Annotated in this window: 46 protein-coding genes (1 of these 46 running past the window's edge); 38 read left to right on the forward strand and 8 right to left on the reverse strand. The window is 58.3% G+C overall.

Translation table 11 applies throughout. The features are described 5' to 3' along the window. Positions 1-472: 472 nt before the first annotated feature. From GOX75_RS18950 to GOX75_RS19060, 24 genes are all read left to right on the forward strand, one after another. A complete protein-coding gene (locus tag GOX75_RS18950) occupies positions 473-973 on the forward strand; it encodes a hypothetical protein (protein WP_254428847.1) in 501 nt (166 codons plus the stop codon). 111 nt (positions 974-1,084) lie between these two features. Continuing rightward, entirely contained in the window at positions 1,085-1,387 is a 303-nt protein-coding gene (locus tag GOX75_RS20540; protein WP_371808197.1) for a metallophosphoesterase, read from the forward strand. 60 nt (positions 1,388-1,447) lie between these two features. Next, positions 1,448-1,816: a hypothetical protein gene (locus GOX75_RS20435; RefSeq protein WP_254428849.1), complete on the forward strand. Its 369-nt coding sequence runs from the start codon at positions 1,448-1,450 to the stop codon at positions 1,814-1,816. A 232-nt stretch (positions 1,817-2,048) separates the two neighbouring features. After that, a complete protein-coding gene (locus GOX75_RS18960) occupies positions 2,049-3,497 on the forward strand; it encodes a mannose-1-phosphate guanylyltransferase/mannose-6-phosphate isomerase (RefSeq protein WP_171125766.1) in 1,449 nt (482 codons plus the stop codon). Between the two features lie 5 nt (positions 3,498-3,502). Continuing rightward, on the forward strand, positions 3,503-4,111 hold the full coding sequence (locus GOX75_RS18965; RefSeq protein WP_174825738.1) for a hypothetical protein: 609 nt from the start codon (positions 3,503-3,505) through the stop codon (positions 4,109-4,111). Positions 4,112-4,607: 496 nt separating this feature from the next. Beyond that, positions 4,608-6,179: an acyl CoA:acetate/3-ketoacid CoA transferase gene (locus GOX75_RS18970; RefSeq protein WP_171125768.1), complete on the forward strand. Its 1,572-nt coding sequence runs from the start codon at positions 4,608-4,610 to the stop codon at positions 6,177-6,179. Beyond that, the gene (locus GOX75_RS18975) at positions 6,176-6,943 is read left to right on the forward strand and encodes an enoyl-CoA hydratase/isomerase family protein (RefSeq protein ID WP_171125770.1); all 768 of its coding nucleotides are present in this window, start codon (positions 6,176-6,178) and stop codon (positions 6,941-6,943) included. Before GOX75_RS18970 ends, GOX75_RS18975 begins: the two co-directional genes overlap by 4 nt. Further along, positions 6,900-8,471, forward strand: coding sequence for an aldehyde dehydrogenase family protein (locus tag GOX75_RS18980; protein WP_254428850.1), 1,572 nt, complete (start codon positions 6,900-6,902; stop codon positions 8,469-8,471). The genes GOX75_RS18975 and GOX75_RS18980 overlap by 44 nt, the downstream gene beginning before the upstream one ends. 59 nt (positions 8,472-8,530) lie before the next feature. After that, positions 8,531-9,781, forward strand: coding sequence for an ABC transporter substrate-binding protein (locus GOX75_RS18985; protein WP_171125772.1), 1,251 nt, complete (start codon positions 8,531-8,533; stop codon positions 9,779-9,781). A gap of 91 nt (positions 9,782-9,872) precedes the next feature. Then, on the forward strand, positions 9,873-10,766 hold the full coding sequence (locus GOX75_RS18990) for a carbohydrate ABC transporter permease (protein ID WP_171125774.1): 894 nt from the start codon (positions 9,873-9,875) through the stop codon (positions 10,764-10,766). Further along, the gene (locus tag GOX75_RS18995; protein ID WP_171125776.1) at positions 10,766-11,647 is read left to right on the forward strand and encodes a carbohydrate ABC transporter permease; all 882 of its coding nucleotides are present in this window, start codon (positions 10,766-10,768) and stop codon (positions 11,645-11,647) included. The genes GOX75_RS18990 and GOX75_RS18995 overlap by 1 nt, the downstream gene beginning before the upstream one ends. A gap of 6 nt (positions 11,648-11,653) precedes the next feature. Then, a complete protein-coding gene (locus GOX75_RS19000; RefSeq protein WP_171125778.1) occupies positions 11,654-12,766 on the forward strand; it encodes an ABC transporter ATP-binding protein in 1,113 nt (370 codons plus the stop codon). Then, a complete protein-coding gene (locus tag GOX75_RS19005) occupies positions 12,766-14,262 on the forward strand; it encodes an FAD-dependent oxidoreductase (RefSeq protein ID WP_171125780.1) in 1,497 nt (498 codons plus the stop codon). The genes GOX75_RS19000 and GOX75_RS19005 overlap by 1 nt, the downstream gene beginning before the upstream one ends. Continuing rightward, positions 14,250-15,851 (forward strand): GMC family oxidoreductase, encoded by a 1,602-nt coding sequence (locus GOX75_RS19010; protein WP_254428851.1) that lies wholly within the window; start codon positions 14,250-14,252, stop codon positions 15,849-15,851. The genes GOX75_RS19005 and GOX75_RS19010 overlap by 13 nt, the downstream gene beginning before the upstream one ends. Further along, positions 15,848-16,156, forward strand: a complete 309-nt coding sequence (locus tag GOX75_RS19015) for a Dabb family protein (protein WP_171125782.1) — start codon at positions 15,848-15,850, stop codon at positions 16,154-16,156. The genes GOX75_RS19010 and GOX75_RS19015 overlap by 4 nt, the downstream gene beginning before the upstream one ends. A 66-nt stretch (positions 16,157-16,222) precedes the next feature. Next, on the forward strand, positions 16,223-17,200 hold the full coding sequence (locus tag GOX75_RS19020; protein ID WP_371808198.1) for a LacI family DNA-binding transcriptional regulator: 978 nt from the start codon (positions 16,223-16,225) through the stop codon (positions 17,198-17,200). 35 nt (positions 17,201-17,235) lie between these two features. Then, on the forward strand, positions 17,236-18,399 hold the full coding sequence (locus GOX75_RS19025; protein ID WP_171125785.1) for a Gfo/Idh/MocA family protein: 1,164 nt from the start codon (positions 17,236-17,238) through the stop codon (positions 18,397-18,399). A gap of 22 nt (positions 18,400-18,421) precedes the next feature. Continuing rightward, the gene (locus GOX75_RS19030) at positions 18,422-20,506 is read left to right on the forward strand and encodes an FAD-binding protein (RefSeq protein WP_171125787.1); all 2,085 of its coding nucleotides are present in this window, start codon (positions 18,422-18,424) and stop codon (positions 20,504-20,506) included. Next, positions 20,500-21,432, forward strand: coding sequence for a sugar kinase (locus GOX75_RS19035; protein ID WP_171125789.1), 933 nt, complete (start codon positions 20,500-20,502; stop codon positions 21,430-21,432). Before GOX75_RS19030 ends, GOX75_RS19035 begins: the two co-directional genes overlap by 7 nt. A 191-nt stretch (positions 21,433-21,623) precedes the next feature. Then, positions 21,624-22,613 carry a BMP family protein gene (locus GOX75_RS19040; RefSeq protein ID WP_171125791.1) on the forward strand — a complete coding sequence of 330 codons (990 nt, stop codon included), beginning with the start codon at positions 21,624-21,626 and terminating at the stop codon, positions 22,611-22,613. Positions 22,614-22,652: 39 nt separating this feature from the next. Then, positions 22,653-24,170, forward strand: coding sequence for an ABC transporter ATP-binding protein (locus GOX75_RS19045; protein ID WP_171125792.1), 1,518 nt, complete (start codon positions 22,653-22,655; stop codon positions 24,168-24,170). Continuing rightward, complete coding sequence (locus tag GOX75_RS19050) at positions 24,170-25,240, forward strand: ABC transporter permease (protein ID WP_371808199.1); 1,071 nt, start codon at positions 24,170-24,172, stop codon at positions 25,238-25,240. Before GOX75_RS19045 ends, GOX75_RS19050 begins: the two co-directional genes overlap by 1 nt. Continuing rightward, the gene (locus GOX75_RS19055) at positions 25,240-26,181 is read left to right on the forward strand and encodes an ABC transporter permease (RefSeq protein ID WP_171125998.1); all 942 of its coding nucleotides are present in this window, start codon (positions 25,240-25,242) and stop codon (positions 26,179-26,181) included. The genes GOX75_RS19050 and GOX75_RS19055 overlap by 1 nt, the downstream gene beginning before the upstream one ends. 1 nt (position 26,182) lies before the next feature. After that, entirely contained in the window at positions 26,183-27,469 is a 1,287-nt protein-coding gene (locus GOX75_RS19060) for an amidohydrolase family protein (RefSeq protein ID WP_171125796.1), read from the forward strand. A gap of 3 nt (positions 27,470-27,472) precedes the next feature. Here the strand turns inward: GOX75_RS19060 and GOX75_RS19065 are convergent, their stop codons facing one another. From GOX75_RS19065 to GOX75_RS19085, 5 genes are read right to left on the reverse strand one after another with little or no spacing between them, the layout of a single operon-like run. Next, a complete protein-coding gene (locus GOX75_RS19065) occupies positions 27,473-27,763 on the reverse strand; it encodes a hypothetical protein (protein WP_171125799.1) in 291 nt (96 codons plus the stop codon). Continuing rightward, positions 27,753-28,799, reverse strand: coding sequence for a hypothetical protein (locus GOX75_RS19070; RefSeq protein WP_171125801.1), 1,047 nt, complete (start codon positions 28,797-28,799; stop codon positions 27,753-27,755). Before GOX75_RS19070 ends, GOX75_RS19065 begins: the two co-directional genes overlap by 11 nt. Next, a complete protein-coding gene (locus GOX75_RS19075; RefSeq protein WP_171125803.1) occupies positions 28,796-29,206 on the reverse strand; it encodes a hypothetical protein in 411 nt (136 codons plus the stop codon). Before GOX75_RS19075 ends, GOX75_RS19070 begins: the two co-directional genes overlap by 4 nt. Continuing rightward, the gene (locus GOX75_RS19080) at positions 29,203-30,690 is read right to left on the reverse strand and encodes an FAD-binding oxidoreductase (RefSeq protein ID WP_171125805.1); all 1,488 of its coding nucleotides are present in this window, start codon (positions 30,688-30,690) and stop codon (positions 29,203-29,205) included. The genes GOX75_RS19075 and GOX75_RS19080 overlap by 4 nt, the downstream gene beginning before the upstream one ends. Beyond that, entirely contained in the window at positions 30,687-31,679 is a 993-nt protein-coding gene (locus GOX75_RS19085; protein ID WP_171125808.1) for an alpha/beta fold hydrolase, read from the reverse strand. Before GOX75_RS19085 ends, GOX75_RS19080 begins: the two co-directional genes overlap by 4 nt. A gap of 353 nt (positions 31,680-32,032) precedes the next feature. Here GOX75_RS19085 and GOX75_RS19090 point away from each other — a divergent pair, with 353 nt between their 5' ends. From GOX75_RS19090 to GOX75_RS19125, 8 genes are all read left to right on the forward strand, one after another. Beyond that, complete coding sequence (locus GOX75_RS19090) at positions 32,033-33,613, forward strand: ABC transporter substrate-binding protein (RefSeq protein ID WP_171125810.1); 1,581 nt, start codon at positions 32,033-32,035, stop codon at positions 33,611-33,613. 128 nt (positions 33,614-33,741) lie between these two features. Next, on the forward strand, positions 33,742-35,307 hold the full coding sequence (locus GOX75_RS19095; RefSeq protein ID WP_171125812.1) for an ABC transporter substrate-binding protein: 1,566 nt from the start codon (positions 33,742-33,744) through the stop codon (positions 35,305-35,307). A gap of 4 nt (positions 35,308-35,311) precedes the next feature. Beyond that, positions 35,312-36,259 carry a glutathione S-transferase family protein gene (locus tag GOX75_RS19100; protein WP_171125814.1) on the forward strand — a complete coding sequence of 316 codons (948 nt, stop codon included), beginning with the start codon at positions 35,312-35,314 and terminating at the stop codon, positions 36,257-36,259. A gap of 48 nt (positions 36,260-36,307) precedes the next feature. Next, complete coding sequence (locus GOX75_RS19105; RefSeq protein ID WP_171125816.1) at positions 36,308-37,288, forward strand: ABC transporter permease; 981 nt, start codon at positions 36,308-36,310, stop codon at positions 37,286-37,288. Then, a complete protein-coding gene (locus GOX75_RS19110; RefSeq protein WP_171125819.1) occupies positions 37,285-38,235 on the forward strand; it encodes an ABC transporter permease in 951 nt (316 codons plus the stop codon). Before GOX75_RS19105 ends, GOX75_RS19110 begins: the two co-directional genes overlap by 4 nt. A gap of 4 nt (positions 38,236-38,239) precedes the next feature. Continuing rightward, complete coding sequence (locus tag GOX75_RS19115) at positions 38,240-39,949, forward strand: ABC transporter ATP-binding protein (RefSeq protein ID WP_171125820.1); 1,710 nt, start codon at positions 38,240-38,242, stop codon at positions 39,947-39,949. A gap of 124 nt (positions 39,950-40,073) precedes the next feature. After that, on the forward strand, positions 40,074-43,343 hold the full coding sequence (locus tag GOX75_RS19120) for an adenylate/guanylate cyclase domain-containing protein (protein ID WP_171125822.1): 3,270 nt from the start codon (positions 40,074-40,076) through the stop codon (positions 43,341-43,343). Positions 43,344-43,353: 10 nt separating this feature from the next. Next, positions 43,354-44,517 (forward strand): hypothetical protein, encoded by a 1,164-nt coding sequence (locus GOX75_RS19125; RefSeq protein ID WP_171125825.1) that lies wholly within the window; start codon positions 43,354-43,356, stop codon positions 44,515-44,517. Here GOX75_RS19125 and GOX75_RS19130 read toward each other — a convergent pair. After that, a complete protein-coding gene (locus GOX75_RS19130) occupies positions 44,514-48,143 on the reverse strand; it encodes a flavoprotein (RefSeq protein WP_171125832.1) in 3,630 nt (1,209 codons plus the stop codon). The genes GOX75_RS19125 and GOX75_RS19130 overlap by 4 nt on opposite strands. Before the next feature lie 430 nt (positions 48,144-48,573). Here GOX75_RS19130 and GOX75_RS19135 point away from each other — a divergent pair, with 430 nt between their 5' ends. Together GOX75_RS19135 and GOX75_RS19140 are read left to right on the forward strand one after the other, a co-directional pair. Next, the gene (locus GOX75_RS19135) at positions 48,574-49,680 is read left to right on the forward strand and encodes a saccharopine dehydrogenase family protein (RefSeq protein WP_171125839.1); all 1,107 of its coding nucleotides are present in this window, start codon (positions 48,574-48,576) and stop codon (positions 49,678-49,680) included. An 18-nt stretch (positions 49,681-49,698) separates the two neighbouring features. Then, entirely contained in the window at positions 49,699-51,195 is a 1,497-nt protein-coding gene (locus GOX75_RS19140) for an aldehyde dehydrogenase family protein (RefSeq protein WP_171125841.1), read from the forward strand. A gap of 38 nt (positions 51,196-51,233) precedes the next feature. Here GOX75_RS19140 and GOX75_RS19145 read toward each other — a convergent pair whose 3' ends face one another. Next, positions 51,234-52,811: a DUF5928 domain-containing protein gene (locus tag GOX75_RS19145; protein ID WP_171125844.1), complete on the reverse strand. Its 1,578-nt coding sequence runs from the start codon at positions 52,809-52,811 to the stop codon at positions 51,234-51,236. A gap of 142 nt (positions 52,812-52,953) precedes the next feature. Here GOX75_RS19145 and GOX75_RS19150 point away from each other — a divergent pair, with 142 nt between their 5' ends. Then, complete coding sequence (locus tag GOX75_RS19150) at positions 52,954-53,772, forward strand: sulfotransferase family protein (protein WP_171125846.1); 819 nt, start codon at positions 52,954-52,956, stop codon at positions 53,770-53,772. A 200-nt stretch (positions 53,773-53,972) separates the two neighbouring features. Here GOX75_RS19150 and ilvD read toward each other — a convergent pair whose 3' ends face one another. Beyond that, a complete protein-coding gene (gene ilvD, locus GOX75_RS19155; protein WP_171125848.1) occupies positions 53,973-55,805 on the reverse strand; it encodes a dihydroxy-acid dehydratase in 1,833 nt (610 codons plus the stop codon). Between the two features lie 106 nt (positions 55,806-55,911). Here ilvD and GOX75_RS19160 point away from each other — a divergent pair, with 106 nt between their 5' ends. From GOX75_RS19160 to GOX75_RS19170, 3 genes are all read left to right on the forward strand, one after another. Continuing rightward, entirely contained in the window at positions 55,912-56,457 is a 546-nt protein-coding gene (locus tag GOX75_RS19160) for a helix-turn-helix domain-containing protein (protein WP_171125850.1), read from the forward strand. A gap of 82 nt (positions 56,458-56,539) precedes the next feature. Next, positions 56,540-57,394 (forward strand): 3-mercaptopyruvate sulfurtransferase, encoded by an 855-nt coding sequence (sseA, locus tag GOX75_RS19165; protein WP_171125851.1) that lies wholly within the window; start codon positions 56,540-56,542, stop codon positions 57,392-57,394. After that, positions 57,394-57,671 carry the 5' end (the start) of an amino acid aminotransferase gene (locus GOX75_RS19170; RefSeq protein ID WP_171125853.1) on the forward strand. The gene runs 907 nt beyond the window's last position, so the window shows 278 of its 1,185 coding nt (coding positions 1-278); it begins with the start codon at positions 57,394-57,396; its stop codon lies off the right edge, out of view. The genes sseA and GOX75_RS19170 overlap by 1 nt, the downstream gene beginning before the upstream one ends.

Below are 57,671 nucleotides of genomic sequence, written 5' to 3' on the forward strand. Positions count from 1 at the left end.
GCTCGTCAGGCTCATAACCTGAAGGTCGCAGGTTCAAATCCTGCTCCCGCAACCACTTGGGTCCAACAGAGTCTCGAACAAGCCGCCGCAAGGTGGCTTTTGTCGTTCTGGACCTATCCCGCTGTAAGCACTTTGGAATCACCCCGCGTGGGAAATCCTGCACTGACCGCCACAATTGCAAAGTATTTCACCAGAACCAATACCCGATCAAATCGCCAAAACGAATATCTATCCAACGGATTGTCTCAAAGCCGATCGTAAAAGCGATTTCTGATGTTCTTGCTATACGCCGTCGCGCTCGTGGCAACGGTTTATGACGCATTTGTCGTTGCCGAAAAATTTACCCAATGTTTAGGTAAAAACGAATTAACTTCTTGATTTAAAGCACAAAAAAGACACGCCGAGCCCACGTACTCCGCAACCCTTCTTTCTAGTTTCAACCCAGACCGCAACTGGAATTGGAGATGTCGTTATGTCGGGATTGGGTATTTCGCCGCGCTTAAGTCTACGAGGGTTTCGTGCAAGGATATTGGTGGTTTTTCTGGTCTTTGGTGCCTTGTTTTCTGGCACGGCTTTTCAGGCCGCTGCCAAGACCCAAAATTTGTATATCGTCGGCAACGATCGGGGTGGATACTTGCACGACCGGTTGATCGAATTGAAGAACTTACAGCGGAACCGGGTCTTGGTTGAAATACGTGGCCGGGTCTGTTTTTCAACATGTACGATGTTTCTTGGGTTGCCGGGCGCCTGTGTCGATCCCGATACTATGTTTGGCTTTCACGGACCATCGCGAAGTGGTCGCAAACTTCCAAAGGAAGATTTCGAATATTTTAGCCGGGTCATGGCGGGCTATTATCCCGAACCGTTGAAGTCATGGTTCATGAACAAGGCCCGAAACCGCATCAGTGGTGTGTATAAAGTCAAAGGGGCTGAGCTTATTCGAATGGGGATATCCCCTTGTAGAGAGGCTTGAACGGTCCTTGCTTGCCCATTGGTGTGCGGGCGGCTATCACTCACAAGCCGGAGCGACTACCGGCCAAGCCCGCAAGTCTGTGCACTAAAGGTTAAAGGGAATGCTGCAATAGTGCTGTCTTCGTTGCTCAAACGATTTAATCAACCAGCGGCCTTTTCGACGCCTGATCCGGATGCCCCGATTTGCATAATCGGGGACGTCCACGGGTGCATTGCCCAGTTGGAGAAAATGCTCTCCCAAGTTCCGCAGGACCACCGCGTCATACTTGTAGGGGACTATGTAGACAGGGGAGAGCACAGCGCCGAGGTGCTGCGTCTAGTCAGTGAGCGTTCGGACTTTACCTGTCTCATGGGAAATCACGAGCAGATGTTGCTGAAATTTCTGAGCGATCCCACCTGTCATGGACCACGGTGATTGCGGTATGGTGGATTACAAACACTGTCCTCTTTCGGCGTTCGCGGCGTGAGATCAGAAATGAACGATGCCGAGTTACAGGACTGCCGCGATAGGTTGGAAGACGTCATGGGCCAAGACATGTGCCGCTGGCTTGAACAACTCCCGACATCGGACTTGTCGGGCAACGTTTTTGTGACCCATGCCGGTGCGGACCCGAATGTTCCGGTCGATCAGCAAAATGAGGAAATTCTGATCTGGGGGCACCCGTCTTTTCAGAAGTCGGATCGCAGCGATGGGGTCTGGGTCGTGCATGGCCATACAATAGTTGATGAGCCGAGCGCCGAACGTGGTCGCATTGCTGTTGATACCGGAGCATTTGCAACTGGCTCCCTGAGCGCCGTATGCCTTGACGGAAGCGAACCCAGGTTTGTTTCCGTAGGTCATTGATGACAGGAGCAATTGGCGCGATTAACCGATAGTTTCCTGACTAACTTCAGCGATAGATAGACCTACCGCATTGTAAAACTGCACTGAAGACGCAGCGCAGGCTCAAAGATTGGGCGGTGCTTATTGTTTCATCCTGATTGCGCGTGAATTTAACCTCCTTCAATTGATACACTTGTCAGCGCCAGCGTCATTTATTAGGACCACCCCAAGTAAATCAAATTTCGAGCTTTTTATGTTGATAACACCTGTCCTTCTCTGCGGTGGTTCCGGTACTCGGTTGTGGCCTCTGTCCCGGAAAAGCTATCCAAAACAATTTGTTCCGCTTGTTGGCGAGGAAACTTTGTTTCAAGCGTCGGCGCGACGTCTGTCCGGGAAAAACGCAGATTTGCAATTTGCGGCACCAGTCGTTCTTACCAATTCGGACTTTCGATTCATTGTTGCCGAGCAACTACAATCAATTGGTATTGATCCAGGCAAAATTTTGATCGAGCCGGAGGGCCGCAATACCGCCCCTGCAGTTCTGGCCGCTGCGATTCAGACGTTTAACGAAGATAAGAATGCAGTTCTTTTAGTCGCTCCGTCTGATCATGTGGTGCCAGATTCCGTTGCATTTCAAGCCGCAGTCGTCCGTGGATTGGATGCGGTGGCAAAGGGTCAACTGGTGACGTTTGGCATAACTCCGACGCACGCGGAAACGGCCTATGGGTATCTGGAACTTGCCTCGGCCCCGGACAGTGATGGATCACCGGTCCCGCTGAAACAGTTTGTCGAAAAACCGGATTTGGCCCGCGCGACCGAGATGCTGGCCGCTGGGAATTTCAAATGGAACGCTGGTATTTTCCTGTTCCGCTCTGCCGACATTATAGCGGCATTCCGGCAGTACGCCCCAGAGCTGATAGAGCCCGTTCAGGCATCTGTTGAGACCGCAACGCCCGATCTGGGCTTTTTGCGTTTGAACCCGGAGCATTGGCAAAAGGCCAAAGATATTTCCATCGACTATGCCGTGATGGAAAAAGCTGACAACCTATCCGTGGTCCCTTTTGACTCGGCTTGGTCAGATTTGGGTGGTTGGGACGCGGTCTGGCGCGAAAGTGGCCCCGACGAACAGGGTGTTGTCACAAGTGACGGCGCCACAGCGATTGACTGTCACAACACGCTGTTGCGGTCGGATAGTGAACAGCTTGAAGTCGTTGGAATTGGCCTGGAAAATATCATCGCGGTTGCGATGAATGATGCGGTTTTGGTGGCGGATTCTTCGCGGGCTCAGGACGTAAAACAGGCGGTGTCTGCGCTGAAGGAGAAAAACGTTCCTCAGGCCACCGCATTTCCAAAAGACCACCGTCCCTGGGGATGGTTCGAAAGCCTTGTAGTTGGCGATCGTTTTCAGGTGAAACGCATTTGTGTGCATCCGGGCGCGTCCCTTAGCCTGCAAAGCCATTTTCATCGGTCCGAACACTGGATCGTGGTTGAGGGCACGGCGCGAGTCATCATCGACGACACTGATCAATTGGTGACTGAAAATCAGTCAGTCTATATTCCGCTGGGTGCTGTCCACCGTATGGAAAACCCGGGCAAGGTACCGATGGTCCTGATCGAGGTGCAAACGGGCGTGTATGTCGGCGAGGACGACATCGTCCGGTACGAGGACAAATACGCGCGCGGCCAGGGCGCTAAGGGCTGACCCTCGTGAAAGTCGCGATTGTTCATTATTGGCTTGTCGGTATGCGCGGCGGCGAAAAGGTGCTTGAGGCGTTCTTGGACATGTATCCGGACGCCGTCATCATCACCCATGTCTACGACCCCGAAAAAGTCAGTGCAAAGGTACGGCAGCACGAAGTTCGCGAGACATTCATCGGCCGATTGCCGGGGGCGAAGAAGCACTATCAAAAGTACCTTCCGTTCATGCCTATGGCGCTGGAACTGGTGGACATGCAGGAGTTTGATCTGATCCTGTCCAGTGAGTCCGGGCCTGCGAAGGGGATTATCCCGCGCCCTGATGCGACGCATATTAGCTACTGCCATTCACCGATGCGATATATCTGGGATCATTACCATGTGTACCGCGCGCAGGCTGGCCGTGTCGCGCGGTTGGCAATGCCTATCATGGCCCATAAGCTGCGTGTCTGGGACGTGTCGACTGCCGCGCGGGTCGATCAGTTCATCGCCAACTCGTCCTTTATCCGTCAAAAACACGTTTGCCAATTCCCGCGTAAAACCCGGTTGGGGGTGTTTGCGTCGAGGGTTCTTGGGTTTTGCTGCCTTGGAAACGGGACGGGTGAGAAAAATCAAGCATAAAAACAAACCCTGAAACTTAGTCAGCGCTAGTGAATGCAGCGCTAAGAGGAGTGACTGGGTCTTCTGTTAAACTTAGAAGTTTAAAACTTTAAGATTAAAAATGATATTTTTGTGAATTTTTTAACCCCCTGTTTATTTGTTGAGCTGGGGATATGAAATAGCCGCAAAATGAGAAGGTTACCCGACGTTATTTTACACGTATAAGGAGAGCATTGCCGTTCCCCTTCATACCACGCCGTCAGGGGAGAGCCAACACGCTTCATTGCGTTCAGTGTGTCGACCTGACGTAAAGCGACTGGGTGACTTGAGGCGCCCACGTAGGCAACCTCGTGGTTTCGCGCTGCGCGAAATTGCAGTGCACTTCCACTTGTTGAAGATGGTGTTGGACTTGGTGCAAGCGCAGGGTTGGTTTTTCCTGTTGCAAGTTTTGGATCGTTCCAGTAACGATTGGATCGTTCCAGTAAATCCGTGAATCGCTGGAATCGGGGAGGTCGTCATGAAGAAACTGGTATCAGCCCGGCAAGCTGCCGAAGTGGTCCCTGATGGGGCTGTTGTCTCGGTTTCGTCGTCGTCGGCCTTGGGTTGTCCTGATGCTGTTCTAAAAGCCATCGGCGACCGGTTTCAGCAGGACGGCCATCCGCGCGACATTACTTCGCTTCACCCTATCGCGGCTGGCGATATGTATGGTGTTAAGGGGATGGAGTATCTGGCGCAAGACGGGTTGCTGACGAGGGTATTGGCGGGGTCTTATCCTTCGGGGCCATCCAGCCTTGAGATGCCGGAAATCTGGAAAATGATCGTCGAAGATCGCGTCGCGGCTTATAACGTGCCGTCCGGTATCATGTTCGACATGCAGCGTGAGGCGGCGGCGCATCGACCCGGCGTGCTGACGCAGGTGGGTCTGGATACTTTTGTCGACCCGATCCGAGAAGGTTGCGCGATGAACGCACGCGGGGCTACGGACCCGATTGTCGAGCGCGTCGAGTTTGGTGGCCAGACATGGCTGCACTTTCCAAACACCATACCCAATGTCTGTATTCTGCGAGCCACCACAGCAGATGAATTCGGCAACCTGACCTATGAGCATGAGGGCGCTTATCTGGGTGGGTTGGAGCAGGCGATTTGCGTGCGAAATCACGGAGGGATCGTGATTGCTCAGGTTCAGCGGGTAACAGCGGAAGGCAGCCTGCGTCCCCACGATGTCCGCGTACCGGGGCATCTGGTGGACCTGATCGTCGAAGATCCGGACCAGAAGCAGACCACCGAAACACCCTATGATCCCGCGATTTCGGGTCAGGTCATGCGGCCCTGGGACAGCTTCTCGCTTGCCGAGCACGGTGTGGAAAAGGTCATCGCACGCCGCGCGGCCATGGAGTTGCGCTCGGGCATGAGCGCAAATCTTGGGTTCGGTATCAGCGCCATGGTCCCCCGGATATTGTTGGAGGAAGGACACCCCAAAGCCGTGACCTGGGCGATTGAGCAGGGCGCGGTTGGCGGCGTTCCCTTGACCGGGTTCGCCTTTGGCTGTGCCTCGAACGCTCATGCCTTTGTGCCGTCGCCGCAGCAGTTCATCTATTTTCAAGGGGGTGGGTTCGATATGTCATTCCTCTCGTTCCTTGAGGTCGATGTGGACGGCAATGTGAACGTGTCGAAGCTTGGGAAAAAGCCCTATCTGACCGCAGGGTGCGGCGGTTTTGTGGATATTACAGCGCGGGCCAAACGGATCGTGTTCTCGGGCTGGTTTGAGGCTGGGGCGAAGATTGATCTGGGAAGCGACGGCATCCGGGTTACCACGCCGGGCAAGTTCACCAAGATGGTGGACAAGGTTGAACATGTCACCTTCTCGGGTCGTCGTGCACGGGAAACCGGGCAAGAGGTGATCTATGTGACGGAACGCTGCGTGATTCGCTTGACGGATGAGGGGTTGGTTGCGACTGAAATCATGCCGGGGATCGACGCGCAGCGCGATATTATTGCCGCCTCGGGCGGGCGCGTGACAGTGGCAGAAAACGCAACGCTGATGCCGGCCTCTCTGTTCCTTGAAGGACCGATGGGACTGCAGTTGTGAGCAATATCGCCTTTGATATCCGGGGCCACGCGGCGATTGTCACTTTGGACAATGTCGCCAAGTTGAACGCCCTGACGATCCCAATGCTTGACGCGTTGGAGGCCCGTGTGCGCGAGGTTGAACGGGATGCAGCAATCCGCTGTCTGATCTTGACCGGATCTGGCGAAAAGGCGTTCTGTTGCGGGGCCGATATCGGCGCGTGGGGTGGACTCAGCCCCGCCGAGTTCGCGCGTCATTGGGTGCGGGATGGACATCGTATCTTTGACCGGTTGGCGCGGTTGGGCAAACCCACCATCGCTGCCATGAACGGGCATGCCTTTGGCGGTGGGCTGGAACTGGCAAGCTGCTGTGATCTGCGCCTGCTGGCCCCACGTGCAACCCTCGCCCTTCCCGAAGCGCGGGTCGGTATTGTTCCCGGCTGGTCCGGCACGCAACGCCTGACCCGGCTCATCCCTGAAGGGGCCGTCAAGGAAATGGCCCTGTTTGGACGCAGGATCGGGGCAGACCGCGCGGTGTCGCTGGGTTTTGCGGCTGAAGTGGCCGAAGACGTATTGGGCCGCGCGCTGGAACTGGCTGCTGATCTGGCGGACCTGTCCCCCCGCGCCACTGAAATCGCCAAGAACATGATCCACGCGGCCGTAGGCGAAGACCGGGACGCGGCCGTCGAAGCGCTTGGAAGCGCGGCCATAGCCGCCTCCGCCGACCGTGACGAAGGTGTGAATGCCTTTTTGGAAAAACGTAACCCTCAATATTCGGGCCTGTGACGTAATGAAAGATATGACGATCAACCCAGCCATCCCGTTCGACCTGCCGCCGCTGTTCGAGGGTCGGCATATGATCAACGGGATCTGGCAGGACAGCGCATCGGGCGAGACGTTCGAGCGTCGCTCGCCCTCGCACGGGCATATCGTCAGCCGGTCCGCCTTGGGGGGCGAGGCCGAAGCTGAGGCGGCCATTCAAGCCGCCCGCACAGCGTTCGACAGTGGGGCTTGGAGCCGCGCGTCGGGCAAAGAGCGTGCCACGGTTCTTTTGAAGGTCGCTGACCTGATTGAACAGAACGTAGATCGGATCGCCGTCATCGAAACGCTGGAAAGCGGCAAGCCGATCAGTCAGTCCAGAGGTGAGGTCGGTGGAGCGGCCGACCTCTGGCGATATGCCGCGTCCTTGGCGCGCAGCACCCATGGCGACAGCCACAACACGCTGGGCGCCGACATGATGGGTGTGGTTCTGAAAGAGCCTATTGGTGTGGTGTCGATCATCACCCCTTGGAACTTCCCGTTCTGGATTCTCAGCCAGAAACTGCCCTTTGCATTGGCGGCGGGATGCACGGTTGTCGTGAAACCCTCGGAAATGACCCCCTCCACCACCCTGATGCTGGGCGAGTTGCTGATCGAGGCCGGGCTGCCGGCAGGCGTGTGCAACATTGTTCTGGGCCATGGCGTACCGGTCGGCAGCGTATTGTCCACGCATCAGGCGGTAGACATGGTGAGCTTCACCGGCTCGACCGCAGTCGGCAAGACAATCAGTGCGGTGGCCTCGGATACGCTCAAGAAAGTGGCGCTGGAACTGGGCGGCAAGAACCCGCAGGTGATCTTCCCGGACGCAGATCTGGAATCATCGGCGGATGCGGTCGTGTTTGGGGTCTATTTCAATGTCGGCCAATGCTGTAACTCGAGCAGTCGCATAATCGTGCATGAGGACATTGCCGAAGCCTTCACCAAGCGGGTGGTTGATTTGTCCCGTAAGGTGAAATTCGGTGATCCGATGGATCCGACTACACAGGTCGGTGCCATCGTCACGCCGGAACACAACGCCAAGATCGACGCCTACGTCAAAGACGCGCAGACCGCCGGTGCCGAGATTGCCATGGGCGGTGACCGTCTGCAGGTCGAGGGGCTTGGCGATCAGTTCTACCAGCCTACCATCGTCATCAATGTCCAACCGGACATGCCGATTGCGCGGGATGAGGTGTTTGGCCCGGTTCTGACGGTCCTGACATTCAAAACACTGGACGAAGCCGTCGCGCTGACCAATGATAGCGTTTACGGTCTGTCGGCTGGGGTCTGGAGTACCAATGTCCACACCTGCCTTGAATTCGCCCGCCGCGCAGAAGCGGGAACGGTCTGGACCAATACCTGGATGGACGGATTCCCCGAGGTTGCGTTCGGTGGGGTCAAGCAATCCGGGCAGGGGCGGGAAATCGGACAATATGGGTTCGAGGAATTCTTCGAAGTGAAATCTGTGGTTATGCGCATCGGCGACAGCCGTGCGCCATGGGTGTCGCAAGACTGAACGGCGCATCAAACATCAATAAGCGCCAGAAAAAGATCGCATTTAGGGAGGAAACAACAATGCGTAAACTTTTGAAAACAAAATCGGTAATTGTGGCAGGGCTGCTGTGTACCACCAGCCTGGCGCACGCCGAAGAGGTTGAGGTTCTGCACTGGTGGACCTCGGGCGGTGAAGCCGCGGCGCTGAATGTTTTGAAAGACGACCTTTCGGGTCAGGGCGTTGGCTGGACGGACATGCCAGTTGCCGGCGGCGGCGGTGAGCAGGCAATGACTGTTCTGCGCGCGCGTGTCACTGCAGGCAACGCACCCACAGCCGTTCAGGGTCTGGGGTTCGATATTCAGGACTGGGCCGCGCAGGGTGCGCTGGCTGATCTGAACGACGTGGCGGCCAAGGAAGGCTGGGACGATGTGGTTCCGGACGCGCTCAAGGCATTTGCAAAGTTTGACGGCAAGTGGGTTTCGGCTCCGGTCAACGTGCATTCGACCAACTGGGTTTGGGCGAACAAGTCGGTGCTGGACGCAAACGGTATCGCCCAGCCGACCAACTGGGACGAGTTCGTGGCCGCTGTTGAGGCGCTGAAAGCGGCGGGTGTGACACCCATCGCGCATGGTGGTCAGGCATGGCAGGACGCGACCGTTTTCGACGCCGTGGCAATGTCCACGCTTGGCCCGGACGGGTACAAAGCCGCCTTTATTGACCTGGACGAAGGCACTTTGGGTGGGGACGCCATGAAAGAGGCGTTCGATCGCATGGCCTTTATCCGCGACAATGTTGACGAGAACTTCTCGGGTCGCGACTGGAACCTGGCGACGGCGATGGTCATCAATGGCGAAGCTGGTTTCCAGATGATGGGTGATTGGGCCAAGGGCGAATTCCTGAACGCAGGTAAAGTGCCGGGTCAGGATTTCTTGTGCTTCCGCTTCCCCGGTACCGCAGATCAGGTGACCTTCAACGCCGACCAGTTCATGATGTTCGATCAGGGTGGGTCGGTTTCGGCAGAGCAGGCGGCGCTTGCGAGCGCGATCCTGTCACCCTCGTTCCAGTCGGCGTTCAACGTGGTCAAAGGTTCGGTTCCGGCGCGGACCGATGTCAGCGACGCGGATTTCGACGACTGCGGCAAGCAGGGCATGAAAGATCTGGCTGCGGCTGCGGCTTCGGGCAACCTGTTCGGCTCGATGGCGCATGGCCACGCGGCGCCCGCATCGGTCAAGAACGCCGTTTACGACGTCGTAACGGCGCATTTCAACGGCGAATATGACAGCGAAACCGCAGTGGCCGAACTGGTCGACGCGGTGTCGATTGCCAAGTGATCAGTGATCCTCGTGACGGGGCGGCGGTTTAGCCGCCCTGTCCAAAGAGGGCGCTCAACGCTTTAAAACACAACTCGCAGGAGGGCGCGCCATGGCTGCTTCAGCCGACGCGGATTTCAAGACTCGCCTTCAGAATTGGATACCCAAGCTGGTCCTGTCACCGTCGCTGGCGATGATGCTTGTCTTTGTGTACGGGTTCATCCTGTTCTCGGTCTACCTGTCGTTTACCGACAGCCGCATCCTGCCGACCTTTGGCTGGGTCGGATGGGAAAACTACGACAAGCTGTGGCGTCTGAGCCATTGGGAAACCTCGCTGATCAACATGGGGATTTTCGCAGGGCTCTATATCGTGATCTGCACCTGTATCGGGCTGGGACTGGCGATTTTCCTTGATCAGAAAATCCGCGGCGAAGGGCTGTTGCGCCCGATCTACCTGTACCCGATGGCGCTGAGTTTCATCGTTACCGGCACGGCATGGAAATGGTTTCTGGACCCGGGCATCGGGCTGGAAAACGTCATGCACACATGGGGGTGGACCAGTTTCGAATTCGACTGGATCAAGAACCGCGATTACGCGATCTACACGGTCGTCCTGGCTGCTGTCTGGCAAACCAGCGGGTTTGTCATGGCGATGTTTCTGGCCGGTCTGCGCGGCATCGACAATGAAATCCTGCGCGCGGCGCAAATGGATGGGGCGTCGAACTGGAACCTCTATCGCCGGATCATCATCCCGCAACTGCGTCCGGCATTTCTGTCAGCCTTCGTGATCCTCAGCCACCTTGCGATCAAAACCTTTGACCTTGTGATCGCGCTGACTGGCGGCGGACCTGGACGGGCCACCGAACTGCCCGCAACCTTCATGTATTCCTATACGTTTACGCGGAACCAGATGGGGATCGGCGCGGCCTCGGCCACGATCATGCTGATGACCATCGCGGCGATCATGATCCCCTACCTATACGCTGAATTGCGGGAGAAACGCTGATGTCTCAGGCCTCGCAAGATACCGCGATCCGCACGGGCCGCGTTGCCCGCACGCTGATCTATCTGGTGCTGCTGCTGTTTGCGTTGTTCTACCTGCTGCCGCTTTACGTGATGCTGGTGAACTCGGTCAAACCGCTAGAGGAAATCACCGGCGGCGGCATGATGAACCTGCCGCAGGTGTTCACGCTTGAGCCGTGGTTCAAGGCGTGGTCCTCGGCCCAGATCGGGGTCGATCCTACGGGATTGAAGCCTTACTTTTGGAACTCGATCAAGATGGTGGTTCCGGCTGTTATCGTGTCGACCGTCCTTGGCGCGCTGAACGGTTATGTGCTGACCAAGTGGCGGTTTAAATACGACACCATCCTGTTCGGGCTGATGCTGTTTGCCTGTTTCATCCCGTTCCAGATCGTGCTGATCCCGATGGCGCGGATGCTGGGCATCATCGGACTGGCGGGCACGACTTGGGGTCTGGCGCTGGTGCATGTGGTCTATGGGATCGGGTTCACCACGCTGTATTTCCGCAACTACTATGCCGTGTTCCCGACCGAGCTGATCCGCGCGGCGCAGATCGACGGGGCGGGGTTCTTTCAGATTTTCTGGCGCATCCTGCTGCCCAGCTCGGGCCCGATTGCGGTGGTGTCGATCATCTGGCAGTTCACCAACATCTGGAATGACTTCCTGTTCGGCGCGTCTTTTGCTGATGCCAATAGCCAGCCGATGACTGTCGCACTCAACAATCTGGTGCAGTCATCGACGGGTGTTAAGGAATACAACGTACATTTTGCTGGCGCCATTCTGGCCGCCATGCCAACTCTGCTCGTCTATATCGTGGCCGGTCGTTACTTCGTCCGCGGCCTGATGGCGGGTTCCGTGAAAGGATAAGGCGTCATGGGCTTTCTCGATATCGACAACGCGACCAAGTCTTACGGCTCGGTTGAAGTGCTGCACAAGGTCGACATCTCGGTGCAGGAAGGAGAGTTTCTCGTTCTGGTCGGGCCCTCGGGCTGTGGCAAGTCCACCTTGCTGAACATGATTGCAGGGTTGGAAGAGATCACCAGCGGCGAGATCCGCATCAAGGATCAGGTGATGAACGGGGTGCACCCGTCGAACCGCAACATCGCCATGGTGTTCCAAAGCTACGCGCTGTACCCCAACATGACCGTGGGCCAGAACATCACCTTTGGACTTGAGATGCACGGTGTCCCCAAGCCCGAGCGTGAAAAGGCCATGGCCGAGGTCGCCAAGCTGTTGCAGATCGAACAGTTGCTGGACCGCAAGCCGGGGCAGCTTTCGGGCGGTCAGCGGCAGCGCGTGGCCATGGGGCGGGCCCTGGTGCGCGAGCCGGATGTGTTTCTGTTCGACGAACCCTTGTCCAACCTTGACGCCAAGCTGCGTGTCGACATGCGGACCGAGATCAAGAAGCTGCACCAGAACCTCGGCACCACCATCGTCTACGTGACCCACGACCAGATTGAGGCTATGACGCTGTCCAGCCGCATCGCCGTGATGAATGGCGGCTACGTGCAGCAACTGGGCACCCCGCAAGAGATCTATGACACCCCCGCCAATATCTTTGTGGCGACCTTCATGGGCTCGCCCGCGATGAACGTGCTGCCTGCAAAGGTGGTGATGTTGAACGGGCGGCCCCACGCCGAAGTCGCCTTGTTTGACGGGTCGATGGCACAACTGCCCTTCAGTCAGGACAACCTGTCCCATTGGGACGGGCGTGACATCCTGTTGGGCATTCGGCCCGAGACCATCACGGATATGGATGGCGCGGATCGAAAATCCTCGAACATAGCGACGATGACCAACCGGATCGTGGTGACCGAGCCCGCCGGGTCAGACACGTTTGTCTCAATGCAATTGGGCGGGCGCGATGTGATTGCGCGGATGCGCTCGGATGCAGAGGTTGCGCCGGGGCAGGATTTCACCTTTGCCGTGAACATGGAAAAGGCTGTGGCCTTCGATCCTGAAACCGAGAACCGCATTCAGGGGTAATGCAACCCGACATCCTCATAATCGGGTCCGGCATGGGCGGCGCGACCCTTGCGGCAGCGTTGGCCCCGTCCGGTCGTCGCATCCTGATCCTTGAGCGCGGCGTCAGGTTGGAACCGTCTGCGCAGGACCGGGATGCTAAAGCGATCTTTGGCGATGGCGTGTTTCGTCCTGATGAAACGTGGTTGGACGGACATGATCAGCCGTTCAATCCCGGAAACTATTACTTTGTCGGCGGAAATTCGAAATTCTACGGCGCGGCTCTGATCCGGTATCGGGCCGAAGATTTTGCCCCAATGCTGCACCGTGACGGCACAACACCGGGCTGGCCGGTCACGTATGATGATCTAGAACCCGATTATCAGGCCGCCGAAGACCTGTATTGCGTACGCGGCGATCCCAGCCAAGACCCGACCGAGCCACCGCATTCCGGTGCTTACCCGTTTGGTCCGGTGACGCATGAGCCGGACATGCAGGATCTGTTTGCACGGCTACGGTCCGTTGGCATGTCGCCGTCAACCATCCCGCTTGGGCTGGATCTGGACAGGTGGCTGGCCGCTGGCGATACCACGTGGGACGCTTTTCCCAACACCTGCGGCGGCAAGATGGATGCCGAAACCTGTGGACTGGCCGAGGCGCTGAAACATGAAAACGTGACACTCAAGACCAACGCGCGTGCGCAGCGGCTTGTTGCAGACGCGAATGGTCGGGTGAGCGGTGTTGAAGTTGAAGTGGACGGCCGTCAGGAGACACTGACCGCGCCGATTGTGGTGCTGGCAGCGGGCGCGGTTCAATCTGCGGCTTTGCTTCTGACTTCTGCGGATGCGGCGCGCCCTTCGGGTCTGGCCAATCGGTCGGATCAGGTGGGACGGAACTTCATGAACCACAACTGCTCGGCTGTGCTGGCGCTGCACCCACTACGCCGCAACAGGTCGGTCTATCAGAAAACCCTGATGGTGAACGATTTCTACCTGACAGACGGTCAGGGTGGGGCTCCGCTGGGTAATATCCAGATGTTGGGCAAGATCACCGGTCCGATCCTCGCGGCAACGACGCCAATGCCTAGTTGGGTTGCTTCGTTGATTGCAGACCGCAGTTTCGATTTCTACGCCATGTCCGAGGATCTGCCTAACCCCGACAGCCGCGTGACGCTGAAGGACGGGCAGATTAGGCTGGACTGGCAGCGTTCGAACTGGGACGCGCATTTGGAGCTGGTGCGCGTGCTGAAGCGCAAGCTTCGCAAGGCAGGTTTTCCCGTTGTTTTGTCCAGGTCCTTTGACCGCCGCACCCCGTCGCATCAATGCGGCACCGCACGGATGGGCGCGGACCCGACCGCAAGTGTGGTGGACACGTTCTGCCGCAGCCACGACCACCCGAACCTGTTCATTGTCGACGCCTCGGTCCTGCCGACCTCGGCGGCTGTAAACCCCGCATTGACCATCGCGGCGCTGGCCTTTCGCGCCGGACGCCACATCCAGGAAAGAGAATGGGCCGCATGACCGCTGGTTACGACTTTATTGTTATCGGAGGCGGTTCCGCCGGATCAGCCATCGCCGCCCGCCTGTCGGAAAACCCCGACGCGCGCGTTTTGCTGCTCGAGGCCGGTGGTGGCGACCGCAACCCCCTGTTCCACCTTCCCGCAGGGTTTGCCAAGATGACCAAAGGCATCGGGTCGTGGGGATGGAGCACGGTTCCGCAACGGTCGATGCAGGACAAGGTTTTCACCTACACGCAGGCCAAGGTGATCGGCGGCGGTTCGGCCATCAATGCGCAGATCTATACGCGGGGCGCGGTGCAGGATTATGATGAATGGCGTCAAATGGGTTGCGAAGGATGGGGGTATGACGACGTTCTGCCCTATTTCAAGAAGTCCGAAGACAACGATACCTATAGCGGGGAATTCCACGGTCAGGGCGGTCCGTTGGGCGTTTCCATGCCCGCCGCGCCGCTGCCGATCTGTGACGCGTTTATCGAGGCCGCGGGGCAGGTGGGCATTCCGAAAACCACCGATGTAAACGGGGAAAAGCAGGACGGGGCAGGCTATTATCAGCTCACCCAGCGCAACGCGCGCCGATCATCCTCGGCCATGGCGTTTCTTGCGCCCGCGCGGTCGCGGTCCAACCTGACGATCCAGACCAATGCACAGGTGCGCCGGATCACCGTCGAAGGTGGTCGGGCCACAGGGGTCGAGATGGCCGATGGCAGCAAGATTACCGCGGACCAAGAGGTGATCCTGTCCTCCGGCGCGATCGGTTCGCCGCGCCTGCTGCAACTGTCGGGGATTGGCCCGGCAGACGGGTTAAGGGCGCTGGGGATCGACGTCGTGTTCGACCAGCCCAATGTAGGCGCGAACCTTCAGGATCATCTGGACCTGTATGCGATTTGCGAAGTCACGGGCCCGCACACCTATGACCGTTATGCCAAGCTGCACCTGTCGGCGCTTGCGGGTCTGCAATATCTGCTTACACGTAAAGGGCCTGTCGCCTCGAGCTTATTTGAGACTGGGGGGTTCTGGTACGCGGACGAAAATGCCCGTTCGCCCGATATTCAGATGCATCTGGGTCTCGGCACGGGGATCGAGGCCGGGGTCGAGGCGATGCCCAATGGAGGGGTGACGCTGAACGCGTGCCACCTGCGGCCACGGTCCCGAGGTTCGGTCCGGCTGCGCAGCGACAACCCGGCAGATATGCCCTTGATCGACCCCAATTACCTGTCGGACCCCTATGATCGTGAGATGTCCATTCGTGGCTTGAAACTGGTGCAGCAGATTTTGGCGCAGGACGCGCTGAAACCCTATGTTCTGGCCGAGCGTTTGCCGGGGCCGGATGTGCGCACCGACGAAGATTATTTCAACTTCATCTGCGTCCACTCCAAAACCTCGCATCACTGCGCCGGAACCTGCCGTATGGGGAGCGACGATCAGGCGGTCCTGGACCCGCGCCTGCGGTTCAACGGGATCGATCGGTTACGGGTCGCCGATGCCTCGGTGATGCCGACGGTGAACTCGTCCAACACAAACGCGCCGTCGATCATGATCGGCGAAAAAGCGGCAGACATGATCAAACAGGACAACGGATACGCGACATGATCCGACATATCGTACTGACCAAATTCAAACCCGACGTACCGGAAGACACTATCCAGAGAATTTATGCCGGGCTGGCCGCCGTGACCGAAAAATTGCCCGGTGCGCGGAGTTTCACAGGTGGCCGCTCGGAAAGCCCCGAGCAGATTGAGCGCGGCTATATGCACGGCTTTGTCATCGACTTTGACAACTGGGATGCGCTGCAAAATTACACCGACAATTCCGAGCATAAGGCATTGGGCCGTCAGCTTGTTGAAAACGCGGTCGGAGGGATTGACGGCATTCTGGTGCTGGATTTGAACCTGTAGGCAAATATTCGGGGTAAACAGAACAGGGCGACATAGAATATGGGCCAGAGACCAACGATCTTAGACGTGGCAAAGCACGCAGGCGTTTCAAAATCGACTGTCAGCCTTGTTTTGCAGGGAAGCGACTCGGTCAAGGCTGAAACGCGCGACGCGGTCCGCAAGGCGATGGCTGAGATCGGTTATGTGTACAACCGTTCTGCCGCAACGCTTCGATCATCCTCATCCGGTTTGATCGGATTGGTGATCAATGATCTGCGCAACCCCTTTTTCACCGAGTTTGCGGCCCTGTTTCAGATGGAATTGGCGCGAAACGGCTTTGCCACGGTCATGGCCAACACGGATGAAGATCCAGAACTGCAAAAAAGCATGATCTCGACCCTGACCGAGCATGGGGTTTCAGGGTTCGTGATCTCTCCGGCGTATGGCGATGTCGAGGACACGCTGGCCCTGTTCGCCGCGTCCGGTACACCGACATTGCAAGTGTTCAGAACCCTTGATGCGCAGGCGCAAAGCCTGCCGTTTTTTGCGCCGGATTATCATCTTGGCAGTCGTATGGCGACCGAACATCTGTTGGAGAAAGGGTGCAAACGCGTCGCCTTTCTGGGTGGTTTGGAAGGGCGCCCTGTCACGCAGGAGCGCATGAGCGGCTATCTGGAAATTCTGAACGAAAAGGGTTTGCCGCCACTGGTTTTGACCGGCGAGGCCACACGCTCTTTCGGGAAGTCCATTGTGGGACAGTTGCGGCGCGACCATCCGGATGTGGATGCCGCGATCTGTTTCAACGATCTGGTGGCTTTGGGTGTTATGTCAGCGTCGCATCAGTTGGGGATCGAGATTGGCACCGACCTGCGTGTGGTGGGGTTTGACGATATCGAAGACAGCAAGGACAGCCACCCGCCCTTGTCTTCGGTTTGCTGTGACATTCCCGACTTTGCCAAGTCCACGGCGGAACAGATCCTGAATTGGGTCAAGACCGGAACGAAACCCAGCAGCCTGAATCGCAGCCCGGTGCGCCTGATCGCGCGCGCCTCAAGCGATCTTTAGTCAGGCGAGACTTGCTTAAGAAAAAGGAGAAGATCATGTCTGAGGTAAGAGTTGCTGTTCTGGGTGCATCGGGCTGGATGGGCCGCGTTCACACGATGGCGTTCCAGACCTTTCCGCATTTTTTTGGCAACAGCTTTGGTACTGCGCGGGTCACGGCGCTGGTTTCCTCGAATCCCAACGCCGAGCAAGAGCTTGCGTTTCGCGCCCCTCACGCCAAGATTCTGAAGACCTGGCAAGAGGCCGTGGCCGACCCTGAGATCGACCTGATCGACATCTGCCTGCCTGACAATCTACATTACGAGGTGGCCAAGGCTGCGCTTTTGGCGGGCAAGCACGTGTTTTGTGAAAAGCCCCTTGCCGATACTGCGGCCGAAGCGTTGGAATTGGCCCAGATCGCGCGGGAAAAGGGCGTGATCACCCGCATTGGCCACGCCTTTCCCCGCAACCCGGTGCATGACCGCGCGAAAGAGATTATCGAGGCGGGTGAGATTGGTGAGATTACCCTGTTCAAGGGCTGTCAGCATGTCGACATGTACGGGAATCTGCAGACGCCCTATATGTGGCGCGCCGACGGGGATCTTGCCCCCACCGGCATTGTTGGGGACACGGGATCACATGTCTTCAGCTTCATGGATTTTCTGGTCGGGCCGGTAACATCCTTGATCGCGGACACTTATGTCGTGACCGACAAACGCCCGGTGGTGGAAGGTCTCGGCCTTGGTGAAGTTCCCGAACTGACCGGGAATGAAGAATGGAAGCCCATCACCAACCCGGACGGCGCGAATGTCCTGTGCCATTTCGCCAACGGAGCCCGCGGGATGGTCGATTTCAGCCGCACCGCAACGGGCCGAAAATTCATGCAAAGCTATGAGGTTTACGGCACCAAGGGCAGTCTGGCCTACAATTACGACGAATTGAGCCGCCTGAGATTTTACACCAATGATGATCCGACCGGTCGGCGCGGCTATCGTGAGATTGATGTTGGTCCCGAGCATGACACCTATGGCGCGTTTCTGCCGCTGCCCAATTTAGGGCTGGGCTATAACGAAAGCAAAATCATCGAAGCCGCCGAAGTCATTAAATCCATCACCACAGGCGAACCGATGTGGCCCACTTTCGATGCGGGCCATCGCATTTGCCAGATCGTCGACGCCTGCATGTCATCATCGCGCCTGAAGCGCTGGATCGACATCGACTGATACGCCATAAGGACCGATCTTCATGAGCACCACTGTCCCTCAGGATATTCTCGACGCACTGACCGATGTGGCCATGCCGCGCCTGCGGCCGGAACCGGAATTGTCGAGAACCGTCCGTATCGGCGGGTATGACATTCCCGTCCATGCCTGCGGAGGTCTTGTGATCGGCAGCGGAGCCGCCGGGTTGCGCGCAGCCGTCGAGATGAAAAGGCGCGACGTGGACGTGACCATCGTCAGCCAGAGCGCGTGGGGCGGGACCTCGGCCTGTTCCGGTTCGGACAAACAGACTCTGCACACGGCAAATACGAAAGATCATGGCGATGACTTTCAGGACATGGCAGCGGCAATTGGGGCAGGCGGCGCAATGGACGAGGACACGGCATATATCGAGGCGGTCGGCTCGATCCGCGCGATGGCATCCCTGCAATATCTGGGGCTGCCCCTGCCGCAGGATGCGCTGGGTGGCACCTTGCGCTACCAGACGGATCATGACGAGGTCGGGCGTGCCACAAGCTGCGGTCCCCGCACCTCGCGATTGATGGTGCAGGTGCTGGCGCAAGAGGCGATCCGGCTGGACATCCCCTTCTTTAACCATACGACGGCTGTAAACGTTCTGACCGAAGATGACCGCGTGGTTGGCCTGTTGGCAATCCGCCCCAAGGCCAGTTCGGATGCAAACCCCTATGGGCTGACGCTGTTCACCTGCAATGCACTGGTCTTCGCGGCCGGAGGGCCCGGAGAGCTGTATCGCGACAGCGTGTTCCCCAATGGCTGTTTCGGCACGTTGGGGCTTGCGCTTGAGGCTGGTTTAGAATTGGTCAATATCACCGAAAGTCAGTTTGGCATCGGCACGCGGCGCGAGGGGTTTCCGTGGAACCTGTCGGGCACTTATGTGCAAGTGATCCCGCATATTTATTCGATGGATGACAGCGGGGCCGAGCATCACTTTCTGGCTGACTATTATCGCAGCACGCAAGAGATGGCCTCGAACATCTTTCGCAAGGGCTATCAATGGCCGTTCCATGCCACACGGATGCTGGACTTTCAGTCCAGCCTTGTCGATCTGGCGATCGTGCGGGAAAACCAAAAAGGTCGGCGGGTGTTCATGGATTTCAACCGCAACCTTTTGCCTGTGCCGGGTGATCAGCCGTTCAGTCTGGACCGTTTGGATGACGATGTGCGCAGCTATCTGCGACATGCCGGGGCCGTTCACGATCTGCCAATCGACCGGCTGCGCCATATGAACCCGCTCTCGATTGAGCTGTATAAGCGCTACAAGGTGGACATCACTATCGACCCGTTGGAATTCGCGGTGAATAACCAGCATATGAATGGCGGTATTGCCGTGGATATCTGGGGCCGCACCAACGTCGCCGGGATCTATGCAGTTGGAGAAGCCGCGGGCACCCATGGCGTCACGCGACCCGGTGGATCGGCTTTGAACGCCGGACAGGTTTTTGGTACCCGCGTCGCGGAACATATCGCGGCCAGCCGGATGGCGCAGGAGGCGTCGAAACTGGACGCCACGACCTTGGCAGAGCACGCGTTGACCCGGATTGAGGCAACTCTGAATACCAACAGCTCCCGCGACGCTGCCGATATTCGTTCCGAAGTCCAGGCCCGCATGAGCGATCACGCCGGCATCCTGTGCACGCCCAAGGACGTATCGGCCGCGCATAAGGCGGCCAGCGACCTGAACGCGCAAATCCGGCGCAACGGGATCTCGTTTAAGCGCAGCGGCGAGGTCGGGCGCGTATTGCAATGGCAGCAGATGTCGCTGGCCTCCGAAGCTGTATTGGCGGCGTTGGATCATTATATCGCCAAGGGCGGCGGCAGCCGCGGGGCCCGCGCAATTTGCGATCCCAACGGGGATACTCTGCCCCAAGCGGCGCATGGACCGATACCGGAGGTTAGGTTTCGATCCGAACGAGAAGCAGACATGCGCGAACAACTTCTCGTTCATATGGACGGCGAGGATATGGTTGTGTCGCACCGAAAAATCCGCAGGTTTGATCAAGATGCCCGTACCTTTTTCGAACGTGACTGGCCCGCGTGGTTAACCGGGGCCATCTACGATCAAAACGATGGGGATACGGTGCCTTGCTGAGTTTCACGTCAAACAAGGCCGTCGCGATTGGTGAAGCCATGATCGAAATGGCCGATTTGGGCGACGGTTCGTACAAGCGCGGCTTTGCCGGGGATACGTTCAACACCGCCTGGCATATGGCGCAGATCCTTGGCGAAAAGGCGTCGATTGGTTTTGTCACGAAGGTCGGGACCGACAAGGTCTCGTCCGCGTTTCTTAAGCAGTTGGACGAGGACGGTCTGGTAACGGATGGGATAGGCCGGGTCACCGGTCGTACCATGGGCTTGTACATGATCGAACTGGATGGCGTCGAACGCAGTTTTCAATACTGGCGCGAGGCTTCGGCGGCGCGTCTGCTTGCGGAGGATCGCGATTGGTTGCAGCAGGTGGTCGAAGGTGCGGGTCTGATCCACCTGTCCGGGATTACGCTGGCCATTCTGTCGGCCCAAGCCCGCGCGGTTTTGTGGGATGTGCTGGCCGAAGCGCGCTCGGCCAACGCCTTGGTTTCTTTCGATCCGAATATACGCCCCCGGCTTTGGTCGTCTGCCGAAGAAACGCGTGAGACGATCGCCAGATTCAACCAGATCACCGACATCGCATTCCCCAGCTTTGATGATGAACAAGGTCTATGGGGCGATGCGTCCCCGGCGCATACGGTTGAACGGCTTGGGGCAGCGGGCATTTCGGAAGTTGTCGTCAAGAACGGTCCAGCCCCTATGATAGCGTTGGCGGAAGGTCAGACAACGACGACTGAGACCCCCAAGGTCGAAGGAATTCGTGACACTTCCGGGGCTGGCGATGCGTTCAATGCGGGTTATCTGTCGGCACGCTTGAGCGGGCAGCCTCAGGCGGCGGCAATCGCGTGGGGTCAAAAGCTGTCGGGTGAAGTTATTCGGCACTATGGCGCGCGCATTCCCAAACCCGCCGTGCCTCGTTTTGAGAACTGACCAATGTATTGGATCGGGCCACCCGAACAGCCTCGATCAGGTCTGGGACGCGCTGGTTTTGCGCGGAACAAACGCCCCGATTTCAGTGCCTAAAAATTGCTCATCCTGCTGTTTCATACACCGCTGTTGACCGGAAAAAATTTGACTGAACAGTAAAAAAATGCTGCCATCCCTGAAAACAGGAGAGTGTGATGGCAAAAAATAACATGACAAGAAGACTGTTTCTTGCCGCTGTTGCTGCGGCGTCAACGATATACTCTGTCGGTGTGGCTGCGGCCGAAACGGTCAAGGTTGCAGCGATCTATACGCTGCCCGTGGAACAGCAATGGATCAGCCGTATCCACAAGGCGCTTAACGCGGCGGCTGAGAGGGGCGACATCGAATACGTCTTTTCCGAGAATGTGGCCAACACCGACTATGAGCGCGTGATGCGTGAATATGCCGAACAGGGCTCGCAACTGATCGTAGGCGAGGTGTTCGGGCTGGAGCGCGCCGCGCGCAAGGTGGCCAAGGATTACCCGGACACGGCCTTCCTGATGGGATCGTCCTTTGGGCCTGTCGGTCCGAACTTCTCGGTCTTTGACAACTGGATTCACGAGCCGTCCTACCTGACCGGCATGGTTGCTGGTGCGGCCACGGAATCGAATGTCATTGGTATGGTCGGCGGATATGCCATCCCCGAGGTGAACCGCCTGATGAACGCCTTCATGGATGGCGCGCGCGAGGTGAACCCGGATGTCAAATTCCTCGTGACCTTCATCGACAGCTGGTATGACCCGCCCAAGGCCAAGGAAAGTGCGATTGCGATGATGGATGCAGGCGCGGACATCATGTATGCCGAGCGTTTTGGTGTGTCGGATGCGGCGGTAGAGCGTGGCGTCAAAGCCGTTGGCAACGTGATCGACACGTCGGGTGATTATCCCGGTACGATCATGGCGTCGGCCCTGTGGCACATGGAGCCCACCATCGACAAGGCCATTGCCAACGTCGCCAGCGGGTCGTTCGAGGCCGCGGATTACGGCCAGTACAGCTTTATGGGATATGGCGGCGGTTCCATGGTTCTGGATGAAGAACTGGTGCCCTCCGATGTGGTCGAAGCGGTCAACGCGCGACAGGCCGAGATTATGGACGGGCTGTTCCGCGTCAACGTGAACGACGACCGACCCGTTTCCGACAACTGATCTTGTTCGGGCCGGTCCACAAACCGGCCCGTTTTTCCAATGACGGATTCCACAGTTCTGAAACTCAACGGGTTGAGCAAGCATTTCGGCCCGGTCATCGCCAATGACAATGTCAGCCTGACCCTGAACAAAGGCGAGGTTCTGGCGCTGCTGGGCGAAAACGGCGCGGGCAAGACCACGCTGATGAATATGCTGTTCGGGCATTACCTGCCCGATGCCGGCTCAATCGAGGTTGCGGATGAAGGCGGGGTTTTGCGTCCTCTGCCGCTGGGACACCCGCAAGTGGCGCTGGCCTCGGGCGTGGGGATGGTGCACCAGCATTTCACGCTTGCCGAAAACATCTCGGCCCTCGATAACATAACCTTGGGATCGGAACCCCTGATTTCCCTGCGCCGCAACCGACGTGCAGCGCGGCGCAGGATCGAAGGCATCATGGAGCAAAGCGGTCTGTCCGCGCCTCTTGATACGCCGGTTGGCCGACTGTCGGTAGGCGAGAGGCAAAGGGTGGAAATCCTCAAGGCGCTGTACCGCAATGCCCGCATACTAGTGCTAGACGAACCAACCGCCGTTCTGACCCCGCAAGAAGCGGATACATTGTTCGAAAACATCCGTCTGATGACCGATGAAGGTCTGTCGGTGATCTTCATCAGTCACAAGCTGCGCGAAGTTCTGGCCTTTTCGGATCGCATTGCCGTTCTTAGGCATGGTCGGAAAGTCGGAGAGATGGCCACATCCGACGCGGACGAAAAGTCGATCGCGCAGATGATGGTTGGCGCTGAGACACCCGAGCTTGCCGGCTCTTACCTGACGCCCGGTGATCCGGTCCTGACCATTTCGGGCGTATCGGTCGCAGGGCGGTCCAAACGCGACACGCTGACGGCGATCGACCTGACGGTACACGCGCATGAAATTCTGGGGATCGCCGGGGTTTCTGGTAACGGTCAGAGCGGGTTGGCCAATGTCATCGCAGGTCTTGTGCGCCCAGAACAGGGTCTAATCAAGGTTGATGGAGTCGAGGTTACCTCACCCACCCCGGCCAAGATGGTGCGTGCGGGGGTTGGCCGCATCCCTGAAGATCGCCACCATGAAGGCATCGTCGGTGCCATGAGCGTGGCGGAAAACATGGTCATCGAACGGTTGAACGATCCCGAGGTTCAATCATACGGGTTGTTGCGCCGCGAAGACATCCAGGACAATGCCGAGCGTTTGTCCAAAGCCTATGACGTGCGCGGGCCGGGCGTGGATGCGCCTGCGCGTCTGTTGTCCGGGGGCAATATCCAGAAACTTATTCTGGCACGTGTCTTCGATCTTTCGCCCCGCCTCATCCTTGCGAACCAGCCGACACGCGGTCTGGACATGGGTGCCGCGGCCGAGGTGAGCAAGCGCCTGCTGAATGCAAGGGCGCGTGGGGCGGGTGTGGTACTGATTTCCGAGGACCTCGACGAATTGCTGAGCCTCGCCGACCGCATCGTGGTGATCCGCGACGGAGAACTGCACGAGGCACCGGGGCGCGACCGTGAACAGATCGGGTTGATGATGGCAGGAGAACCGGCATGATCCGTATTGAACCACGTCAGACCCAATCGCGGGCTTTCACGTTGGGCGTTCCCATCCTATCGGCCGTGATCGCACTGGGCTTTGCCGCGATCCCGCTGTTGGCGGCCGGTGCAAACCCGATCGTCGCCTATGCCGAGATGTTTCGCGGCGTCTTCGGTTCGGTCTTTGCGTTCTCCGAGGTGCTGACACGCGCCACGCCACTGATATTCACCGGGCTGGCCGCCGCTTTGGCCTTTCGCGCAAAGCTGTGGAACATCGGGGCCGAGGGCCAGTTGTATCTGGGCGCGATGGCTGCGGTGGCCATCGGGTCGGGGGTGCTGGATATCTCAGGCATCTTGCTGTTGCCGCTGATTGTCCTGATGGGCGCTGCGGCAGGGGCGGCGGGGATGGTCGCCCCCACCTATCTGAAAACCCGCTTTGGCGCGGATGAGGTGGTGACGACGCTACTGTTGAACTTCATCATCCTGATCTTTGTGCAGATGATGTTGGAAGGGCCGCTGCAGGACCCGATGGGGCTGGGCTGGCCACAATCAGCACCGGTTCTGGATCAAGGAATGCTGCCGCCACTGATGGAACGGATGCGGGTGCATTCGGGGCTTGTTTTGGCTCTAATACTGGCGGGATTGGCCCAATTCATGCTGGCGCGTTCCGTCTGGGGCTTCAAGCTACGCGCTGTGGGTGAGAACCCCGCCGCCGCGCGCCATGCGGGGATCAACGTCAACCGCTCGCTGTTCGGCGTGGCCATCCTGTCGGGTGGTCTGGCCGGGCTTGCGGGCGTGAGCGAGGTCGCGGGCCTGAAGGGATACCTGACCGCCGACTTGTCGCCCGGCTTTGGCTATACCGGCATTGTCGTGGCGATGCTGGCGGGGTTGTCGCCGGTGGGCGTGGTGATCGCCGCGCTGTTCATCGCCTCGGTCTTTGTGGGGGCTGACAGCATGAGCCGCGCGATGGGCGTGTCGTCTTTCCTGGCGGATCTGGTGGTCTCGGTTTCGCTGCTTTGCGTTCTGGTCGGCGGGTTTGTCGCCCGATATCGCATTGTCCGAGCCAGCACCGCGAGGGCTGCATCATGATGGATATTCTTAATATTCTGCTCTCTGAAAGCTTCTGGGCGGCCTCTCTGCGCATCGCGACACCGTTGATCTTTGGCGTGCTGGGCGCGCTGATCTGCGAACGTGCAGGCGTGTTGAATCTTGGGATCGAGGGCATCTTTGTCGTCGGCGCCATGTGCGGCTGGATGGCCGTCTGGCTGGGCGCGGGTCTGTGGGGTGGCGTGCTGGTCGCGGCAACGGCAGGGGCGTTCTTTGGCTTGCTTCATGCGATCCTCACAGTGCCTTTGGGATTGTCACAACACGTTTCGGGGTTGGGGATCACGTTGTTTGCAACCTCGGTCAGTTATTACACCTATCGCACGGCGCTGCCGAATGTGTCGTCACCGCCTCGGATCGAGCCATTTCAGCCGCTGGACCTGCCGGTTCTGTCAGATTTACCCTTTTTAGGGTCTGTTTTGTTTCAGCAAACGGCGCTGACTTGGCTGGCGCTGCTGCTGGTGGCGGTGGTCTGGTACGTGCTGAACCGCACAGCGCTGGGCGTGGCGATCAAGGCTGTTGGGGACAACCCTGACAGCGTTGATGCGCAGGGTCTGTCGGTTTACGGCCTGCGGATCGGGGCTATCGTGGTCGGGTCGGCGCTTATGGCGCTGGGGGGCGCTTTCCTGACCATGAGCGCCTTTGACGCTTTTTTCTTCGGTATGGTCAATGGGCGCGGCTGGGTCTGTATCGCGTTGGTCATTTTCGCCAGTTGGCGTCCGGGCAAGGCTTTGCTGGGCGCGCTGCTGTTTGGCGCGTTCGATGCGCTTCAGGTACGATTACAGACCGAGGTCGGCGCGCTGGTCCCCGGTCAGGTCTTCTTGATGGTGCCCTATGTTCTGTCGATCATCGCCCTTGTGATCGCAGCGCGCTCGGCCGATTATCCGCGTGCATTGCTTACCCCTTGGTTCAAAGGTCAACGCTGATATGATCGATCTGCTTATCAAAAACGCCACCCTGACGGACGGTCAGACCGGAGTGGACATCGCCTGCGCCGACGGCAGGATCACAGCGGTTGAGGCCGGGATCACCGCAGACGCCGCCGAGGTCATAGATGCCGGAGGTCAGTTAGTTTCACCCCCCTTCGTCGACCCGCATTTCCACATGGATGCGACCCTATCACTGGGCAATCCGCGCATGAATGTCTCAGGCACTTTGCTTGAGGGCATCGCGCTGTGGGGCGAGTTGAAGCCGTTGCAATCCGTTGATGACATCGTCGCCCGCGCGTTGCGCTATTGCGAGTTGGCGGTGGCCAAGGGGATCGGTGCGATCCGCAGCCATGTGGATACCTGCGATGATGAACTGAAAGGCGTGCAGGCGCTGTTGCAGGTGCGTGAACAGGTGAAGGATTACCTTGACCTGCAACTGGTGGCCTTCCCGCAGGACGGTGTGCTGCGCGACCCAACCGCGATGCAAAACACTATCCGTGCGCTGGATATGGGCGTGGACGTGGTGGGCGGCATCCCGCATTTCGAACGGACCATGGCGGACGGGGCGGAATCCGTGCGTCTGCTGTGCGAAATCGCGGCCGAGCGCGGCTTGATGGTCGATATGCATTGCGACGAAAGCGACGATCCCCACAGCCGTCATATCGAAACGCTGGCCTTTGAAACCCAGCGTTTGGGTCTAAATGGGCGGGTTGCGGGATCACATCTGACCTCGATGCATTCGATGGACAATTACTATGTCTCGAAACTGATTCCGCTGATGGTCGAGGCAGGGGTTCATGCGATCCCGAACCCATTGATCAACATCATGCTACAAGGCCGCCACGACACCTATCCAAAGCGCCGGGGTCAAACCCGTGTGCGCGAGCTGCGCGATGCGGGGATCACGGTGGGCTTTGGGTCCGATTGTGTGATGGACCCGTGGTATTCGTTGGGCAAGGCCGACCTGCTGGATGTGGCCTTCATGGGGTTGCATGTGGGGCAATTGTCCAGCCGTGCCGATATGACATGGTGCTTTGACGCGGTGACGCAGAATTCTGCCCGGATCATGGGGCTTGAGGGCTATGGCGTCGCCAAGGGGTGTGACGCGAATTTCGTGCTGTTGCAGGCCGCCGACCCGATCGAGACGATCCGCCTGCGCGCCCATCGTCTGGCCGTGGTGCGCAAGGGGCGGGTGATCTCGCGCTCGGCCCCGGTGACACACACGCTGAACCTGCCATCTGCCCAGCGAACTTTGGACGAGGCGCGCGTGCCGTTCGAAGAGTAAGCCTCATACCTTGGGCAAGGGCAGGCACCCCGGCAGGCCCGCAGGCAGAACCAACCGTGCGCCGCTGGAATAGAGCGCCTTGGCAAAGCCCGGCCTGTCCGAGGCCACTGTCACGCTAAACCGCGACGCGGCCAAAACTGCCGTGCCACCCGGCAACCTATCCAGCAACCGGTCTTGCGGCAGCACGACCACATAGGCTGGCGCTTCGTCCGTTAGCAAAGCCACGACCACCAATGTCGATAGCCAGCCCAGCACCAAAAGGGGCAGGGCGATCAGAACGGACCTAATAGTCATGGATGTGTTCCAGCGTCAGGCCAGAGCCCTCCAACTGACGCAGCCGTTCGGCAAGCTGCGGGACCTTGACCACGATCAGGTGCCGATAATCACCAAACCCCTGGCGCGGCGCACTGAAAACCGCACCCTCTTCGGTTGGCTGATCGGACAGGGCCGTAAACATGATGTCATCATTCCCCGCGATTTCGACCAGATCAACGCCATCACGCGCCATTTCGACCATAAGGTTTGTCAATGCGCGATACCGGGGCGTTTCAATCTCAATCCCTTCGGGTCTGGAGCCGATGACCTGCACATCCGGGTAAGTCGGAAGCGTTTCGGGCCCGGTGACGATCATACGTAGGGTAAGCTCATCCGCGCCCACCTGAGCGACTGCCTGTTCGATAAGGCCGGCGTAACCGTCTTTGACCGTGTTTTCGAACCCCAAGGCGATTGCGCGTTCGCTGTCACGCAATGACCCGCTGGATTGGCTCAACAGGTCATGCGCATTCTCTGCGAAGGGCCATTTGTACCAAGGCACCTGTTGCAGAAACTGGGCGTATTCTGCGGCCTGCTGCGCCGACAGGTCATCCAGCGGCGCACGTTGCGGCCCACGCAGAGCTGTGAACAAGCGCCCCAGTGTCTCTTCATAGGCGGCCTTCAGAGCAAGCTCGGCCGTGAAGCTGGTGCCGATGACATAGACCATCTGCTTGGTCGCAGCATCGACCTCGCCATGGGCCGATGCGCTTTGCGACAGGGCGCAGAGCGAGCTCCAGAACCCGGTGATTCCCTGCCAGAAACCATAGTCATGCGGATCGCCCTGCCGCAGAACCTCGGCGTAATCCTCATAGGCGTGCACGATGTGCCACTCCGGATAGGTCATCAGCGTCCGGGTCTCAGGCCGGTGGTGTTCGGGAGGCAGCAGGGCGTCATAGGGTTGAAACTGCGCCGTTCCCTTGCAGCTTGTCTCGACATAGACGATCGGGGCAACAAGGCAGATCGCGACGACCACAATCAGCAGAACCAGTCGGCGCATCCAGCGCAGTAGAAATCTCATGCCGATCTCCTGATATCACGCAGACCCGCCCAAGCCGCGATACCGCCCAAGGCCAGATGTGGAAGGTTTGCAAAAATACGTCCCATCGACAGGTCAATTCCTGCGGACGCGTTGGTGAAGATGCCAAGATCCAGATAGCCATAGCCTGTGAAAAACCCGAAAACGCCATCCCCAAGATAGGCCAGCCCGAACAGGATCAAAAAGGTGCGCGCGGCGCGGTGTGACCACAGTCCGGCCACCAGCGCCCAGACCGCCGAGGCGACGTGTAGCGCGTCGTCGTAGATATCGAGTGCAAAGATCCCGAATGCCAGCCCGTTTTCATCCGTCAGGCCGGGGACATAGTTCAGCGATGCCGCGATCATCAGCGCGACGAAATATACAAGGCAGAGTTTTTGCAGATTGGTCATAGTTGCCCCAGATAGCTGTCCCAAAGGTTGTTCCGAAGCACAAGCCGGGGGTCCAGTTGGCGTTTGGCCTGCGCAAATTCCGGTGCCCGCGCATAGGCCGAGGTCAATTGGTCCAGCCGCGCATGCGGGCGATAGGGCAGGTAATATGCCCCCCCAATCTCGACGATCCGGTCTATCAGAGCCTGCGTCATCCGAGCCATGTCCGCCTCGGCGCGTTGGGTCATTTCCTGGCTGAACGACATTACGGCGGCGATCCGGGGCTCGGACGCGAAGGACAAAATCGCCTGATCATCCTGCGCGACATAGCGCAGGGTGACGTTTAGAAACTCCTGATACGAGGCGGGGATCACCTCGCGGCAGGCGGTCAGGAAATCGTCGAACGCATCGAAACCCACGAAGTATTCGTGCAGAATATCGGTGCGGTCCGGGTTGCGGTCGTCCAGTGTGACGACCGGTTCGTTGATCAGGGAATTGCGGGTTGCGTCGTCGCCGCCCAGAGCCGGCCCAAGCGTTGTTTCGTTCCACCAGCGGAAGCTTTTGAACGCTTCGCTTCCCAGTTGCGCTCGATACAGGCGGCTGGCCGCGTGCGACATCCACCCCGATCCTGTGGCTGGCGGTAATTCGGTCTGGTCATCTGTCTCGCGATAGGTGATCAGCAGCGCTTTTTCGAAAAACGTGTCGCGTTCCACGTTGAGCCGCCCATAAGCCATCGTGACGGCCGGGTCGTCGATCGCGGATTGAAAGGCGGCCGCGAAGCCCTGTGCCTCCATCACCTCGAAAGAAGGAGACAGGCGGGTGTTTGGGACCATTTCCACGTCCATATCGACGATGATCCCAATCAGGCCGTACCCACCCATGCCAAGATTGAACAGGTCGGTGTTCTCGGTGGGTGAGCATGTCACCAGCTCTCCGGTTGGTAGAAGCATCCGCAGCGACCGAACCGTCGAGCCCATCGGTCCAAACGGCACGGGCCAACCATGGGCGTTGACCGAATAAGTGGCCGCAACGCCGAAATCATGGTTCGATTGCATTACCTTGGGCGACCACCCCGCCGGGTCCAGCGCGGCAATTACCTGTGACCAGCGCGCACCCGCATGCGCGCGATAGGTTTTGGCTGCGCTGTCGATCTGCAAAGCGCCATTGTCAAAGGTTATTGCCGTCCCGTTGCGCGGAATGGCCTGCCCGCCCATTGAATGACGCGCTGCTCCCACGTTGACAGGGCGACCTTCGGCGGTGGCTTCGGCAAGTTCGTTGCGAAGCGCTGTGATCAGCCTGTCCCCTGCGTCTTCGGTCAGAACCAGATGCTTGTTGATCGGTGTCGGTGACAGCCCGCTGGCGTCATTCATGATGGTATCGGACGTCGGGGCAAAGGTTCGGTCGGTCCCGTCATAGACCGGCAGATCCGAGCCTAACCAACGTGAAAGCCCCCATCCTGCAACGCCCCCTGCGGCAAAGAGGGTGGCCCGTCTGGTGAAATTCGTCATGACTCGGCCTCATGTCCCTGCGAGTTGGCAATATTTGTCAGCATTTTGATCAATGTATCCTGAAATTCCAAAGGGCTTTCGATTTGCGGAATGTGCCCGACCCCAGCGAGGGCATCATATTGGGCGTCGGATATCAAAGCTCGCAAGTCTGCGGCTTGATCCAGCGGTGTTACGGTATCCTCGACCCCCCAAATGATCCCAACAGGCAGATCGAGCACCCGCCAGTTATCTGGCCGGGTGCTGAGTGCATCCTGAGGCGGAACCAAAAGATGCGGCAACCACTGCGCCACGGCTGCGGTATAACCTTCACGCTGCATCGGGGTTTGCAACAGGGCCACGCGTTCGGGCGTTGCAGCGGACTTGTTGTGGATAAACCCGCGGAGGAATGTCCGGGTCAGCATAGGGTTGGATATGGTTGCGGCGACAATGTGCCTATTTAGGGTCTGATTCATCAGAAACACGGGTATTTCCGTTGCGGATTCATGAGTGCCCAGACCAATGGCCCCGTTCACGATGATCATTCCCGAAACAAGGTCGGGCCGGCGCATGACGGCCTCGGACACCGGACCTGCGCCGATCGAGTGGGCAACGACAATAGGCGGCTGATCCAAAGCCTTAAACAGGGCGACGACGCGCTCTGACTGTTTTACACGGCCATATTCGGGGGGGTGCGGATATTCCGACCAACCGAACGGCGGCATGTCAAAGGCGATTGCGCGAAACCCGACCTCAGATACCGCGTCGAGAGTTGGCTGCCACAAGCCTGACCAGGCGGCTGTACCATGCGCAAAAACAACAGGAATATTCTGGGGCTGTCCGCGTTCCAGCACGAAAATAGCGCCCTCGGACGTATCAATTAGCCGCCCACCATCCGGTAAGTCGTGACTGGCTGCGATGGTTTCGCGAACGTCCGCTGCCAGACGGAAACAGATCAGAACCACGGCAACAAGCAATAAGCCTGAAACAAAAAACCTGATAAATTTCTTCATTGGGACGATAGTTGTGCGCCTGCGGAAATAAAACAACCGCTGGAAAACCCTACTGCGCAATAGTGCGGCGCTTGGGCCATACTGGGTGAGCCTGCTGGTGTTCTTAGCTGTTTCACCTTGATTAGAGCCTATGTTAGTATCAAATCTTTCCTCGACCGTACATGTAGCAACACCCTAGACGTCGGGGTGAGGACTTGTTCTTTGGGAAAACGGAGGTTCAAACGACTTCAATTCGGTTTGGTCACAATCAGGTGTTGCAACTGTCAAAATGATCTGGATGATCATGGCCACCAGGACCGAAAAAACGGTCGGCCGTTGAAAGGCGGCATTAACGAAAACCCGGGGAGACTAAAATGATCCTAAGAAACCTGATGATTGCTGCCAGTGCGACTGCATTGATGGCGGCAGGCGCATCGGCTGAAACCTTGCGCTGGGCGCGTGCTGGCGATGCGCTGACGCTTGACCCGCACTCGCAAAACGAAGGTCCGTCACACACCATTCGCCACCAGATGTACGAGCCGCTGATCATCCGCGATGTGACCGGTGCGTTTGAACCCGCGCTTGCGACCGAATGGGGGCCCAAGGCAGATGACCCGAATGTCTGGGTCTTCAAGCTGCGCGAGGGTGTGAAATTCCATGACGGCGCTGACTTCAACGCCGAAGACGTGGTGTTCAGCTTTGAGCGCGCCAAGCAGCCGAACTCGGACATGAAAGAGCTGATCGGCTCTATCACTGAAGTGCGCGCGGTCGATGACTATACCGTTGAGATTGTCACCGATGGCCCGAACCCGATCCTGCCGTCGAACCTGACCAACCTGTTCATTCTGGACAAGGGTTGGGCCGAAGCGAACAACACCGTCAATGTGCAGGACTTTGAAGGTGGCGAGATCACCTATGCCACCACCAACGCCAACGGCACGGGGCCATATAAACTGCAAAGCCGCGAGCCTGACGTGAAAACCGTGATGGTGCGCAACGACGACTATTGGGGCATCGACCAGTTCCCGATGGAAGTGACCGAGATCGTTTATACCCCCATCCAGAACGCTGCGACCCGTGTGGCAGCGATGCTGTCGGGCGAGGTGAACTTCCTGCAGGACATGCCGGTGCAGGATATTGAGCGCGTAAACGGCGCCGATGGCCTTATGGTCAAGCAAGCCCCGCAGAACCGCGTCATCTTCTTTGGTATGAACCAGGGTTCGGACGACATCGAAGCGGATAACGTCGATGGCAAGAATCCTCTGGCCGATGTGCGGGTGCGTCAGGCGATGTCGATGGCGATCAACCGCGATGCGATCAAGCAGGTCGTGATGCGCGGTCAGTCGCAGCCTGCGGGTATGATCGCACCGCCATTCGTCAACGGCTGGACCGCCGAAATGGACGGTGAATCCTCAACCGATCTGGAAAAAGCCAAGGCACTTATGGCCGAGGCGGGCTATCCTGACGGTTTCTCGCTGCGGCTGGACTGCCCGAATGACCGCTACATCAACGATGAGGCGATCTGTCAGGCGGCCGTTGGGATGCTGGGTCAGATTGGCGTGACCGTGAATCTGGACGCCAAGCCCAAAGCGCAGCACTTCCCGCTGATCACCGACAGCAAGACAGACTTCTACATGCTGGGTTGGGGTGTGCCGACATATGACTCGGAATACATCTTCAACTTCCTTGTACATGGTCGCGAAGACGATATCGGCACGTGGAATGGTACCGGCTATCAGAACGATGCGCTGGACGCGAAGATCAAGTCGCTGGCGTCCAACACTGATCTTGACGCACGGAATGCCGACATCGCCGACATCTGGCGCGTGGTTCAGGATGAAGCACTTTACATCCCCATTCACCACCAGGTCCTGAACTGGGGTATGGCCGACGGTGTAGGCATCGAAGTGGATGCCGAAGACCAGCCCAAGGTCAAATACTTTACCATGAACTAAATCGGTTCCAACAAGTATCAGGCAGGGCGCGAGTTCCGCGCCCTGTTTTTTTGTGTCGGCCTGAGAATTCCTTGCGTGCGCACAAAAAACCAAGAACACTCGGCAGCAGAAAACAGGGAGACATCACAATGATCCTCAGAAGCAGCGCCATTGGCCTGGCCCTTTTAGCTGCGACCAGTGTTCAGGCGGCCGAGTTTAAATGGGCCTCGACCACTGATCCGCAGACCATGGATCCGCACGCCGTCAACTCGGCCCCGGTCCTGGGCTTTCTCAACAATGTCTACGAAGGGCTGGTGCGTCGCGGCAAAGACATGACGGTCGAACCCGCACTGGCCGTAAGCTGGGAGCCCATCGGAGAGGGCGACGGCTGGCGATTCAAGCTGCGTGAGGGCGTGACCTTTCATGATGGCAGCAGTTTTGATGCGCAGGACGTTCTGTTCAGCTATCAGCGCGCCTCGGGTGAGGCCGCCGATACCCGCAGTTGGTTCGCCCCGGTCAGTGAGGTGATTGTGGTAGACGATTACACCGTCGACATCATGACCACAGCACCCAACCCGCTGTTCCCGTCCTCGATCGCCAACTGGATGATCATGGATCAGGGATGGACCGAAGCCAATGATGCCGCTGTGCCCGACAAAGAATCTGGCAACTACGCCACGATCAACGCAAATGGCACCGGGGCCTTCAAGGTGACAGTGCGAGAACCGGGGTTAAAGACTGTGTTAGAGCCGCATGGCGACTGGTGGGGTGAGGTCGAGCACAACATTACCCGCGCCGAGTTCAACCCGATCCAAAACCCGGCGACCGCTGTGGCGGCGCTGCTGTCGGGCGATGTGGACATGATCAACCCTGTCCCCATTCAGGACGTTGCGCGCCTGAAGGAAAATGGCGATGTCGACGTCATTCAGGGGATCGAGGCGCGCGTGATCATGCTGGGCTTTGACCACGAAGCCGAAGCGTTGAAATACACCGATGACGCAGGCAATCCGAACCCGTTCCGTGACGTGCGGGTCCGTCAGGCCATCGCGAACGCGGTGAATGTCGATGCCATTCTCGCCACGACCATGCGTGGCAATGCCGAGGCCGCCTCGCAATTGGTCAGCCCAGCCATGAGTGGTTATTCCGAGGCCAATGCCGAACGCCCCGCCTTTGATGTCGAAGGGGCCAAGGCGCTGTTGGCCGAGGCCGGATATGCCGATGGGTTCTCGTTCGGTCTGAAATGCCCGAATGACCGCTACCTGAATGACGAAGCGGTCTGTCAGGCGATTGTCAGCATGTTGGCTCAGATCGGAGTGACGGCGGAACTGGATGCCATGCCTGTCCGCAACTATTGGCCGGAACTGCGTGAAGACAATTACGACATGTATCTGCTGGGCTGGAGCCCCGGAACCTTTGATGCCGAACATCCCGTGCGCTTCCTTGTCGCCACGCCGAACGAGGAAAAGAAACTGGGCAGTTGGAATTTCGGCGGCTACTCGAACGAGCGGGTAGATGAGCTTTTGCCGATGATTCAGTCGGAGCTGGACGCCGAAAAACGTCAGGCCATGCTGGATGAGGTGACGGCAATTTATCAGGACGACCATGTGTACGTGCCGATGTACGTGCAGCCCCTAGTCTGGGGGACCGGCAGCAATATCGACCTGACACAACGCCCGGACAATTTCTTCATCCTACGCTGGGTGACGGTGAACTGACCGCATGGGTGTAATGATCGCCGGGGTCTACCATTTGGAAGACCCCGCCCCGGACTCAAAGCTTGACGGCGCATACCGCCGTCAGGCGTCGACCATCCGCAACGCTTTGCCGGGTGATCCTGTTGAAGCGGGTCGGTTCCACCTTTACGCCGCGTGGAACTGCCCTTGGGCGCATCGGGTTTTGCTGACCCGCGCGGTCAAGGGTCTGGAAGACGTGATCACGGTCGCTTATGCCCGCCCGCGTCGAACGCCCGATGGTTGGGTCTATGACCTCGAGGGTGAGTATTCCGATTCCCTGTTCAACGTCACCGCGCTGCATCAGGTCTATGCAAGGGTTGATCCCGCCTATACCGGGCGTATCACGGTTCCCTTGCTGTGGGATCGTGTCGAAAACTGCGCTGTGTCCAATGAATCCGCCGATCTGGTGCGGATGCTGGGTACGCTTGAAGGATATGGCCCGAACCTTGCCCCGCCGGATAAGCTGGAGCAGATCGACTACTGGAACGCAAAGATTTACCCGCGCCTGAACAATGGCGTCTATCGCGCCGGGTTTGCCCGCACGCAAGAGGCGTATGAAGCCGGGTTTCAGGACGTCTTCGCCATGCTGGACGAAATCGAATCGCATCTGGACACCAACCGCTATCTTTGCGGTGACGTCCTGACCGAAGCTGATCTGCGCCTGTTTCCGACGCTTGCGCGCTTTGATGTGGCGTATCACTACGCATTCCGCTGCAATTTGCGGCGACTGGTTGACTACCCGAACCTGTGGGGATATGCGCGCGACCTCTATGCACGACCCGAGATCGGGCGGACAGTCAAACCAGACATCTATAAGGCAGGGTATTTCTCACCATCCGAGCTGAGAAATCCTCTGGGTATTGTCCCGTTGGGGCCAGAGGTCGACTGGACGGCTCCGCAGGATAGACGGTCGCTGTCACCCGCGACATCTTGACCATTCGGTCAGGGCGTGCGTAGACACGAAGATCAATGGGGAAAGTGAATGTTCGCATATATCGTCCGAAGGATGTTCCAATCCGTGATCGTGTTGCTGGTCGTGGGTCTGGTCGCGTTTTCAATGTTCCGGTTTGTTGGCGATCCGATCGACAACATGCTGGGGCAAGAGCGCACTCAGGCTGACATCGACCGCCTTCGCACCGAGCTTGGTTTGGATCAACCGTTTCCAGTTCAATACTTCAAGTTCTTGCAAGGTGCCGTGCAGGGCAATTTCGGCGTTTCATACCGCCAAGGCCGCCCGGTGTCGACGATCATAGCCGAGCGCGCGCCTGCGACTTTGGAGCTTGCCTTTGTGTCCGGTTTCCTTGCGATCACGCTGGGCATCGCTCTGGGCGTATTTACGGCGATACGACGACAAGGGCTCGCTGCGAACGTGATCATGACTGTCAGTCTGATCGGGGTTTCGTTGCCCACGTTTCTAATCGGTATATTGCTGATCTATATCTTCTCGGTTGAACTTGACCTTCTGCCCAGCTTCGGGAGGGGCGAGACCGTTATGATTGGAGACTGGTGGTCCACAGGTTTTCTGACGACCTCGGGGCTCAAGGCGCTGATCCTCCCGGCGATCACGCTGGGCCTGTATCAGATGACGTTGATCATGCGGTTGGTGCGGTCTGAAATGCTTGAGGTGATGCGCGCTGACTATGTCCGCTTTGCCCGTGCCCGTGGATTGTCGGACCGGGTGATCAACTTCCGCCATGCGCTGAAGAACACTCTGGTGCCGGTGATTACCATCACCGGATTGCAGCTTGGGTCGATCATCGCTTTCGCCATCATCACCGAGACTGTGTTCCAGTGGCCGGGTGTCGGCCTGTTGTTCATCAACGCGATCCAGTTCGTCGATATTCCCGTCATGGCCGCTTATCTGATGCTGATTTCGGTCATGTTCGTGACGATCAACCTGATTGTCGATCTTCTTTACTATGCCATTGACCCGCGCCTGCGTGTCGACGCGAGGGCCACATGACCGATACTCTCGATACCCCCAAAGCCCCGGAAAAGACGCGGTTTGCCAAGTTCTGGGACAGCGATTTCGCCTGGTCCTTCCGGCATTCGCCTGTGGCGATTATTGCCACGCTGGTTGTCGTTGTTCTGGTGCTGTCGGCGATCTTTGCGCCGCTGATTGCACCGTATAACCCGTTCGATCCTTCGTCGCTGAACCTGATGAACGGGTTTACGCCGCCTGGCACACCCAACGCGTTCACACAGGAGACATTTCTGCTGGGCACCGACGATCAGGGGCGGGACGTGTTCTCGACCATCTTGTACGGGATGCGGATTTCCCTGTTCGTGGGGGCCTCAGCAGTGCTTCTGGCTTTGATAATCGGCGTTGTTCTGGGTCTGGTCGCGGCCTATTTCGGTGGCTGGATCGAGACTCTGATCATGCGGATTGCCGACGTACAGCTAACCTTCCCGGCCATTCTGGTCGCCATGCTGATCTTTGGTATCGCAAAGGGTGTTACCCCACCGGAATACAGGGATGAGATGGCGATCTATGTTCTGATCGTCGCGATTGCCTTGTCCGACTGGGTGCAATTCGCGCGCGTGGTGCGCGGCGCGGCGCTGGTTGAGAAAAACAAGGAATACGTTCAGGCCGCGCGCCTGATCGGTCGCGGGTCTTTCCCGATCATGTTCCGCCATATCTTGCCCAACGTCCTCAGCCCGGTTCTGGTGATTGCCACGATCTCATTGGCGCTGGCGATCATTGCCGAGGCGACGCTGAGTTTCCTTGGTGTTGGCGCGCCTCCGACTCAGCCGTCGCTGGGCACGCTGATCCGCATTGGGCAGGGCTTCCTGTTCTCGGGTGAGTGGTGGATTCTGTTCTTCCCGGCCTGCACCCTTCTGGCGCTGGCCTTGTCCGTAAACCTGCTGGGCGACTGGCTGCGCGACGCGCTGAACCCCAAGCTGCGGTGATTTCATGAGCCTTTTGACAATCAATGACCTGACGGTCGAATTCCCGACCCGCCGCCAATTGTTTACCGCCGTGGACCATGTGGATCTGTCGGTTGAACCGGGTGAAATCCATGGGCTTGTGGGCGAATCCGGTGCCGGTAAATCCACTATCGGGGCCGCCATCATGGGGCTGCTGGACCGCCCCGGTCGTATCGCAAGCGGTACGATCAAGCTGAGCGGCGACCAGATCAGCGGTATCGACGCCGAGGCGATGCGTGGGCTGCGCGGCAAGAAGATCTCGATGATCTTTCAGGATCCGCTGACTTCGCTCAACCCGCTGTTCACCGTGCGCGAGCAACTGGTCGAGACTATTCAGGCGCATCTGGGTGGCTCGGATGCCGAGGCCAACAAACGGGCCTGCGATCTGATTGACCGGGTGGGTATCCCTGACCCTGATACGCGGCTGGATCAATACCCGCACCAGTTCTCGGGCGGGATGCGGCAGCGTGTTGTGATCGCTCTGGCGCTTTGCACAGAACCCGACGTGATCATTGCGGATGAGCCGACGACCGCGCTGGATGTGTCTGTTCAGGCGCAGATTCTGGACCTGATCAAGGAACTCGCGACCGAACGGCAGGTGGGCGTCATTCTGATCACGCACGACATGGGTGTGATTGCGGACACCACCGACAAGGTGACGGTGATGTATGCGGGAAAGGTCGTCGAAAGTGGCCCGACATCGCAGGTCATGGGCCAGCCGACCCACGAATATACCAAATCCCTGATCGCCGCCGTGCCGCGCCCGACGCTGAAACTGCATCGCTTTCCCCAGATCAGCTATGGCGGGCGCGAAACCCGCTTTGCGATCGAGGATATGGCCCGCCACTGGCCCAAGGTCGACAATGACACCAGCAAGCCTGTGTTCGAAATTCGCAACTTGACCAAGAAGTTCCTGCAAAAGCGTGGGCTTTTGCCATGGGACCGCACCTATTTCACCGCAGTTGACGATGTCAGCTTTGATATCCGCGCGGGCGAGGTGTTTGGCGTGGTGGGCGAGTCCGGCTCGGGCAAGTCCACCGTCGCGCGGATGATCGCAGGGCTGTATCCGGTTGACGGCGGGTCGATCACTTTTGAGGGCAAGGTGGTCAGCGACCTGACCGACAAAGCCGCGCTGGATGCCTATCGCAAGAACATCCAGATGATCTTTCAGGACCCGTATTCCTCGTTGAACCCACGGATGCGCGTGGATGAGATCGTGGCCGAACCGATCCGTCATCACAGGTTGATGGACGGAACCGACATCAAGCGCCGCGTGGATGAGCTGCTGGATCAGGTGGGGCTGGGTCACGAGGCCGGGTTGAAATACCCGCATGAATTCTCGGGCGGTCAGCGTCAGAGGATTTCGATTGCGCGCGCCCTTGCCACGCAGCCGCGTTTCCTGATCTGTGACGAACCGACCAGTGCGCTGGACGTGTCGATTCAGGCTCAAATCCTGAACATCCTGAAGGATTTGCAGGAACATCTGGGTCTGACCTTGCTGTTCATCAGCCATGACCTTCCGGTGGTGCGCCAGATGTGCGACCGGGTCGCGGTTATGAAACAGGGCAAGGTGGTCGAACTGCAAGAGACCAACGATCTGTTTGCCAACCCGCAAACTGAATACGCAAGCGAATTGCTGCGCCTGATGCCCAAACTCGACGATCTGTCGACCGAGGGGTTAGAAGCTGAAACTTGAACCCAACGCCCGATTTTCGGGCTTTGGGCTATACCAAAAAAATTAAATTAGTTAACGATTGCAGACTCGGACGGGTCTGCTGTGCTACGCCTATGTCTGAAGTTGGGGGCTTCAGAGGGGCGATATGTCTCAGGACCTTAGGGACTGGCTAAGCGCACTTGGTTTGTCTGACTATGCGCAGGCCTTTTTGGAAAACAAAATTGATTTCGCAATTTTGCCCGATCTGACGGGCGAAGACCTGATCGAAATCGGAGTGACCGCCGTCGGTGACCGCCGGCGTCTTTTGCGTGCGATTTCCGAACTTGAACCGGTCGACCTTGTTCAACCTTATGAACCGCAAACCCCGCTTGAGCCCGCAAAGCGACAAGTCACGGTGATGTTCGCGGACCTCACAGGGTTTACCCGGCTGTCCAGCGAGTTGGACGCCGAGGACATGCACGCGCTGCTGAACGAGTTCTTTCACAAGGTGGATCACGTCGTCGAAAAATTCGGCGGACGGATCGACAAGCATATCGGCGACGCGGTGATGGCTGTATTCGGCGCGCCGATTTCACACACCAACGACACCGAACGCGCAGCGCGGGCCGCGTTGGAGATTCATGCGGCTCTGCCCACCCTGACACGGCCCCTGTCCTGCCATATCGGAATCGCATCGGGGCAGGTCATCGCCAGCACGACAGGCAGCGAAGCCCATACCGAATACACCGTCACCGGCGACGGGGTGAACCTTGCCTCGCGGGTGACAGACATGGCTGCGCCGGGTGAAACGCTTGTGTCACATGACATTCAGCGCGCGTTGGGGCCGCTTTTCGTGGGCGAGTCTATGGGGGCCAAGGCCATCAAGGGCCTGAACGAACCCATCGAGCTTTGGCGGCTGGATCGGATGGCGAGGAACATCCGTTCGCGCCGTCACCGTTTTGTGGGTCGCGAGCGCGAGATGTCGTTGTTCTCGGCCACGTTCGACCGATGCCAGCGGCACGGCAAGGGCGAGGTTCATATCGTTCTGGGTGAGCCGGGCATCGGCAAGACGCACCTGTCTGAACAGGTTGCCGAACTTGCCGACAGCTTGTCTTACGCCGTGCATACCGGCGTCGTCATGGATTTCGGTGCGCGCGAGGGGCATTCAGCCATTCAATCCGTGGCCCGCAGCATGTTGGGGCTTGAGGCAACCGATAACGCCGAAACCTGCGCTGAGGTGGCCAAAAGCGCAATCGGCAAGGGTTGGGTGTCGCCGTCCAATGCCACGCATCTGAACGCGCTGCTTGAGCTTGAACAGGACCCCGGACTGGCCGAAGTTTATGCAGTCATGGACAATGCCACCCGCCTGCGCGGGCGGCGTCAGGTGATTGACGAGTTGATTGCCGCCTGCAGTCAGGACAGCCCGCTCTTGATCCAGGTCGAGGATATCCACTGGGCGACGCCCGACATCCTGACGGCTTGCGCCCATATCGCGGCCGCTACGCGTGACCTGCCTTGTGTGTTGCTGATGACCAGCCGTGTCGAAGGCGACCCGATTGATCGCGATTGGCAGCTTGGCACCGAGGGCGCGCTGGTTTCGAAACTGGAACTGGCACCTATGGGGGATGATCAGGCCCGGCAACTGGTCGAAGAGTTCACCGGCATAGACCCCGAACTTCTGGACGCCTGTGTGCGTCGGGCAGGTGGCAACCCGCTGTTTCTTGAGCAGTTGCTGCGCAATATCGACGTGCTCAAGCGAGACTCGGTTCCCGGAAGTATCCAAGGCATTGTTCAGTCACGGCTGGATGCATTGGATCCGTCCAGCCGATCCGCGATTCAGGCGGCCTCGGTTCTGGGGCAACGTTTCTGGCCTGAGGTTTTGAACTTTATTCTGGGAAAAGGGCATCTGGATACCTCGACACTGATCCGCTCGGCCCTGATCCGCGAGGCAGGGACAGATCTGATGTTTGCGCACGCCCTGATCCGGGACGGGTCCTATGCCACGCTGGTAAAGTCCGAGCGTACACGGCTGCACCGCGAGGCTGCCAAATGGTTTGAAGAGCGGGACGCGACCCTGCGCGCACAGCATTTGGATCGCGCCGGGGCCAGCAACGCGGCGCAAGCCTATCTTGAAGCCGCCGAGAACCTGATTCTGGGCTTCCAATATGATGAAGCCAGCCCCCTGATCGAGCGCGCTTTGGAATTACCGGCCCCGGATGGTGTTCGGTTCGATCTGTTGTGCGCACGCGGGGAAACGCACCGGTTGCAGGGATATTCAGAAGACGCGCTGCGCGAGTTCAAAGAGGCAGCCAGTCTTGCCGAGACCGATGAGCAGACCTGCCGCGCCTATATCGGGTTGGCGCAAACCGACCGGCAGGCAAGCCTGTACCAAGAGGCGCTGGATAGCCTTGAAATTGCCGAGGCCGCCGCTGAACGCTGCGGATCGGAAAGAGACATCGCGCAGATCAACTATGTGCGCGGCAATATCTATTTCCCGCTGGGTCAGGTCGAAAAGGCACTGGCCAGCAATGAAAAAGCGCTGACTTTGGCGCGCAAGTTACAATCGGCGCGGTTGGAGGTGGGCGCTCTTAGCGGCTTTGGTGACGCCAATTTCATGAATGCCACCATGCGGTCGGCGACCGGGTTTTACACGCAGGCCGTCGAGCGCGCGCGCGAAGAAGGATTGGTGCGGGATATGGCTGCGAACCTTCACAATCTCAGCGTTGCGCGCAGCTATTCCGGCGACGTGGCGCAAGGCAAGGTGGACGCGCAGGAAGCCATAGAGATTTCGCAGAAGTACTTTGCCTTTGTGCCGGAATGTGTGGCCCAAACATGTCTTGGTGTGGCGCAGACCTTTTTGGGTGAAATGGACGGCGCGCTGGAGTCCTTTACCCTCTCGGCCGAAATTGCCGCCCGAGTTGGGGCCAAGCGGCTGGAGGCGCAGGCGCTGGAGCATCTGGCACGTACACAGGTCTATGCCGGGCAGAAGGATCAGGCGCGCGAAACAGGTCGGCGGGCCGTGGACATTGCGTTGGAACATGGGCGCAACTTTGTGGGGCCAAAGGCGCTGTCAGCGCTGGCCTTGGCTGAAACAGACCCTGACAAACAGGATCAACACTTGAAACTGGGCGCACAGATCATTGCCGAGGGCTGCGTCGGGCACAGCCATTTGCATTTCTACCCCGATGCAAGCGCCGTCATGCTGGCGCGGCAGGAATGGGACAAGGCCACCGGATATGCCGACGCATTGGCCCATTTTACCGCCGATGAGCCTTTGCCAATGGTCGATCTTTCGATCCAGCACACCAAGGTTCTGGCCGCGTGCGGTGGTTGGGGCATCCCGTTAAGCGCACATGAAGAGTTTGAGGCGCTGGGCGCGGGTTTCTCTGAGATGGGCATCACACAGTCCCTGGTCGGACGTCTGGACCAAGTTTGAAAGGGACTGAATGAGTATCGAAAAGAAGGTTTGGTTGATTTCCGGTGCCCTGACACTTGGGCTGCTAGTCTTGTTGTTCAAACTGTTGGTCGAGCTGAATCACTTCGAGGGCGATCCGACGCAACTGCCTGATCAGGCATCGGTGGATGGCTACCTGCAAGACTTGGAAAACGTGCCGGAGTATCAGGTCAGGACCGGAATTTTCATCAAGTCGTTTGTTTTCACCGATGCCAGCGATGTCCATGTCACCGGATATGTCTGGCAGCATTACGAAGACGGTGTGCATGACGCGATCAAACCGGCCGGCGATGCTGTCGGGTTCGTGCTGCCCGATGCCTCGGATGCCGCCAGCGGGATGATCGAAGAAGCCTATCGCAAGGATCAGGACGGCGAAGAACTGATCGGCTGGTATTTTGAACAGACCCTACGGCAGAATTTCGACTACACCAGCTATCCCTTCGACCATAAAACCGTATGGGTCCGGTTCTGGCCCGCCAGTTTCGACACCGCCGTGGCCCTGATCCCCGATTTCGCGGCCTATCCAGCCACGGGTCCCGACGACATATTCGGGATCGACAGCCGCATCGTCATGGGCACGTGGGAGCGGGAGAATACCTATTTCGACTATCGCCTGTCCGATCTGGGCACCACGCTGGGCATCAGTGATGCCGAATTCCAGACCAACCTGCCCGAGTTGCACTATAACTTTGTCATCAAGCGCAACTTCGGCAACGCCTTCGTCGTTCACATGATCCCCCTGATCGTCGTTACGATGCTGCTGTTTGGCGCAGTCATGACCGTGACCCGCCGGCCCGAGTTGATCGAGCGGCACGATTTCAGCACCTCTAGCGTGATTGGCACCTGTTCGGTTCTGTTCTTCGTGATCCTGCTGGCGCATGTGCAACTGCGTGAAGGCTTTGCCGGATCGCCGGTGATCTACATGGAGTCGTTCTTTTTCCTGATGTATTTCCTGCTGCTGGCCGTGTCCGTGAACACCTACCTGTTCGCGTCCGAGGCCGTGCCGTCCCTGCGGTTCATCCACTACCGGGACAACCTGATCCCAAAGGCCGCGTTCTGGCCCTTTGTGTTGATTTGCACGGTGGCGATCACGGCCTATAACCTTAGTCTCAAGGCCGACCCCGAGGATGAAGCCGTGATCGAGATGCTTAACTAGGGCGTTGGCTGGAACCCCGGTTTCGGCGTGCCCGTGGCCATGTCCAGCGTGTATTCCGCCACGATGCCGGACGTGCCGTCGGCCCATTGGTCCAGATATTTGGTCGGGTGGGCGATGACGTAGACATAGGCAGGCTTCTTGACCCCGTCCATCAGCACGTTGATCCGCTTGCGGACGTAGACATTCTCGGGCGAGCCGGGGCCGTGATAGCCTTCGAGCTTGTCCAACTCCTTCAGCCCCGAGGATGAGACGCGATAGACCTCACCCCGGATGGGTTCGCCACGCCCTTTCTGATCGACCAGCGTGGCCATCCGGTGCAGGTAGCCGCAATTGGGATTGTCGCAATGCGGCTCGTGCGGGACGATCAGGGGCATGCGTTGCCGGGTAACGGCCTCACCCACGAAATCGTCTAGCACGTCTGCATGGGCGTCGTGGTTGGGGAACCCTTTCTTGAGCGACCCGTAGGTGAAATACAGATAGGTCCGCTCGCGGTCGTCGATCAGATCATTGTCGTGGTCTTCCTCGGGCGCGATGACGGTATGGGCATTGGCCCAGTCATCCAGCATGGCCCTGATCTTGGGTTTGACCTGCTTTACGTCTTTGGCATTCTTCGGGTCCCGCAGGAAGTTGATGCAGTTGCTGGCGTCGATCCCCGGCGCGCCTAGAAGCACTTCGACCATTTTGGCCGAGTTGTTCATCACCGCCACATGCAGGCTGGTAAACCCGTGATCGTTGGTGGCGTTGACGTCGATGCCGCGGTTAATCAACTCCTGCGCCGCCTCAAGATCGGGCTTGCCAAGGTTCTGGCCGTTTTCATGCAGCTCGCCTTCGCCCCCCGCCGCATAGTGCAGAAGGGTATCGCCGTTGCTGTCATCCACGATGTCGATCCCGGCCATGCCCTTGTCGATAGCGTCAAAAACACGAGTCCATTGCGCGAACTCGTCCGAGGCCGCGGCCTCCTGCGCCCATTTGCAGATATTGTGTTCCTGATCGGCCAGTTCTTCGAACGCCTCGTCCAACACCTCCATGATCTGATCCGGGGTGGCCATCATGCCGATCCCCATCATGCCGTTGGACAATCGACCCTTGCGCGGGCCAACGATATCGACCCCCAGATCGCGCAGTTTTTCGACATTGTTCTGGGTGGTGACATTGTTCCACATGTTTGTGTTGCAAGCCGGGCAGAGGATCACCGGCTTGTTCCGGTATTGCCATGCCACAAAGACCGAGGTCAGCAGGTTGTCGGCGATCCCGTTGGCGATCTTGCCCATCGTGTTGCAGGTCACCGGCGCCACGATCACGCAGTCTGCCCAGTCACACAGCGCCAGATGCGAGGCACGCAGGGGCATCCCGAACTCGGTATAGCGGAAATTCCATTCGTCATCGTCGCGGTAATAGTCGTGATGCGAGATGTAATCTTCGATCGTTTTTGGTTTGGCTTTCTTGATATTGCCGGTTTCCTCTTCGACCTCGATATCGCGGAAAAACTTCTCGGCTGACACGGACGGGATCAGCTTGACGTTATGCCCCGCATCCTTGATCCGCTTGACCAGATCGGGAACCTTGTCTGCCGCCGACGACCCGCAGGCACACAGCAGCACATTGCGCTTTTCGCTGGGCGCATCGGTCAACCCGCCCTTGGGGTAGCCAAAGATGTTCTTGTCCAGACTGGGCGATTCATGGCGCAGCAACACCGGCAGCCCGGCTTCCTTGACGCTTTGCTGAAAGCTGCCATCCAGCACAACATCGACAATATCTTTTCTGCGACCCAGGCATTCGCCCTTGAAGAACAGGTAGGGTGGGTTTTCCTTCCCAGTCATTATCGTCAATTGCCGCCGCATTTTCATCACGTTGGCCCCGTGGCCTTCGACGTCAATCAGCCGGGCACTGGTGATGCCGATATTGGCCAGCATACTGCGCAGCATATAGGACCAGGGGTCCTCATCCGCGTAGAACAGCACAATCGGGTTGGTGTTGACGATGCGTTCGACATCCGTGGGGTCTTCGGGCGGTTCATGTTCCTCGATCACCAACATTGCCGGGTTTCCGAGGTCGCGCAGACCGCGGAAGATATGCCCGCGCGGGGCCTGCCAGACTTGCGAGGTTGCCGGGCTCATATCCACGACCGTGACCAGATCGGTCTTTTCGTCATAGGCGATGCAAAGGCACCAGAACTCTTCCAGCAGGGCTGTCTCGCGAAAGACATTTGCGGGGGGGCGGATGACCTCGAACCCCAGCACGCGGTTGAAATCAATATTGATCATCAGATGGCGATCGTCGTGCGCGTTCAGGCTGTGCAACTGATCGCGGAACCAGTCCTCGGGCGATTTGTCGTCCTTGTCGGGGCGTTCTGCATAGCTTCGGAAAGTGCTGCCCAGATGCACGTCAGGTGTCTGGCTGAGATAGCGCTGCGCCAGCGCGTGCATCTCTTTGGCCGTGGAAACCCGGCTGAGCGCGTCTGTCAGATTGGCCTGTGTCGCGATCAGCAGCTTGTCTTCGTCGACCTGCTGGTCGCCCAGAATGTTCAGGCTTTCGGCCAAAACCCCCATCGAGTTCATGTTAGGGCTGGCCCGCCGGAACAGGTTGCGGCGTTTCTTGGGGTCTTTTGCCAGATATTCGGTGCTGTCTACGTAATTGCAATCCTGTTGCAGCGTTTGCAGCGTGGTCTTCACCGCATCCAATGCCGAGAACCGCAAAATCCCCCGCGACCGCATCGAGGTTCCGTCGCGGTCGGACATACCTGCCCATAGCCGGTCAATCGTCGTCACCCACAGCTTGCCGTATTTCTCGGGGTGGACATCCATCATATGCACCAACCCGGTGCTGGGGTTGCATTTCGCGATGATCGCAAAGTGACCGCCGGGCATGTTCTGTTTGCCATGCGCCACGCCGACCTGAAAATTCGCCACCAGAATGTCGTTGTCGCCGCCCACCCGGTTGGATTCGTCAATCGCCGCAAGCAGCAGATCGACCGAGGTCGTGGCCTCGTCCATGAAATAGGCCTGCACTTGTATCTTCTTGCGCAGGCCCTGCGTGTGGATGAATGTGCAGGCGACGTCATAAAGTTCACCCAATGAAATCCCGTCATTCACAACAAAGGATGTGGGCAAAGCGCATTCGCGGAAGATGTCGTTGACCTCGCAACTGAAGCCCAATGCCGACATGCTGAGCGCGGCCGCCGTGACACTGCAACAGTTGATCGGTTGCTGGAAGTTCTGCAAATGCACGCTGACCAGATCGCCGAACAGGGTCGCGTAACAGGCTTCGCGGATTTTGACCGGGATTTCGAACCATTGGTTGCTGGACAGGTAAGCCAGCTTGGTGCCGGGCGTGGCCACAGCCTCGAGGCTGACGGGAATGTCAAAGATTTCAAGATGCTCTTCATAGAAATAGTCGCCGGTATCGGCGGTGGTCAAAGTTGTTCCGTCCTGCCTTAATTGGACGATGCCGGACAGAACGACATACATGCCCTGCGGAGGCAGAACCGTTTTTTCTGCAATGTCGAAGAATTCGAAGTGCGCGTTAATTGCCGCGCTGTCGCTGGATGAAAGAATGGAATGAATCAGTTTCCAATCCCCATCCGTCGGCTCGAATGGTTTTGAATTGTCAATCGGATCTTTTGGCACGCTTATTCCCCCTGAACTCGTCTTGAAACTATCACTGACCAACACCGGCTCTTGGCTGGTAACGGGCCCCAAATCGGTTAGCTGGAAACGAAACCGCCCCTCATAGCGCCCGGCGCTGGATGGGCTGGAGTTTGCAAGGAATTAGTGCGCAAAACCGGCCCAATAGAGCGCACATTATCGTATTTGTTGACGAAAATCACTGATCCAGTTGGGGTGGCGCCCCCTGCCAACGGCACGGGGGTCAATGGTTGATTGCGCTCAGGTCACAACACGCAATAGGGGTCGGTCGCGGCGGGTGGCGCCAAGATTTCGTCACCATGATGAAAACTCCGACACTATGACGGATCATTCCGTGTTTCCGACAAGATAACCCCTGCGAGCCGGACAAGCGGCCCGTCATACTTTCAGAAAACGAAAGAGGAGGCGCGTTTTGAGCTGGAATATCTGTGTTATCGGAGCAGGCAAGATCGGTCAGATGATCGCGACCCTGCTAAAATCTTCGTCCAATTACTCGGTCACGGTTGCGGATCGTGATCTGTCAGCCCTGTCGGTTCTGAACCGCCAAGGCATTGCGACCCGGCAGATCGACGTCAGCAACACGGCGCAATTGGCCAAGGCGCTGACCGGCTTTGATGCCGTCATCTCGGCCGCTCCGTTTTTTCTGACCCCGCAAATCGCCAATGCCGCCAAGGCTGCAGGCGCACATTACTTTGACCTGACCGAGGATGTTGCGGCCACCAATGCCGTGCGCGAATTGGCCAAAGACAGCGCAACAGCATTCATGCCGCAATGTGGTCTGGCACCCGGGTTTGTCGGAATCGCCGGGGCAGCGCTGGCGTCAGAGTTTGATGAGTTGGACAGTTTGCACATGCGGGTTGGTGCTTTACCGCTCTATCCTACCAATGCGCTGAAATACAATCTGACATGGTCCACCGACGGGCTGATCAACGAATACTGCAACCCCTGCGATGCCATCGTGAACGGCGACCGGGTCAAGACTGCGCCGCTGGAAGATTACGAGGTGCTGGGCCATGACGGGGTGGAATATGAGTGTTTCAACACCTCGGGTGGCTTGGGCACATTACCCGAAACGCTGGACGGCAAGGCCCGGGCAGTATCCTATCGCTCGATCCGGTATCCCGGCCATTGCGATATTCTGAAGCTGCTGCTCAAGGATCTGGGGCTTGAGCGTCGCCGCGATCTGCTCAAGGATATTTTCGAGACCGCCCTTCCGCGCACGGATCAAGACGTGGTGCTGGTCTATTGCACCGCAAAAGGCATGATCGACGGAAGCTTGCGCGAGAAGTCCCTGATCAACAAAAGCTATGCCCGCAAGATCAACGGACAGGTCTGGAGCGCCATTCAAGTCACCACCGCCGCAGGTGTGCTGGGTGTGGTCGATCTGATGCGCACGGGCGCGCTGCCTGCCAAGGGCTTTGTCCGGCAGGAACAGGTGGCCCTGTCTGATTTCCTGAACACCGAATTTGGCCAGCTTTACCGCTCTGGCGACGCAACCCCACAGAACAAGGCGGCCTGAGATATGAAAGACATCGTGATGACTGCGCAAACAACCCTTGCCAATCTGGACCTGACAGCGGCTGAGCTGACCGGCGGCACTCTGCCGGTGCATTCCCCCATCGACGGCAGCCTGCTGGCCGAGGTGCATGAAACCCCGGCGAGCGACATGGAGGCGGTGTTTGCCAATGCCAAAACTGCATTCAAAGCCTGGCGTACTGTACCCGCCCCGCGCCGGGGCGAGTTGATCCGCCTGCTGGGCGAGGAACTACGTGCCGCCAAAGAATATCTGGGCGCGCTGGTCAGTTGGGAGGCTGGCAAGATCACCTCGGAAGGTTTGGGCGAAGTGCAAGAGATGATCGACATCTGCGACTTTGCCGTAGGTCTGTCGCGGCAGCTTTATGGCCTGACCATCGCCTCTGAACGCCCCGGCCACCGGATGATGGAGACATGGCACCCGGCGGGGCCGGTCGGCGTGATCTCGGCCTTCAACTTCCCGGTTGCGGTCTGGTCGTGGAACGCGGCGATTGCACTGGTCTGCGGCGATACGGTGATCTGGAAACCGTCCGAAAAGACGCCGCTGACCGCGATGGCCTGCCAGAAGATCTTTGAACGCGCACTAGCCCGTTTCGGCGATGCGCCCGACCACCTGCTGCAAACCCTGATCGGCGGTGCCGCGCTGGGCGAGGCGCTGGTCGCCAGCGAGGATGTGCCGGTGATTTCGGCCACCGGTTCCACCCGCATGGGCCGCGCGGTTGCCCCCGTGGTGGCATCCCGCTTTGGTAAGTGCATTCTGGAACTGGGCGGCAACAACGCGATGATCGTTGGCCCTTCGGCCGATCTGGAAATGGCGGTGCGCGCGATCGTGTTCTCGGCTGTGGGTACGGCTGGTCAGCGCTGCACCACGCTGCGCCGCCTGATCGTACATAACTCGATCCGTGAGGAACTGGTGGGCCGCCTGAAAAGGGCCTATGCCGGTCTGCCTATCGGCAACCCGCTGACCGAGGGCACTTTGATCGGCCCACTGGTCGATGAGGCATCCGGCGCGGCCATGATCGCTGCTTTGGAATCGGCCAAAGCTGAGGGCGGTGCGGTATTCGGAGGCCAGCGCGTGACCGACGGTGTGCCGGATGGCGTCTATATGCAACCCGCCATCGTTGAGATGCCCGGCCAGACGGCGACCGTGAAAACCGAGACTTTTGCGCCGATCCTTTATGTGATGGGCTATGACGATTTCGACGACGCCATCGACATCCAGAACGACGTGCCGCAAGGCCTGTCGTCCTGCGTGTTCACCCTAAACATGCGCGAGGCCGAGCAATTCCTGACCGCAGCCGGATCGGATTGCGGAATCGCCAACGTCAATATCGGGCCGTCGGGGGCCGAGATCGGCGGTGCCTTTGGCGGTGAGAAAGAAACAGGAGGCGGGCGCGAAAGCGGCTCTGACGCGTGGAAGGCCTATATGCGGCGCCAGACCAATACGGTTAACTACTCGGCTGAATTGCCGCTGGCGCAGGGCGTCAAGTTCGACATCTAAACATCCAGACCGGCGATGCCCCAAGCGTCGCCGGTTTTTCAATCGGCGAACAGGTAGTCCAACTGCAAGATTGCCCGGGCCTTGTCTGGTGAGACACCCAAAATCGCTGTAATTGCCGCTTCCTTTTCTGCAGGAGTATCGGTTTCCCGAATACGCTGGTAACTGCCAAGACCGGCCCCCTGTATCAACTCGGATTCGTAGGCAAGCGCGTTGCGTAGGGTTGGCACAAGTTCGGCAACGGTCTCGTCGGGGCTGTTCTCACCAGCCAGACCTATGCGTCGGGCGTGGCCGATCAAGTAAGCATCTGAATACGCGCAATCAATCTCCAACACATGCGCATGGGACTGGTCGGCATTAAAATCCTCAATGATCTCAAGGTTGGCGGGATCGACGCAAATAACCAGCTTGTCCGTTTCGAAATTGTCGAACAGCAAACGCACGACCGCGCGCCGGTGCCGAGACCGTTTGCCCAGCGTGGTTTCTATGCCGCCCAGATCGGGCAGGGCCGTGTCTTCTTCATTAAACAGGTATTCGATACAGGGGATGTCTGTCTCGGACATGATCTGATCGACGAGCCGTTTGGCGACATGCCATTTCTTACAGACGATCAGATAAACTTCGCGGTTTGGTCCAAGGGTATTGCCCGCCTCCCAGAACCGTTGACCATACCGGCGTCCAACGCGGCCGCGCCCGGTCAGGAACCTGTGCAGGTTTCGCCCTTCATCCGTTATCCGGAACGTGACGCCTTCGGTGGCATAGAGTTTGCCCAACCTGTCTTTCAGATCATGAGCTTCAGAGCTGATCTTGCGGGCAAACAGATAATCCTGCCCCAGCAACATATCATAATGGTCGTTGTAAAACGTAACCGGCATTCCATAGTCCGAGAACATCAGGAATGTGGGCGTGCGGTTCTCGATTTCTTCTTTCGAAACAAGATGGCGAACCAGGGTCTGAAAGAAAGTCTCATCCGGAATCCAGGTGGTTGAGAAAAAGCGGATCACATCCGGGCGCTTCTTCAGGAATTCCAGAATCATCTCGATCGTCCGGCGGCGCAGGCACCACCACTGGCTGCCGATCATGACCTGAATGTCGTCGGGAACGTCGCGGGTCAAACCAAACCGCTTTTGCAGCTCGTAAGCGGCATAGAACCACCGGGTTTGTGTTCTTTCGTTGAAGTAATGCCGATAGATCAGCCGGTCTTCTTTCATCCCGGTCTTGATCCACTTGCTTTCAAAGAAGTCGTGGCTCTCGATAAAATCCATGTCGCGCTCGTCCAGAAAACGATGCGCGTATTCCGCCGTCTTGATTGCCATGCAGTCGCCCGACAGCATGTAGAAATGCGTTGCACGAGGAAATGCATCCACCGCCGCTTCGATGGCGTGCAGGGTGGCCTGAACCAAAGACCACTCTCCCCAGCCACATCTGATCCGCTTGGTTGCGAAAGTGACGTTTGCGTTGTGCGCAAGAGCGTCCCGAATTTGGGCATAGGCCGCGGCGCTGGCGCGTGCGTCGAAGTGAATGGCCATGCAATCCCCAGCGGCGGTCAATTGCTCGGCTTGTGCAATGATGGCCTCGGGGTCTTTGTGGCACAGCAATATATAGGCAATCCTGGCCATTTCAGTTCTGTGAATTCCGTTTCTGCCCGTTTCCAACCGTGATACTGAGGATGAGCGATTGAATAAACATAATATTTTTGGTTTTTTGATCTCAAAAGCGGGCAGAAATTTTAGGTTCTGACACGCGGAGGAGGCAAAGCAGATGGGTTTTCCCGGCACATGGATGACCGAGAGCGAAAGCATGGTGTATCGGGTTGTGCCGAAATGCGCCTGCTCAACCATTGGACAGATCATGTATTATTCGGATCATGGTCGGTTCTTTGATGGTGATATTCACGACGCAGATGACGGAATGCACAAATGGGCGTTCGAGAACAGTCAGGATGTGATTTCCCAAAATATCCGAAACCACTCGTCTTATACCTTCACCTGTGTCCGCAATCCTTACACGCGTATCCTCAGCTCCTTTTTTGACAAGATCTGCGGCATTCAGCGAAACGGCAAACGGTACCGGGGCAATCTGGTGCCGACGCTGATCTATAATTACGGGATCGAGGTTGGTGGGGATGACGGAAAGGGCGAGTTCGACCAGATCGCCAGCTTCCGTCGGTTTCTTTTGTTCGCGCGCGACACGATCCGGTGGCGCAGGCCGATGGACCCCGACATTCATTGGTCCGCCATGTCGGGCCATGTCTCAACCTTCATCGTGAATGGCGGACGGTATGACAAGATTTTCTGGACCGAAGCGTTCAACGACGGAATGCAGGATGTCCTGAACCATCTGGATACGCCGCATAATGTGGAGCTGTCCACAATCCCGCGCTTCAACGAATCTGAGGGGCATGGCCCAAAGCGCGCGCATCCGGTTGCAGACTATTTTGACGACCTCTCGATGCACCTGGTCTACGAAATCTACAAGCAGGATTTCGAGCTGTTCCGGTATGATTTTGAGAACCCGGCTAACAAGATGCCAATTGGTGAAATTGATCTGGATGAGGTTCATGCCAAACTTGGCGACTGAGTAAGGGGCAGGTTCTCCCGCCCATCATCAATGTCTCTGACAAGACATCTCCTCTGGTTGGGCCCGGCGCCGCGCACCGCGCGGCGCCGGGCCCAAGACTGAACGGGGTATCGGCGCAGCCGATGGCGTAGTTCGGGCGCGGGAGGGTTTGGGTGGTTGGAAAACCCGGCCCGTCATAATCGCGCGCCGGGTTAACACAGTCACAACTGGCGCACAGCTCCCTTAGCCGCACTTGTCGTCAGTTTGGCATAGGCCTTCAGTGCCGTGGACACCTTGCGTTTGCGTGGGGCGGCAGGTTCCCAGCCTTTTTCGTCCTGTTCTTCCCGGCGCGCGGCCAGTTCTTCGTCGGACACGGCCAGATGGATCGTGCGGTTGGGGATGTCGATCTCGATCTTGTCGCCCTGATGCACCAGACCGATGACGCCACCTTCGGCCGCTTCGGGCGAGACGTGGCCGATCGAAAGGCCCGAGGTGCCACCCGAAAACCGCCCGTCGGTCAGCAGCGCGCAAGCTTTGCCCAGCCCCTTGGATTTCAGATACGAGGTCGGGTACAGCATTTCCTGCATCCCCGGGCCACCGCGCGGGCCTTCGTACCGGATAACGACCACGTCGCCCTCTTTAACTTTGCCGGTCAGGATGTCGTTCACCGCCTGATCCTGGCTTTCGCAGACATAGGCCGAGCCGGTGAAGGTCAGGCTGGCAAGGTCCACACCGGCGGTTTTCACGATACAGCCGTCGCGCGCGATGTTGCCGAACAGCACCGCCAGACCTCCATCCTGACTGAACGCGTGTTCCTTGGACCGGATCACGCCGCCTTCGCGGTCGGTGTCCAGTTCCTTGTACCTATTCGATTGGCTGAACGCCTGCGTGGTGCGGACGCCACCCGGCGCGGCCTTGAACAAATCCTGCGCCTTGGGGTTGTTGGCGACCTTAATGTCCCAATTGGCAATTGCTTCACCCATCGTTGCCGAATGCACGGTGCTACAATCATCGTGCAGCAGACCGGCGCGGCTGAGTTCGCCGAGGATCGAGAAGATGCCGCCCGCGCGGTGAACGTCTTCCATATGCACGTTCTCTGTGTTTGGCGCGACCTTGCACAAGCAGGGTACTTCGCGGCTGAGTCGGTCCATATCGGACATGGTGAAGTGCACCTCGCCCTCATGCGCGATGGCCAGCAGGTGCAGCACGGTGTTGGTGGACCCGCCCATGGCGATGTCCAGCGACATGGCGTTCTCGAACGCATCAAATGTGGCGATTTCGCGGGGCAGGAAGCCCTTTTCATCCAGATCATAGTGGCGCTTGGTGATCTCGACGATGCGGCGACCGGCCTCAAGGAACAGCTCTTTGCGGTCCGAATGCGTGGCCAGCGTCGAGCCATTGCCCGGCAGGGCCAGACCCAGCGCCTCGGCCAGACAGTTCATCGAGTTCGCGGTGAACATGCCCGAGCACGACCCACAGGTCGGGCAGGCGTTTTCCTCGATATGCTGGACCTGTTCGTCGGTGTACTTGTCGTCGGCCGCGGCGACCATCGCGTCCACAAGGTCGATCTTTTTCACATCCAGATCGGCGATGTCGATCTTTCCGGCCTCCATCGGCCCGCCCGAGACAAAGATCGCGGGGATGTTCAGGCGCATGGCAGCCATCAGCATACCCGGCGTGATCTTGTCGCAATTCGAGATGCATACCATCGCATCGGCACAATGCGCGTTGACCATGTATTCGACCGAATCTGCGATCACCTCTCGTGAGGGAAGCGAATACAGCATGCCGTCATGGCCCATGGCGATCCCGTCATCCACGGCGATGGTGTTGAACTCTTTGGCGACACCACCGGCGGCCTCGACCTCGCGGGCAACCATCTGGCCGAGGTCCTTCAGGTGAACGTGGCCCGGCACAAACTGCGTGAACGAGTTGACGATTGCGATGATCGGCTTGCCGAAATCGTCATCCTGCATCCCGGTGGCGCGCCACAGGCCGCGGGCACCGGCCATGTTGCGGCCATGGGTAGAGGTTCTGGATCGGTACATTGGCATGATGCTGTTTCCCTTATGCCCCGGTTGCGATGGCGGGGTGTGTGCGTTATAGCGCACGTATCACATGTGCGCTATAACGCACAAGAGGATTCGAGAGACGAGCGATATGGCACCGGATGATATAACGCTGAAACTGCGGGATGTGCGCGCGGCCTCGGGGCTGAGCCTGTCCAAGGTGGCCGAGATGACAGGCGTCAGCAAGGCCATGCTGGGCCAGATCGAGCGGGGCGAATCCAGCCCGACCATCGCGACCCTGTGGAAGATCGCCAAAGGATTCCAACTGCCACTTAGTGCTTTGATCGGGTCGTCGGCGCTGCGCGACCCTGCCGATTCCAGCCTGTTCCGCACCGTGACCTTTCCCGGCAGCATCGAGGTCAAGATCGTCTTCCCCTATGACCCCGCACTTGGCGCGGAAACCTTCCATGTCGATCTTGCACCGAACCAGAGCCACGAATCCGCCGCCCATGCCGCCGGCGTGACCGAGGAAGTGTTCGTGCTGAAAGGTGCATTGGAAATCTTGCGCGACGCGGAATGGGTGCCGTTGCAAGCCGGACAGGGCCTGCGCTTTGCTGCAGACATTCCGCATGGTTATCGGGCGGGTGATGAGGGTGCCGCATTTCTGAACATGCACCACTATGGTCAGGCCGGATAAGCGGACCCGCGACCTTATCCAGCCTTGAACCCGCAACCCTGCGCGTATAGGGAAAACCCAAGCTCGCTTTGGGGAGGCTTTGATGCAGGACGATCCGAAAACCCTCGTTTCAACCGAATGGCTTGCAGCCCATCTCAAGGACCCGGACCTGCGGGTTCTGGACGGTTCATGGTATTTGCCGCAGCAAGGGCGGGATGCAAAGGCCGAGTATGACGCGGCCCATATTCCCGGCGCGCGGTTCTTTGACATTGACGAGATCTCGGATCGTCGCTCGGATCTGCCTCACATGGCGCCCCCGGTTGAAAAGTTCATGTCGCGCCTGCGGGCGATGGGGGTTGGGGATGGTCATCAGGTGGTGGTCTATGATGGCGCCGGGTTGATGTCCGCCGCGCGGGTCTGGTGGCTGTTCCGTCTGATGGGTCAGGAAAACATCGCTGTTCTGGATGGCGGTTTCCCCAAATGGCAGGCTGAAAGGCGCGAGATCGAAGACCTTCCTCCGGTCATTCGTGACCGTCACATGACGGTGCGCGTGCAAAACCATCTGGTGCGGGACGTCACGCAGGTGTCTGCGGCGGCGAAGTTGGCCGATCACGAGATCATTGATGCACGCTCTGCCGCCCGATTTGCAGGGACAAGCGCCGAGCCGCGTGAAGGCTTGCGTTCGGGTCATATTCCAGGCTCGCGCAATGTGCCGTTTGATACGCTGTTGAACAAGAACGGCACGATGAAGTCGCCCGATGAATGCCGCACCGTGTTCGAGGCCGCTGGCGTGGACCTGTCGAAACCCGCCATTACCTCATGCGGGTCGGGTGTAACTGCCGCGATCCTCAGCATTGCGTTGGAACGCTTGGGCAAAAAAGACCATTCGCTTTATGACGGCTCCTGGGCTGAATGGGGTGCGTTCCCCACCCTGCCCGTCGCAACCGGAGAGACCTGATGTTCGAAAACCTCAAACCGCAGCCCGCCGATAAGATCCTGGCGCTGATGCAGATGTACCGCGAAGACCCGCGCGATCAAAAGATCGACCTGGGTGTTGGCGTCTACAAGAATGCTGAAGGCGTGACCCCGGTCATGCGCGCGGTGAAAGCGGCTGAAAAGCGCATTCTGGAAGAACAGGAGAGCAAGGCCTATACTGGTCTGGCGGGCGATCCGGCTTTTGCGGATGCGATGATCGGCCTGATCCTTGGCACCTCGGTTCCGCGCGGCAACATCGC

The organism is Ruegeria sp. HKCCD7251 (assembly GCF_013031165.1).
Lineage (GTDB): Bacteria > Pseudomonadota > Alphaproteobacteria > Rhodobacterales > Rhodobacteraceae > Ruegeria.

Coding starts and splice junctions, on each gene's coding strand:
- GOX75_RS19000 (WP_171125778.1), top strand. CDS start 11,654: ATGGGCTTTCTCGATATCGACAACGCGACCAAGTCTTACGGCTCGGTT.
- GOX75_RS19105 (WP_171125816.1), top strand. CDS start 36,308: ATGTTCGCATATATCGTCCGAAGGATGTTCCAATCCGTGATCGTGTTG.
- GOX75_RS18990 (WP_171125774.1), top strand. CDS start 9,873: ATGGCTGCTTCAGCCGACGCGGATTTCAAGACTCGCCTTCAGAATTGG.
- GOX75_RS19115 (WP_171125820.1), top strand. CDS start 38,240: ATGAGCCTTTTGACAATCAATGACCTGACGGTCGAATTCCCGACCCGC.
- GOX75_RS19075 (WP_171125803.1), bottom strand. CDS start 29,206: ATGACCAATCTGCAAAAACTCTGCCTTGTATATTTCGTCGCGCTGATG.
- GOX75_RS18970 (WP_171125768.1), top strand. CDS start 4,608: ATGAAGAAACTGGTATCAGCCCGGCAAGCTGCCGAAGTGGTCCCTGAT.
- GOX75_RS19145 (WP_171125844.1), bottom strand. CDS start 52,811: ATGGCCAGGATTGCCTATATATTGCTGTGCCACAAAGACCCCGAGGCC.
- GOX75_RS19010 (WP_254428851.1), top strand. CDS start 14,250: ATGGGCCGCATGACCGCTGGTTACGACTTTATTGTTATCGGAGGCGGT.
- GOX75_RS19100 (WP_171125814.1), top strand. CDS start 35,312: ATGGGTGTAATGATCGCCGGGGTCTACCATTTGGAAGACCCCGCCCCG.
- GOX75_RS19080 (WP_171125805.1), bottom strand. CDS start 30,690: ATGACGAATTTCACCAGACGGGCCACCCTCTTTGCCGCAGGGGGCGTT.
- GOX75_RS19040 (WP_171125791.1), top strand. CDS start 21,624: ATGGCAAAAAATAACATGACAAGAAGACTGTTTCTTGCCGCTGTTGCT.
- GOX75_RS19015 (WP_171125782.1), top strand. CDS start 15,848: ATGATCCGACATATCGTACTGACCAAATTCAAACCCGACGTACCGGAA.
- GOX75_RS19095 (WP_171125812.1), top strand. CDS start 33,742: ATGATCCTCAGAAGCAGCGCCATTGGCCTGGCCCTTTTAGCTGCGACC.
- GOX75_RS19150 (WP_171125846.1), top strand. CDS start 52,954: ATGGGTTTTCCCGGCACATGGATGACCGAGAGCGAAAGCATGGTGTAT.
- GOX75_RS19045 (WP_171125792.1), top strand. CDS start 22,653: ATGACGGATTCCACAGTTCTGAAACTCAACGGGTTGAGCAAGCATTTC.
- ilvD (WP_171125848.1), bottom strand. CDS start 55,805: ATGCCAATGTACCGATCCAGAACCTCTACCCATGGCCGCAACATGGCC.
- GOX75_RS19030 (WP_171125787.1), top strand. CDS start 18,422: ATGAGCACCACTGTCCCTCAGGATATTCTCGACGCACTGACCGATGTG.
- GOX75_RS19085 (WP_171125808.1), bottom strand. CDS start 31,679: ATGAAGAAATTTATCAGGTTTTTTGTTTCAGGCTTATTGCTTGTTGCC.
- GOX75_RS19065 (WP_171125799.1), bottom strand. CDS start 27,763: ATGACTATTAGGTCCGTTCTGATCGCCCTGCCCCTTTTGGTGCTGGGC.
- GOX75_RS19060 (WP_171125796.1), top strand. CDS start 26,183: ATGATCGATCTGCTTATCAAAAACGCCACCCTGACGGACGGTCAGACC.
- GOX75_RS19055 (WP_171125998.1), top strand. CDS start 25,240: ATGGATATTCTTAATATTCTGCTCTCTGAAAGCTTCTGGGCGGCCTCT.
- GOX75_RS19090 (WP_171125810.1), top strand. CDS start 32,033: ATGATCCTAAGAAACCTGATGATTGCTGCCAGTGCGACTGCATTGATG.
- GOX75_RS19005 (WP_171125780.1), top strand. CDS start 12,766: ATGCAACCCGACATCCTCATAATCGGGTCCGGCATGGGCGGCGCGACC.
- GOX75_RS18950 (WP_254428847.1), top strand. CDS start 473: ATGTCGGGATTGGGTATTTCGCCGCGCTTAAGTCTACGAGGGTTTCGT.
- GOX75_RS19025 (WP_171125785.1), top strand. CDS start 17,236: ATGTCTGAGGTAAGAGTTGCTGTTCTGGGTGCATCGGGCTGGATGGGC.
- sseA (WP_171125851.1), top strand. CDS start 56,540: ATGCAGGACGATCCGAAAACCCTCGTTTCAACCGAATGGCTTGCAGCC.
- GOX75_RS19110 (WP_171125819.1), top strand. CDS start 37,285: ATGACCGATACTCTCGATACCCCCAAAGCCCCGGAAAAGACGCGGTTT.
- GOX75_RS19070 (WP_171125801.1), bottom strand. CDS start 28,799: ATGAGATTTCTACTGCGCTGGATGCGCCGACTGGTTCTGCTGATTGTG.
- GOX75_RS19140 (WP_171125841.1), top strand. CDS start 49,699: ATGACTGCGCAAACAACCCTTGCCAATCTGGACCTGACAGCGGCTGAG.
- GOX75_RS19125 (WP_171125825.1), top strand. CDS start 43,354: ATGAGTATCGAAAAGAAGGTTTGGTTGATTTCCGGTGCCCTGACACTT.
- GOX75_RS18960 (WP_171125766.1), top strand. CDS start 2,049: ATGTTGATAACACCTGTCCTTCTCTGCGGTGGTTCCGGTACTCGGTTG.
- GOX75_RS20435 (WP_254428849.1), top strand. CDS start 1,448: ATGAACGATGCCGAGTTACAGGACTGCCGCGATAGGTTGGAAGACGTC.
- GOX75_RS18980 (WP_254428850.1), top strand. CDS start 6,900: ATGCCTTTTTGGAAAAACGTAACCCTCAATATTCGGGCCTGTGACGTA.
- GOX75_RS18985 (WP_171125772.1), top strand. CDS start 8,531: ATGCGTAAACTTTTGAAAACAAAATCGGTAATTGTGGCAGGGCTGCTG.
- GOX75_RS18995 (WP_171125776.1), top strand. CDS start 10,766: ATGTCTCAGGCCTCGCAAGATACCGCGATCCGCACGGGCCGCGTTGCC.
- GOX75_RS19160 (WP_171125850.1), top strand. CDS start 55,912: ATGGCACCGGATGATATAACGCTGAAACTGCGGGATGTGCGCGCGGCC.
- GOX75_RS19120 (WP_171125822.1), top strand. CDS start 40,074: ATGTCTCAGGACCTTAGGGACTGGCTAAGCGCACTTGGTTTGTCTGAC.